Raw genomic sequence first — 55,074 nt, forward strand, 5'->3', positions numbered from 1 at the left:
AACGCCTTGTAGAGGATCGGGAACAGCTTCTCGCCGTCCGCAGCAGCCTCGCCCGAAAGCTTCAGCGCGCTGTTGAGCTTGGCGAGATCGGCAGACGTCACACCAGCCATAGGGTCGATGGCGACGGTGATGATCTTCTCGGGTGTTTTTTCAGCAACCGCCTCGATGTCCATGCCGCCTTCGGTGGAAACCACGAAGGCCACCTGACCGACGGTGCGGTCAACCAGAATGGAGAGATACAGTTCGCGCTCGATGTCGGCGCCGTCTTCGATGTAGAGCCGGTTGACCACCTTGCCTGCGTCGCCGGTCTGCTTGGTGACCAGCGTGTTGCCGAGCATTTCCTTGGCATGTGCCTTGGCCTCGTCAATCGAGAAGGCCAGCCGCACGCCGCCCTTGGCGTCAGGTCCGAGTTCCTTGAACTTGCCCTTGCCGCGTCCGCCCGCATGGATCTGGCTCTTGACCACATAAAGTGGGCCAGGCAGCGATTTCGCAGCAGCTTCCGCCTCGTCAGCGGAAAAGATGGCGACCCCTTCGGCCACCGGCGCGCCAAAACCCTTGAGAAGGGCCTTGGCCTGGTATTCATGGATGTTCATGGGAACTCCTGGATTGAGTAAACAGTCGAGAGCGTCTTGACGTTTCGTTAAGCCTGATAACGCTCTAACCCGATGTTCTTACGCAAGTCTGAACGGAAAGCCGGTTTTCAGCTTTCCGTTCAATATCCGTAGCCGATTACTTCAGGTTCGGAGCAATCGCGATGCAGGCTTCGCAAAGACCGGCGACTGCGCCAACCGAGCTGTCGAATGCCTTCTGCTCGGTCTTGTTCAGTTCGATCTCGATGATGCGCTCGATGCCACCCTCGCCGATGACGCAAGGCACGCCGACATACATGTCTTTGACGCCATACTGGCCCGACAGGTAAGCAGCGCAGGGCAGAACCCGCTTCTTGTCCTTGAGGTAGCTTTCAGCCATCAGGATCGCCGAAGCCGCAGGTGCGTAATAGGCCGAACCGGTCTTGAGCAGCGAAACGATTTCCGCGCCGCCGTCACGGGTGCGCTGAATGATCTCTTCGAGCTTTTCCTTCGAAGTCCAACCCATCTTGATCAGGTCTGGCAGCGGAATGCCGGCAACTGTCGAATAACGCGCCAGCGGCACCATGGTGTCGCCGTGGCCACCCAGCACGAAGGCGGTAACATCTTCGATCGAAACGTTGAATTCTTCAGCCAGGAAATGGCGGAAGCGGCCCGAGTCAAGCACGCCGGCCATGCCGACAACCTTGTTCTTGGGCAGGCCGGAGAACTTCTGCAGCGCCCAGACCATCGCGTCGAGCGGGTTGGTGATGCAGATGACAAATGCGTTCGGAGCATACTTCTTGATGCCCGCGCCAACCTGTTCCATCACCTTGAGGTTGATGCCCAGAAGATCGTCGCGGCTCATGCCCGGCTTGCGGGCGACACCGGCGGTGACGATGCAGACATCTGCACCTTCGATTGCCGAGTAGTCATTGGCGCCGGAGAGGCGGGAGTCAAAACCTTCAGCCGGAGCGGACTGGGAGATGTCGAGCGCCTTGCCCTGAGGCGTGCCTTCGGCAATATCGAACAGGACGACGTCGCCCAGTTCCTTCAAGCCGGCCAGATGGGCGAGCGTGCCGCCGATCATTCCCGAGCCAATCAATGCAATCTTGTTGCGCGCCATATCGAAATTCTCCGCAGGTCGTTGTGGTCTGGAACCTGCCTAACGCCCGGCCCCGATTTCGCCCAATCGCATAGACCGAATGCCCGTTACTGGCAACTCAAACTTTCGATATGAATGTTTTCAATCGTTTAGGTTCTGAAATTCTTACGTAAACGTAAATATTTTCAGCTTTCCTCAGGCATAATCAGCAACTGATTTGCACGACTTGCTTCGAGGTAGGCCTCACTTTGCATTTCATTGAGGCGAGATGCTGTGCGCGCGAACTCGAAACTCTCTGTTCCGGTCTTGCCCAGATAGAGTCCATCCGGCTCTGCAGCCGCCGAGATGAACAACCGGTTCTTGCGGTCATAGAGAGTATCGATCAGGGTGATGAAACGCTTGGCCGCATTGCGTCCGGCCTCACCCAGGACCGGCACCCGGTCAACAAACACCGTATGGTATCGCGTCGATATCGCGGCGTAGTCGGAAGCCCCGAGCGGCTTTTCGCACAGATCCGAAAACGAAAACCGGGCAGCACCTGCGCCGGCTTTCGGCACGGCCACGTCCCGGCCCTGAACCCGGATCGTGGTGGGGGCAACCTGCTTGCCTGCCGTCACCCGCTTCCAGGCCAGATCCGTGGCCTCGTCGCCCTCACCGTCAGCCAGCACATGATAGACCGGCATCCGGGTAGTGGTCTCCATGCGGTAGTCGGTGCGTGCATCAAGATTGAGAATGTCTACATTTTCCTTGAGCAACCCGATGAACGGCAGGAACAGATCCCGGTTCAGACCGTCCTTGTAAAGCTGGTCAGGCTCGACATTGGAAGTCGCCACCAGAACGCAGCCGCGCTTGAACAATTGCTCGAACAGCCGTGAGAGCAGCATGGCGTCGGTTATGTCCGTGACCGAAAACTCGTCAAAGCACAGCACCCAGGCCTCTTCGAACAACTCGTCCGCCACCGGCGGCACAGGATCGCTCTCCTTGGTCTCGCCGTTCTTGAGCCTCTGGCGGTGGGCATGGATGCGGGAATGGGCATCAGCCATGAAATCGAGAAAATGCGCCCGCCGCTTGCGCTTGGCCGGCACCAGCTCGAAGAACATGTCCATCAGCATGGTCTTGCCGCGCCCGACCGAGCCATGAACATAAAGCCCACGCGGCGGCGCCTTAGATGTCTGCTTGCGGCCGAACATCCAGCCCAGCGCGCTCGACTTGTTGGCGAGCCGCCGGTTGGTCACGGCCTCGAGCAAGGTGTCGAGCCGGTCTGCAATCTCGACCTGCGCCGGATCAATGGAAAATTCGCCGCTGGCCACACGGTCTGCATAGGCGGCCGCAACGGTGTCGTGTCTCTTCCAGCTCATCAGGCAGGGCCTATCGCTTCGCGCTGCGCCGTGAATTTAGCGGGAAAGGGAAATTGGCTGGCCGGTCGAGGTCGATCCGTCATAGCGTTCGTTGGCGGATTGATAGAGCCGCGCGATCTGGTTTCCGCTGGAATCAGCAAGAATGACCTGCTTGCCCTGCACATCCCATGCCGCGATTGCCGCCGCGTTGCCGACACATCCGCGCGAGGCAGCCCGGTATCCGCCGGTCCACTTGGTCAGCGACAGGAAGACATCACAGGTTGTTCCACCGCTTCCGGCCGACCAGCGCCCGATCAGGGCCTCGCGTGTCAGCTCCGGTGCATTTGCTGCGGCCACCTGCGGTGCCATTGTCTGGTCCGGAGCGGTCGGTGCTGTCGGAAACTCGCCCGGCTGCGGCATCATCGGAGGCGCAAGCTGCCCCGACTCAACGCCACCCACCGGAGCCGGCATCAACGGAGCCGGCTGCTGCTGGGTGTTCATGCCACCGAAGGATGTCCGCTGGCATCCGCCAAGGACTGCGGCGACCGCAACTGCGACCAGCAAGGTGTGCATCTTCATAGATAAGCTCCGGTTACGCGAAGCATGTGCTTCGCTGTTCGTCCCACTAAACCGCATAAAATGACCATAGCATGGAAATTGCAAGGCAAACTGGCCACAGGATCATATTAGCAGGACGCTAATCCAATATTATTGACGCCAGTACACGAGTCTTGGCCGCCTTGTCACCCCCGGATTTGCGCTCCAGGAACCCAGACATAGCCTTCCGGATCCACAATGAAGCACTCCCGGAGTCCGTGCGGCTTGTCCACACTGCCCGCCAGCACATGATCTCCACGGGCCACAGCCCTGGCTTCGGTCTTGTCCGGATCAAGACCATAGACGCGGATCTCGACACCCGCACCACGGGTCTCAGAGCCAGCAACGATTCCGGAAAGCGGATGGTTTGCATAGCTTTGATCAGCATGAAGCATGAACACCGATCCGCACAATTCGATTGCCGCGAAATCCTTGTCGCTGTGCAGGATCATCGCGCCAAGGCAGTCCCGGCAGAACAGGATCTCGGCTTCCAGGTCCCTGACCAGCAGGTTGACCCCCACGCCTCTCGGCAGGCTGCGTCCGAAATCGGGCGCGGTCATCCAGGGTTCGTTGCCGCGCTCCAAAACCATGTCTCTCTCCCCTTCCGGCCCTCGTTTGCGCACCTTGCCGGACATGGGGAGACTGGCCAATCCGTCATGGCGATGTCAATGGCTCTCATACGCCAACGGAATCACCAGGCGGGCATGCTCATTTGACCACGCCAAAGTCTGCCTCGTCGCCCCAAAGCGATTTGATTTCCTGGTCGCGACCGCAGGCACGTCGGTAGTAATTGTAGCGCACCGGGCTCTTGTTGTAGAAATCCTGGTGGTAATCCTCCGCAGGCCAGAATTTGGCCGGAGCTTCGATTTCCGTAACAACTGTCTTGCCAAGCACCTTCTCGGCGTCTGCCTTGGCAGCCTCTGCAAGCGCCGCCTGCTCGTCATTAAGCGTGTAGACGGCCGTCGTGTAGCTGTGGCCACGGTCGCAGAACTGGCCGCCATCATCTGTAGGATTGACGGTGCGGAAGAAGGTTTTCAGCAGCTCCGCATAGCTCACCACCGCAGGATCATACTTGATCTCGACCGCTTCCCGGTCGCCATTGGCAACATGAGACTTGTAGGTCGGGTTGTCAGCCTTGCCGCCAATATAGCCCGAGATGGTCTCGGTCACGCCTTTTACATGATCGAAATCGGATTCCACGCACCAGAAGCAGCCGCCGGCGAAAATCGCGACGCCGGTTTCCTCAGCCCGCACAGGTGCGGCGGTCAGGGCGACAGTAAACAGGGCAGATGAGAGCAGCAGTCTGAGCATGAAGGCCTCCTATTGTTGCAATGAACCTAGTTCAGCCCGCCGCCAATACAACTCACGCTTCCGCACAAAGCCGTGAGACCGGCGCGGTGGCCTCAGGCCATTCTTAGCCGTGTGTCGGCCAGGCCCGGTGCTCATCATCAATCACAAACACATGCCGATGCCGCGCGCCCGGTGCCGGATGATCGCGCAAATGCGGATGATCTGGCGGCAGGTCCCGATGCTCATGCTCGAGCACCAGACCATCACCCGAAGGCCAGACCATGATTGCGAGAACAATACCTCCACCGGCGATGACACCCAGGATCGCCATCGCCTCTCCCATGCCAAGAACGCTGCCGGCAAAGCCCGCCACCGGATAGGTCACCAGCCAGCACACATGCGACAGAGTGAACTGTGCGGCAAACAGGGCAGGCCGATCCTCCGCGTGGGAGGATTTGCGCAACAACCGCCCCGATGGCGTCAGGATCGCCGCGTAGAGCAGGCCGCTGAGGCCCCATGCGAGCAGAAACACAATCCACGGCGGCAGGCCATAGACCAGCAGGTAGACTGACTGCAACAGGGTCAGCCCAGCCAGCGACACACCGGCGCTGACCATCACCTTGCGATCAGAAATCCGGTCGAGAAGCCGGGGCAACATCAAGGCCGACAGCATGGACCCGCAGCCGAACGCTGCCAGCGCAAGGGCCACGCCCGTATCATCACCGAGATAGCCGGAGCGGACAATCACCACCGTATTGACCAGCACGAAGGCCCCGGCAGCAGCGGCGGTGAGATTGAGCGCCAGCAGCCCTCTCAGCATTGGCGTTGCAGTATATATTATTATGCCGTTCGTCAGCCGATCCAGAAATGGCCGCTGCGGGGATTTCGCAAGGGTCGCGGGAATCGTCGCCATCAACACAAGAGCCGCAGACCCTGCAAACCCGAGCACTGTGCCAGCAAACAGCCAGTGATAGCTGATGAAGGCGAGCAGAAGACCGGCCAACGCCGGGCTCAGCAGGTTTTCCAGATCATAGGCCAACCGCGACAGCGACAAGGCCCGGGTATAATCGCGATCATCCGGCAGAATGTTGGGGATGGTCGCCTGGAAGGCAGGCGTGAAGGTGGCTGACGCCGCTTGCAGCACGAAGATCAGCAAATAGATCTGCCAGACCGCATCGATGAATGGCAGCATCAGCGCAATCAGCGCCCGGACGATATCGGCACCGATCAGCACCCGTTTTCGGGGCCACCGCTGAGACACCGCGCTGGCAATCGGAGCCAGCCCGAGATAGGCAACCATCTTGATAGCAAACACGGTCCCGAGCACCGCCCCGGCCCGATCGCCCGCCAGATCATAGGCAAGCAGGCCAAGCCCGACCGTCAGCAGCCCGGTGCCGGTCAGCGCAATCACTTGAGCGGCAAACAGACGCGCATAGGCGGGATTCTTGAGGATCTCGATCATGGGTCCAGACTAGCAAACTCACGATCGACAAGCATTCCAATCAGAGGCACAGGCTGGATTTGCTTTCCGGCCGTTACCCACTTACTTTGCCTTGACCCTACCGGTGTCGATCAACTGCTGGAACATCTCGACCGCAGCAACGCTGACCGGGTGATATTCGAGGCCGAGTTCCCGCCTGGATTTCGAATTGTCCGCCCGCCATGGCAGGCCCATATTATTTGACACGAACTCCCGCGTCAGCTGTTTGGAGATCATGGGCCCAACCAGCCACATCAGCCATTTCGGCAGTTCACGTGTCGGAAACGGCCATGTGTCGCCGAAATGATTGCGCAACATATTGCCAAGCTGAAGGAACGACGCGGTTTCACCCGAGGCGATGTGCCGACCTTCCGCAGCTGGCACGAAGCCCGCGCGCATATGCGCTTCTGCGACATCGCGCACATCGACCATGCCGAATTCCAGCGGCGGCGCGCCGATTTTCAGCGTGCCGTCACCAAATTGCTTGATCAGATTGTGCGATTCCGATGTCGATTTACCCGACAACGTCGGTCCAATGACCAGCGAAGGATTGACCGTGACCAGCTTCCAGCGATCCTGCGCCCTGGCGATCTCCCAGGCTGTCTTTTCAGCCTCGACCTTTGAAAAGGAATAGGGCGAATTGGTCAGCGACGATGTCGTGTTCCAGTTCTCCTCGCTCAGCACACCACCCGACACCTTGGCCAGATCCTTTGTGTCACCATAGATCGCCGCAACGGAACTCGTCACCACCACACGTGTGACGCTCGGTGTACGATTGGCGGTTTCCAGCACATTGCGGGTGCCTTTGACCGCCGGATCAACCAGATCGCGCTGCGGATCGCTGAACTTGCTGGTAAAGGGCGACGCTGTGTGAAACACCACCGCGCACTCCGCCATCGCATCAGCATAGCTGCCGTCATCAAGCAGATCAGCCGCAAACAGCTTGAGATCACCTGGCAGCTTGTCAGCCAGCGCAGTGAGATGCGCGGTCTTCGCCTGGTTGGATGGATCACGCACGGCGCCATGCACCGTGAATCCTTCTTCCAGAAGCCGTTTGACCAGCCAGCCTGCCACAAAGCCGGTGGCGCCGGTGACAAGGACGGGGCGATCTGTCTGATAGATTGGTTCGGGCATGAGCATCCTTCGGTCAGGGTTCTGCGCATTCGGGCGGCACCCGAGGGCGACGGTTATTCGTTTGCATCTGTGGTGGCAGGGCCGGTGAAACAACCCCGGCTTCAAATCTGCGTAAGACGGCGGGCCACGCCGCGACCTGCGGCTTGCTGCTTTGCGGCTTGCGCGCATTGACTTAACGCACCGATGCAATAACGGGTTCCGTTAACGGGTGTAGGAGATCGCCGCATCCCGGTTGAATTGACCAAGGCTTGAGACTGAATGACCGCCACGCACATTGACAATGACAGCCTCTTGGCCGGTATCAGGCGGGAATGGCCTGCAATGCTGCATCTGGCAGTACCGATCATTGTCGGCCTGTCCGCGGCCACGCTGATCGAGGTTGTCGACACAATCATGATCGCGCCGCTGGGCACCGAACCACTCGCCGCCGCCGGTCTGACAGCAAACACGCTGGTTCTGATGTTTTCAGGGCTTTACGGCCTGATTTCTATCATCTCCGTGCTGATCGCCCATGCCCGTGGCGCCGATGATGCGCGGGCCATGTCGTCCACGGTGAAAAACGGGCTCGGGCTGGCATTGATCTCCGGTGCCGTGGCCGCAACTTTGATGATTGCCGGTTTTCCGCTGCTCAGGATTGCCGGCCAGCCCGAGCCGGTGCTGTCATTGCTGCTGCCCTACTGGAGCTGCATGGCGCTGATGCTGATACCGTTTTCAGGTCTCACACTGTTCAAGGGACTGTTTGACGCAATCGACCGGCCCTGGCTCGGCGTCGCCTATGCGATGTCGGCAGTCGCCATCAACATTCCACTCAACTGGCTGATGATTCACGGCGCCTTTGGCTGGCCCGGTCTCGGCCTGCTCGGCGCAGGCATTGCCAGCCTCACGTCGCAAAGCCTGGCGCTGACTGCAGCCTTTGTGCATTGGCGCATGGCCGAACAGATGGCCACATTCCGGCTGCCCAGCCGCCTGTCATTCAGCGAAATGCGGCTGCAGTTCAGCCAGGGATGGCCGATCGCCATGACCTATATCGGCGAAGGCGGGGCCTACACTCTGGCAGGCCTGATGATCGGCTGGTTCGGCGCCGCAGCGCTCGCAGCCAACCAGGTGGTGGGCTCGATCAGCGCCGTGATCTACATGGCGCCGCTCGGCATGGCCGCCGCCGTCGGTATCCGCATCAGCGAGGCTCGTGGCGGCCTCGAATTTGCGCGACTCCGCGCCATCGGCTTCAGCGCCATTCTCACCGTCATTGCGTGGATGGCAATCATCACGGTGCTGCTGGTGGTTTTCGGCAGGGCCATCGCCGCGAGCCTGTCAAACGACCCCGAAGTCGTCACCCTCGCTGCGGCGATGTTCCTGACGATGGCCTTCATGCAGATCGTCGACGGCGTTCAAGCCTCATGCTACGGCGCGCTGCGCGGCATGGTCGACACCCGCGTGCCGACGCTGATTTCGATATTCGCCTTCTGGGGCGTGGCGCTTCCCGGCTCATATCTGTTCGGCTTCACACTCGGCTTTGGCCCACCCGGAATCTGGATCGGCTTCGGCCTGGGGTTGCTGATTGCAGCCAGCGCCCTGGTCTGGCGTTTTGTGCGATTGACCGCGCCTGCCTGATCCTTCCGGCAATGCACCACATTCCGGTGACAGCCTCAGCCACGTCCCAATTCGGCGGCGATCAGATCAAACACCAGCCGCACCCGCCGGCTGGTGTGGACCTCCCGGTGCGCCACCAGCCAGACCGGGATCACAATAGGATCAAGATCCGGCAGCACCTGAACCACGCCCGGCTCCACATCGCCGATATCAGCTGCCATGATGCCGATCCCGAGCCCGGACCTGACGTGGCTCCACTGCACCAGATGGCTCCCAGAAACCACCGGGAAGTTTCGCTGGGTCAGTGTCAGTCCGAAGCGGGTCATGGCTGCAATGAACTCGCCCGAGCGGTTGAAGCCGATGAAATCCGCCTCGTTAAAGCCTTCCGGCGTCGAGGGGTTGCCAATGCTCTCGAGATAGCCAGGCGTCGCATAGATGCGGCCATGAATGTCACGGATCTTGCGGGCCACCAGATTGGGTTGCGTTGGTCGGTAATTGCGAATGGCAATATCGGCCTCGCGCCGTCTGAGATCACTTTCGGAATTGGTGGCGACAATCTCGATATCGATCCCGGGCGCGGCTTGCCTGAGCCTGGCAACGATGGCGGGGAGCCGGTAGGCCGAATCAACCTCGCTGGCGCTGATCGATACCGTGCCCTCGATGGCCTGCGCCTTGCCCGAGGCGCTGAGCGACATCCGCGCCGCCGCCTCGCCCATGGCCCGCACGTGATCCATCAGCTCAAGTCCACTCGGCGTCAGCGTCAGCCCGCGCCCGACCCGCTCGAACAAGGCCACGCCGAGCTCCTGTTCAAGTGCCGAAACCTGACGGCCCAGCGTTGGCTGCGCCATGCCGAGCGCCCGGGCCGCCGCTGACAACGAGCCCTCCTCAGCGGTGACCAGAAAGGCCCGCGCCCGATTCCAGTCGAAATTGACAGATCTCCAATCCATGCAAAAATGCATATCATATGGCTGCTTCTGGTCAATTTATTCTGCACCATCGCATGGATATAGAAGGGGCATGAAATGGAGACGTCAATCATGAAAGCCATCGCCTATACCAATTACGGGCCGCCGGAGGTCCTCAAGCCCATCGAGCTCGCCAAACCTGTTCCCAAACCCGACGAGGTTCTGGTGCGCATCCACGCCACCAGCGTCACCGCCGGCGACTATCGCGCCCGCAGCCTCGACATGCCGCCGGGCTTCGGACTGGTCGGGCGGCTGGTGTTCGGCCTTTGCCACCCGCGCCGCCAGCTACTCGGAACCGAATTCGCTGGCGTGATCGAGGCTGTCGGCGAACAGGTCACCCGCTTCAAGACCGGCGACCGGATCATTGCCTATCCCGGCGCACGCTTTGGTGGTTACGCGGAATATGCCGTCATTCACCAAGACGCGGCAATCGTGCCGGCACCGGACAATCTTGCCCTCGATGAAGCCGTCGCGCTATCCTTTGGCGGGTCAACGGCACTCCACTTCCTGCGAAACATGGCAAACATCAAACCCGGTGACGCCGTGCTGATCATCGGCGCCGCTGGCGGGGTCGGCAACGCAGCCGTGCAGCTGGCAAAACACTTCGGGGCTCATGTCACAGGAGTGGCCTCCACCGAAAAGCTCGACATGGTCCGCTCGCTCGGCGCCGATGCGGTGCTTGATTACAGCCACGAAGATGCAGCCAGTGCGACAGACGCCTATGACATCATTCTCGACACCAGCGGCACCGCGACCTACGCGAAATATGGCGCGGCACTCAAGCCCGGCGGCCGGCTGCTGCTGGTCTCGGCCAATCTGTGGCAGTTGCTCGGCACACTGTTTGCCCGCAAGACCGGCAGCCGCGAGGCAATGGGCGGCTATGCGCCGGAACGCGCCGAAGACCTTCGGCTTTTGGCGGACCTTGCCAGCGACGGACGGTTCAAGCCCTATATCGACCGCCAGTTTCCGCTGAACCAGGCAGCAGATGCGCACGCCTGGTTCAAAAACCCGGCAAGGAAAGGCAACGTCGTCATAGTCACGGATGCTGCATGACGATTCGGGGCCAGCCGTCAGTTCGACAGCGTTGAAATTCATCGTGAGACTGCATAGACACGATGGGAAGGACGGGCGCTCGGCATGCGTCCGCAAAGCTGGCGGCCAGGCCAGGGAAAGACAGATCTCGCATGACACTGCCCAACGATCTCAAGCCCTCCACCATCGCGGCCCAGGCCGGCGGCGTCATTGACATGCCATCAGGCGGCGTCACTCCGCCGATCCAGCCTTCGACCACCTTCGTGCGCGACGAGAATTATGCGCTGGTCAATCCGGACAACATCTACTCGCGGGACAATTCCGACATTGTCCGCATCGCGGAGAATGTGCTGGCGCGGCTCGAAGGTGCCGAGGAAGCGCTGCTGTTCCCCTCCGGCATGGCGGCAATCGCGGCACTGTTCCGCACCCTGCCGAACGGTGCCACCATCGTCGTGCAGTCCGGCATCTACTGGGGCACGACCAAGTGGCTCAGGGATTTCTCCGCCCGCCGCCAGATCACACTTCATGAAGTCGATGCCTCTGACGCAACCGCGCTCGAAGCTGCCTGCAGTGCCCATACCCCAGGTATGGTATTCATCGAAACACCCTCGAACCCCTGGCTGAAGACCGTCGACATCGCCCATGCAGCCAAATGCGCGCATCAGGCAGGCGGATTGCTGGCAGTTGATTCCACGGCCGCAACACCGGTGCTGCAGCGTCCGCTGCAGCACGGTGCCGACATCGTCATGCATTCGGCCACCAAGGGCATCAACGGCCATTCCGATGTGCTGGCCGGCGTGCTTGCCACCTCCGCACCAGCCGCAAAAATCTGGACCGACATCAAGGCCGACCGCCACGACGCCGGCGCCGTGCTCGGACCATTCGAGGCCTGGCTGCTCTTGCGCGGCATGCGGACATTGCCACTTCGGGTCGCACAAATGTCCCGCTCGACGCAAAAGATCGCTACATGGCTTAAAGCGCATCCAAAGGTCGCAGACGTCTATTATCCAGGCCTTGAAAGCCATCCCGGCCACGACATCGCTTCGGCGCAGATGTCAGGCGGTTTCGGTTGCCTGATGTCATTCCTGGTCGAGGGTGGTGCTGCCGAAGCACTCGCCGTGGTCGGCAAGCTCCAGCTGTTTCACCGCGCAACGTCGCTCGGCGGCGTCGAAAGCCTGGTTGAACACCGCCACACCATCGAACCGCACACCGGCATCCCGCCAAGCCTGATCCGTGTCTCCGTCGGCATCGAGGATGCGGCTGACCTGATTGCGGACCTGACGCAAGCGCTAGGATGAGCACCTTTCAGATCGATAGCCGGCAAACAAAAAGGCCACCCGCTTGGGTGGCCTTTTCAATTTCAGTCATTTGAATGACGAACAGCTCGGTCCTAAACCCGGCGCTCGACCATCATCTTCTTGATTTCGGCAATCGCCTTGGCAGGGTTCAAGCCCTTGGGGCAGGTCTGCGCGCAGTTCATGATCGTGTGGCAGCGGTAGAGCCGGAACGGATCCTCGAGATCATCGAGCCGCTCGCCGGTGGCTTCGTCGCGTGAATCGATCAGCCAGCGATAGGCCTGCAGCAGCACGGCGGGGCCGAGATAACGGTCGCCGTTCCACCAGTAGCTCGGGCACGAGGTCGAGCAGCAGGCGCACAGGATGCACTCGTAGAGGCCATCGAGCTTGGCCCGATCCTCGTGGCTCTGCTTCCACTCCTTCGCCGGCGTCGGCGACACGGTTTTCAGCCATGGCTCGATCGAGCGGTGCTGGGCATAGAAATTGGTCAGGTCCGGCACCAGGTCCTTGACCACCGGCAGATGCGGCAGCGGATAGACCTTCACCGCACCGTCGATCTCATCGAGACCCTTGGTGCAGGCGAGCGTGTTGGTGCCGTCGATGTTCATTGCGCAGGAACCGCAGATGCCCTCGCGGCACGAGCGGCGCAGGGTCAGTGTCGCGTCGATCTTGCTCTTGATCCACAACAGGCCATCAAGAACCATCGGTCCGCAATCATCGGTGTCGATGTGGAACGTGTCGATGCGCGGGTTTTCACCATCATCGGGCGACCAGCGATAGATCTTGAATTCGCGCGTGTTCTTGGCACCTTCCGGCTTCGGCCAGGTCTTGCCGGGCTTCGGCTGCGAATTCTTCGGGAGTGTGAGTTCAACCATTGTCTCTGTTCCCTCTTAATACACGCGGGCCTTGGGCGCGATCTTGGCGAGATCGATGCCCTCGGCAATCAGCTCGGTGTGAACAGGGCGGTAATCGAGCTTGACCTTGCCCTTCTCGTCCACCCAGGCCAGCGTATGCTTGCGCCAGTTCTCGTCGTCGCGGCCGCCAAATGGGCCATCGACATAGTCTTCGCGCGCGTGGCTGCCGCGGCTTTCCTTGCGGGCTTCGGCGCCGTAGACGGTCGTGATGGCGTTGGCCATCAGATTGTCGAGTTCCAGCGTTTCCATCAGGTCCGAGTTCCAGATCAGCGAGCGGTCGGTGACCTTCACATCAGGCAGCTCGGCCCAGATCGCGCTCATCCGCTTGCAACCGGATTCGAGCGATTCCTGGGTGCGGAACACGGCAGCGTCTTCCTGCATGGTGCGCTGCATCTTCTCGCGCAGCACAGCCGTCGGCTGCGAGCCGTTGGCATGACGGATGCCGTCGAAGCGGGTCATGATCTTCTCGAAGGAGGTCTCGTTGACCTGCGGGATCGCCGATGCGCGGTCGATCACTTCGCCGGCGCGGATCGCGGCCGCACGGCCGAACACCACAAGGTCGATCAGCGAGTTTGAACCCAGACGATTGGCGCCATGCACCGAAGCACAGCCGGCTTCGCCGACAGCCATCAGGCCCGGTGTCACCTTGTCCGGAGACTCTGTCGTCGGGTTCAACACTTCGCCCCAGTAGTTGGTCGGAATGCCACCCATGTTGTAGTGCACCGTCGGCAGAACCGGGATCGGCTCGCGGGTCACGTCGACACCGGCGAAGATCTTGGCGCTTTCCGAGATGCCCGGAAGCCGCTCGTGCAGCACCGCCGGATCAAGGTGATCGAGGTGCAGGAAGATGTGGTCCTTGGCCTTGCCAACGCCACGGCCTTCGCGGATTTCCATGGTCATGCAACGCGAGACAACGTCACGCGACGCCAGATCCTTGGCAGACGGCGCATAGCGCTCCATGAAGCGCTCGCCTTCGGAGTTGACCAGGTAGCCGCCTTCGCCGCGCGCACCCTCGGTGATCAGGCAGCCTGCGCCGTAGATCCCGGTCGGGTGAAACTGCACGAACTCCATGTCCTGGAGCGGCAGACCGGCGCGGGCAATCATGCCGCCGCCATCGCCGGTGCAGGTATGCGCCGATGTGGCCGAGAAATAGGCGCGGCCATAACCGCCGGTCGCCAGCACCACCATCTTCGCCGAGAAGCGGTGAATGGTGCCGTCATCAAGGTTCCAGGCAACAACGCCGGTGCAACGGCCATCGTCTTCCATCAGCAGATCAAGCGCGAAATACTCGATGAAGAACTCGGCATTGTGCTTGAGCGACTGGCCATAAAGCGTGTGTAGGATGGCGTGGCCGGTCCGGTCGGCAGCAGCACAGGTGCGCTGCACGGGAGGGCCTTCACCGTAATTCTGCATGTGACCGCCAAACGGCCGCTGGTAGATGCGGCCATCTTCGGTGCGCGAGAACGGCACGCCGTAATGCTCAAGCTCATAGACCGCCTTGGGCGCTTCCATGGTCAGGTACTGCATGGCATCGACATCGCCGAGCCAGTCCGAACCCTTGACGGTGTCATACATGTGCCACTGCCAACTGTCTGGCGTCATGTTGGTTAGCGAGGCTGCGATGCCGCCCTGTGCGGCCACCGTGTGCGACCGGGTCGGAAACACCTTGGAGATGCAGGCGGTGCGGAAGCCTTGTTCGGCCATGCCCAGAGTGGCGCGCAGTCCGGCGCCGCCGGCGCCCACAACAACCACGTCATAGGCGTGATCGACAATCGAATATTCACGTCCGCCAATATTGACGCTCGACGTCATGACCATGATCTGTCAGCCTCCAAAGCCGAGTTTGAGAACCGCAAACAGCGACACGGCGCCGATCACGATGCAGAAGAATGTGTTGAGGATCAGAAGGCTCACCTTCATGCCCTCGGCATGGATATAGTCCTCGATGATCACTTGCATACCGAGCTTCATGTGAATAATGCCCGAAATCAGCACCAGCCCCATCAGCACCGCCACCAGCGGATTGGACATTGCTCCGGCAACAACCGCATAGGGCTCGCCATTATTGGCGATGATGAAGACAATGAAGAACAGGAGCAGCGGCACGTTGGCGACGGCCGTCAGCCGCTGGCGCCAGAAATGGTCGGTGCCTTCCTTGGCCGAGCCGAGCCCGCGAACCTTAGAGAGAGGCGTACGCATCTTGTTGGTATCCATAACTCTCTCCTAGAACCGGACTGCATAACCAACGATCCAGATCAGGATCGTCAGGATGATCGAGCCGGCGAGTGTCGCCCAGGCCATTTTCGTCGATGTCTGCGGATCAAAGCCGCGACCGGTGTCCCAGACGAAATGCCGAAGCCCGCCAAGCAGGTGATGCATCAGCGCCCATGTGTAGCCGAACAGCACGAGGCGTCCGAGGAACGAGCCGAAGATGCCGTTGACCCAGTCGAAATAAGCCTCGCCCGAAGCGGCGGCCACCAGCCACCAGGCGACCAGCAGCGTGCCGGCATATAGCGCCATGCCGGTGAACCGGTGCATGATCGACATCACCATGGTCGGAATTTGTTTGTAGATGCTCAGGTGCGGCGACAACGGCCGGTTCTGCGTCACATTGGTCATAGGGACCTTGTCCTTTGTTCCCTCAAGGAGAGCCGCCCGCGAATCCGCGAAGTGATCCGTGGCGGCTGTGCAGGGGTTTTAGTGCGTTATGTGCACCGCGTCAAAGCCCGGATTGCCGCCGACGGCGCCGCTTTCGTAGAAAGCTGAGCCAGCTTTTGCCCTCAATAGCGCTTCAAACGATTCAAAATGCTTAACAACGCAGGAATGCGCGACATCAAGCCGCTCTTTCACGTCACTCCGATGATTTTGCATCGCAAAAACAATCAGCGCGAATGGTCGAATCGCAGTTCCCAGCTGGAAAAATCCGCCTTGGTGGCAAGTTTTTCATAGAGCTTGCGACCTTCTTCCGGCTGTCGCGGCGCGTTGAGGATGATTCGCGACCAGCCATGGGCGTCGCTTTCCTCACTCAGCATGTCGATCATCGCCTGGGCGATGCCCATCTTGCGATGCAGATGGCTGACATAAAGATGATCAACCTGACCCAGCCGCATTCCGCTCACCGGATCGGGCAGATCATAGAAGACGACGAACCCGACCATCTCCCCATCAAGACGGGCGCCAAAAACCTGGGCGGTCCGGTCCTGCAGCAGGGTTTCGGCGTAGTAGTCATCCGGCCGGCGCGGCGCGCCACGCTTGAGTGATTGCACATAGGCAGCCAGCAGCGGCGAAAGATGATGCGCGTCGTTCAGGCGCAAAAGCGAAATGTCGATGTTCTTGGGCGTGTCCATGGCGGCATGTTTGGTTGAAAGCCGCGTCACGGTCAAGCCTGCCGAAAGTCGCACCGCGCCAGCGCTGGCTGGAGCCGTGACCGGTGGCAGCATCTTAACGTTAACCGGCGATTGCCCGCGCCTCGGCGTGACTCCCGATCGGGCCTCATGCACAATGCGGTCAAGATTGTCTGCGACAGTCAGCACGGTCTGGCGCGGCAGTATGAACCATGGGTCCGGAAGACCGCGCTTCAGGGACGATCCCGACGCCCGGACATCCCTGCGACCCCGCAAGCCTGCGAACCTGCAAGAAGGAAACGGCAATGACCCTCAATCTCTTTTCGCGCACCAGTGCCCGCAGATCTGCCCAGGCAGCTCTCGCCCTGCTGATCGGATTAGGGATGGGCGCCACCGCGATGGCAAACGAGCCCAGCCCCCCGTCGGCGAAGTCGAAATTGCTGCGCGACAAGGACAACGTCACCGTCATCATCATCGACAAGAACGACAATAAGCGGTCGACCTCGCGGATCGGCGCACCGAGCCGCTCGAATTCGTCCTCGGTGAGTGCGCCTTCGAGCCGGATCAAACGCAACGACGACGACGTGACAATCCGCTTCGAGAGCAACGGCACCTCGGGCTCGGTCAGCCGATCAGGCCCGAAAGTCATCATCGTTGACAAGAACAGCAACGCCTGCGGCGGCGGCGGCGTCTGCGTGATCCGGCCGTAAGCGCTCGATAATACCGCCAGCACTGATCTGATACAAAACGCCCGCCAAAGCGGGCGTTTTGTCTCCCGGGGAACGCACCGTTTGGCCGTATAATTCCGGTTTTTCGCAAGTTCTGCACCAAAACGGCACAACGTCAGGCTTTGCCGGGGATTTCAGGCACCATCATGTAACCATGCGCGCGAAATGCTCGTGACCTTCGGCTGAGATAGGCGGACACTGTATTCCTAGTCGAAGGAGGAAGTATCATGCGTTCAACAGCTTGGAACAATCCGATTACCATCGATGACCCGGAAACGGGGCTTCATCGCACCGTGAAAACCGCGCGACAGGCTCAAAAAGTTCTGCACCGGAACTGGCCGGATACCCACGGCAGCCGTTACCGCGATGCCGATAAGGCCTGCGAAGAAGTCGTCCACGGCGAAGCAGCCCCCCGCAAAGCCCGCCACGCCTTCATCGCCGCAGCCATCGAAGCCCATCTGCACCTGAGCTGACACCAGCCCCAATGGTGCACCGGGGTCAGCCACCAAAACGAACGAACCCGCCGGGCGACCGGCGGGCTCTTGTGTTTTAGTCATTCAGGCAGTGAGGAACGATCAGTTCCACTCGCGGATATCGACGAAATGCCCGGCCACTGCCGCAGCTGCCGCCATCGCCGGCGAAACAAGGTGCGTGCGGCCCTTGAAGCCCTGGCGGCCTTCGAAGTTGCGGTTCGATGTAGAGGCGCAGCGTTCGCCCGGCTTCAGCCGGTCGTCGTTCATCGCCAGACACATCGAGCAGCCCGGCTCGCGCCAGTCAAAACCGGCTGCCTTGAAGATCACGTCGAGACCTTCGGCTTCGGCCTGTTCCTTGACCAGCCCCGAACCCGGAACGATCATCGCGTCGACATTCGGGCTGACGGTCTTGCCTTCGACCACTGCGGCAGCAGCGCGCAGGTCCTCGATGCGGCCATTGGTGCACGAGCCGATGAAGACCCGGTCAATGGCAATGTCGGTGATCTTGGTGCCGGGCTTGAGACCCATGTAATCGAGCGCCCGCCATTTTGAGGTCCGCTTGGCCTCGTCCTTGATGTCGTCGGGATTGGGCACAACGCCGGTGACCGCAATCACGTCCTCCGGCGAGGAGCCCCAGGAAACGATCGGCGGCAGCGCAGCTGCATCGAGACGGACGATCTTGTCGTAATGGGCGCCCTCGTCGGACGGCAGCGACTTCCAGTAGGCGACAGCCATGTCCCAAGCCTTGCCCTTGGGCGCGCGGGGCCGGTCCTTGAAGTACTCGTAGGTCTTCTCGTCCGGCGCGATCAGGCCTGCACGGGCGCCGGCTTCGATGGTCATGTTGCAGACCGTCATGCGGCCTTCCATCGACAACGCACGGATAGCTTCGCCGGCGAACTCGATGACGTGGCCGGTGCCGCCGGCAGTGCCGATTTCGCCGATGATGGCGAGGATGATGTCCTTGGCGGTGACGCCCTCGGGCAGCACGCCATTGACCTCGACCAGCATGTTCTTGGCCTTGCGCTGGATCAGCGTCTGGGTCGCGAGCACATGCTCGACTTCCGATGTGCCGATGCCGTGCGCCAGTGCGCCGAACGCGCCGTGGGTCGAAGTGTGGCTGTCGCCGCAGACGATCGTGGTGCCGGGAAGCGTGAAGCCCTGCTCCGGGCCGACGATGTGGACGATGCCCTGACGCTTGTCATTCTCGTTGAGATACTCGACGCCGAATTCAGCAGAGTTTGTGGCCAGCGCTTCGACCTGGATACGGCTTTCCTCGTTCTTGATGCCCTGCGCCCGGTCCGGCGAGGTCGGCACGTTGTGATCGACAACAGCCAGCGTCTTTTCCGGTGCGCGAACCTTGCGGTGCGCGGTGCGCAGACCTTCGAATGCCTGCGGGCTGGTGACTTCGTGGACGAGGTGGCGGTCTATATAGAGCAGGCAGGTGCCATCGTCCTGCTGATCGACCATGTGGTCGTCCCAGATCTTGTCGTAAAGTGTGCGCGGTGCGGTCATGATGATTGTCCGTAGTGAAGATAGAAGAAAATGGATCAGAAAGCCGTCACAAGGACGGCGGAAGAGGCGAAGGCCTCAGGCGCTCAGGCCGGCGAACGCCCCGGATATGCGCGCGAAAAACCGTGCCGGCAGGCGCTTGTGATCCTGCAGCACAAAGATTTGAGGCGCGAGACATCTGAATTTCGATCCCATGGCCGCGCTCATACCAATTTTTGGCGGCGCGGGCAATGAATTTGGCGATCAGGACAGCGGCTGGTCGCGCTGCAACATTTTTCGGTAATGTGCCGTGCGGCGGTCCTCCGGCAAGGTCGGGTCCATGCCGATGTCCCGCTTGAGCCGGTCATCCAGTTCTTCAGCCGCCACCGATCTGCGGCCACGCATCAGGCTTGCAAGCCATTGGCCTGATTTCTGGCATAGCTTCGCCAGCGCGCTCAGCCGAGGCAATCGGCCGCGCGTGGCGATGATCTTATCGCTCATCGCTCTTTCCTTTTGATATGTCTTGGGGGTAATTTGGCGCTACGAGACTTGTAATTCCAACGGAATTACCGTCTGGGCTCATAAAGAGAACTTATGCATGAAACTATCGAGGAAGTTTCCGCTCAATGCCCTGCGCGTGTTCGAAGCCGTCGCCCGTCACGGCAGTTTCTCTCGTGCTGCGGATGAGCTGGGTATGACCCAGACTGCAGTGAGCTATCAGGTCAAGCTGCTGGAGGATAACCTCAGCGAGCAATTGTTTCTCCGCCAGCCACGCCAGATTGTCAACACCGAGACCGCAGAGCGGATGTTGCCCCATGTCACCAAGGCGTTCGAGCTCCTGAATGAAGCCATGCTTTCGGCCCGCCAGGCCTCCAGCGAAACACTCGAGATCCATTCTTCGCCAACCTTCGCCTCGCATTGGCTGGCGCGCAATCTCGGCAGTTTCCAGCTCGACTACCCGGCAATTGCGGTACGGCTGCTAAGGGCCATCAAGATCACCGATTTCAACCGTAATCCGGCGGATATCTCCATCCGCTGGGGTGTTGGCCCTTGGCCCGATCTTGAATGCCATCTGCTCGGCCGGTTCAGCTTCACGCCGATGCTGAGCCCCGCACTGGCTGACAGTATCGGCAGCCTCCCCAGACCCGAAGACCTGCTGCGGTTGCCGATCATCGGTGCGCAACAATCCTCATGGCTCAACTGGTTTGCCAGCGTCGGCATCACAGAGCCAGATCTCTCATCGCACACGCGGCACAATTACGTCGAACAGGACATGTGCAGCAACGCGGCGCTCGCCGGCCAGGGCGTCGCTATTCTCAATCACATCTATTATGCCGAGGAACTGGCCGCCGGGCGGCTGATTGCCCCGTTCAATCACCATTTCAACGACAAGATCGGCATATGGCTGGTGTATCCGGAAAGTCGCCGCAACACGCCAAAGGTCAAGGCGTTTCGCGAGTGGATCCTGGCTGCGGTTTCAAGCGACATGAAACGAACGGAACCGTCGCCGGATACGTCCGCGTAGTCACAGGCAGGAAGGCCGCTCAGGCCAGCATCTTGAACACATGCGCCGTTACCAGGACGTCCGGCTCATCCAGCGCAAAAGCGCGGAACGGAGGGCTTTGCTCGAGCTGCCGCCAGATACCGCGTTCGCTGAGCTCCGCTATCATCGCAGAGAATCCGCCACTGTGGAAAATTGTATCGCGCACCGTGAAGATCGCGATCCCGCCCGGACGTGTGATCCGGCACAATTCGGTGAGACCGGACGCCGGCGCGTGGCCTTCGGTGAACACGCCGGTGGAAAAGAACGCGGCGAAATGATTGTCGGACCAGGGCAGCACTTCGCCCAGAGTGGCGCGCTTGAGATCATCATAGGCTCCGCGCGAAGCGGCGAGCCGCAACATGTCTTCGGAAAAATCGAGGCCCGCAATTTCGGTGTATCCCAGCGCCTTGAGATAGGGCCCGGACAGGCCCGTGCCGCAGCCGGCATCGAGCAGCGGTCCGGTTTCCGGTTTGACGTGACGCGACACCCAGGCCAGCACCTGAAACGGCAGGCAGTAGCCCGCAGCAAGCGTATCGCGGTCATAGGCGGCGGCCCAGGCAGCGTAGGCCATGCTCAGCTCCTCAGGAGATTTTGCCGCGTAGACCTGTTCGAGTTCTTCATTGCTGCGTTCAGCCATGCTAATTTCCCTATATACACATGCCACTCACCCGAGCCTGACAGCCCGGTAGCGTTCAGCATACACGGATTGGGTCGGGACGTTGAAGCCGTTCAATCCTTGAATTTGCGGATCGGGCGGAACATGGGCACGTCGCTCGTCTCCTCGGTCTTCTCGATGAAGATCAGCGCGCCGGCCCGTCGCATGCGGCCCGAACCGTCAAAGACGAGCGCGAACAGGAGCATGGCGAAGGCGATCAGATTGATCACGGTGCCTATCGGAACCACAAGATCCGGCTTCTCACCATAGGGCGGAAGCCCTGCGACCAGCTCGCCATTCACGATCGACAGCGGGAAATGCAGCCCGTCGCGAAAACTCTGGGCCACCGAGACCGGAACGCCCAAATGCGGGGCGAGCGACAGGATGAGATCCGAACAGATCCAGAGACAGCTGACAATGTAGATCATGCCGATCGGGATGCTGCCATAAAGCCGCGTGCCTGCAATCGAGCCGCCAAATCCCGGCATGTATTCCACCTGGAAACACAGAAGCAGACCGAGCGCCATGAGCGGCAGAAGTTCAAACAGGCTCCAGCGCGGAAAGAACAGGAATGCCGCCGCGAGATCAACGCCCCAGAGATTGCCGAGCATGAACAGCGATGGCAGGTTTGGCAGAAGCAGCGCCAGCGGAAACAGTGCCCAGAACCGCGAGCCAACTGCCAGGCCGCGGCGGTAGAAAGCGACCGTCCCGGCGCAAGCCGCGGCCAGAAGCAGCGACGGCTGCAGCCACAGGCCCATGACTGCCGCCATCGCGCCGCAGGTGCCGCCGCTGATGCAGCCTTGTCCCGCAATCACCGGGACTGCAAACCACAGCGCTTGACCAAAGAGTACGGTGGCCAGAGCCAGCAGACCGGCGAAGACAATGAACCAGCTGGTGAAGCCTCTGGCAGTAAGTTTGGAAAGCACGCATAAATCCCTGGGTTGGCCTTGCTGAAGACGTGCATACGCGACCCTAATATAACCCTAAATTGCTCGGCAAATTTTGCCTATTACCAATATTTTTCAGCGGCTTGGGCGAAATACCACCAAGATATGACGGGTTTTGCAACGAGCGCGGCACCCGCTAGGCACGCCCGCCCGAACGCTCTTCATCGGCGTGCTGGAGGCACTTTTCAAGCCTCAGCCCCGAGCCGAAGGCCGACGGTCAGCAGCAGATCAACGCAGGCCACGATCGAATAAGTCTCTGGATTTCTTATCCGGCGTGCCCCTCGTGAACGAGGGGCCGCGCGACGCCGCAAGGAGATTGGAGCGCATGCCAAGGGCTCCGCGCGGATCAACGCCGGAGTTTGAGGAAACGGTAATCCGGAGGGCCGCACGCGGGCTTTGCCTCTGGTAGATAAGGTATAGGTGGCGCAGCACGCGCGCGGCCCGAGTATCGCCGGATGATGTCCGCATCCGACAGGCAGTGACGGCTTCGCTTGGCCAGCTTGAGGGTCTTGACCCGACGCTGGCATCTCCGGCTTGCGCCGGACCGCCTCCCCGGACGTGGGGTGGCGGCGGAAGCATGTCCACGTGGTTTCCGGCACGCATCTCATCCCCACCGTGGTGATGCAGGCCCGTGATCGTCCAGGTGAAACCACCTGAACGCGGGCATACAGGACGGGGGCAAGATCCGCCACAGGCCCGGTCCGCTGTCTGGCCTCGCCCGCGTGAGCAGGCAGGAAACCCGAAATCGTCCCGGTGGCCGACTGAACCCGGTCATCCGAAAGGATGCGCAAGTCCGCCGACGGAGCCACGCTGGTCTCCACCTCCCCTCGATGCCTGCCGCACGTTACGACAAACCCCGAGAGGCCTTCCTCCCACCTGAACCGAAGCGTTCGCGATCCATCCGGCAGCGGGAGCGCAAGGAGTATGGCATGGGTGTGGAGGGTGTGGAAAAAGCGGGGGGATTTTGGTGGGATGGAGGTGTTTCGCCACAATCATTGCCGCTCTGGAGGCCGTTCCTTGGTACGATATCTCTTCGTCATCCTCGGGCTTGACCCGAGGATCCAGAGCCAAACATGCATGGGCTTTCGGTCTGGTTATGGGTCCTCGGGTCAAGCCCGAGGATGACGACGGAGAGTGTGGTGCCGGACGATGGATAGCGCAAGTATTGACCCGAGGATCCAAAATTGCGCAGATTTCCCGCATGACGGGATATGTTTACATCGTCACCAACCATATGCGCGGGACGCTCTACATCGGCGTAACGTCCGATCTCGAGCGCCGGATTTATGAACATCGGGAGGCGCAGACGCCCGGATTTGCCTCGAAATACGGTTGCCGGCAGCTGGTCTGGTATGAGGAGTACTTCGACATTGCCGACGCCATCCAGCGGGAGAAATCGCTCAAGCGCTGGTACCGTCAGTGGAAGATCGACCTGATCCAAAGCTTCAACCCTGATTGGCGGGATTTGTATTACGAGCTGTGGTGAGGGATCATGAGGGCTTGGCTATGGGTCCTCGGGTCAAGCCCGAGGATGACGACGGTGAGCGTGGTGACAGACAGGCGCAATGAGGTACCGGCAAATCTCCGCCTCAGTCCCGCTTGACGGTCATCAGCACGTCCCAGAGGTCGGCGCCGGCTTCGAGCACGAAGGCGTTGGCCTTGTAGTTGGTTTCGGCTGACATGACGTCGAGCATCTCGGAGGCGAGGTTGATTTCGGCGTCGGTTTCAGTTGCCGAACCAGGGCCGGAATTTGCGATGTTGTTGGCTGCAGTCGTCATGCGGTTCTGCTCGGTACGCATGCCCGACAGTGCGGTGTTCATCATCGAAGAAATCGTCATCCGGATCCTGCCTCGTGCAAATGCGCGTCCATATAGGCGCAGATTGTCGCCGATCCGGATTAGCAGAAGATTAAATCGAGCTTGCGGATTTGAATGATTGGCGGACGGCATCCGCGGTGCTGCGTCAACCGCAGGCGTTCGCTACCCGGTCCTTGACCATCTGCCGGCGCCTCAACGCAAAAAAAGCGCCGGGTGACCGGCGCTTTTTGTCTGATCCCGAAGGATCATCAAATCATGATGGAGCGGCTTATTCGCTCTTTGCTTCTTCAGCAGGTGCTGCGGCTTCAGCGGCGGCTGCTTCATCGGCTGCTGCCTTTGCTGCTGCTGCTTCAGCGGCTTCTGCTGCTGCCTTTTCGGCGGCCAGAGCCTGTGCTGCTGCGACCTTTTCGGCCTCAAGATGTGCCTTCTGCTCGGCCACGGCCTGACGCTCGGCATCGTTGAGCTTGCGAGCGCGGGTGCCGGTATCCTCGACGATACGAGCCGACTTACCGCGACGATCGCGCATGTAGTAAAGCTTGGCGCGACGGACCTTACCGCGGCGGACCACTTCAACGGCTTCTACGATAGGCGAGTACATCGGGAACACGCGTTCCACGCCTTCGCCGTAGGAGATCTTGCGAACGGTGAAGCTTTCGTTCAGGCCGGCGCCGGCGCGGGCGATGCAAACGCCTTCGAAAGCCTGCAGACGGGTCCGCTTGCCTTCCGTCACACGCACCTGGACGCGAAGGGTGTCACCGGCGGAGAATTCAGGAAACTTGCGGACTGCTTCGATCTTGGCGGCCTGTTCGGCCTCCAGCTGGGCAATAATGTTCATGGTCCTAGACCTTTCTTTCTTCTCAAACGGTCAGAGCGCTCGCGGTCGCCGGTTTGGTATGTCCCTTTTGGGATCATCCTCCAGGCTATGCCGGTGAAGGCAGGAGCGTGTTCACCATTCATTGTTTGGCAGGCGCCGCTGTTTGCACGGCTGTCGGACTTTGCCGATCGCGGGCGAGATACACCATCGATACTGTTTTGTCACGCCCCGAGCGGCGATTTTGTTGGCGGCTCTCTGCCCTTGCCCGGGCTGCGACCGGTAACGGGGCTTGATACCATGCAAACCAGGCCACGTTGCAGTGCGGCAGGTCCAACAAACCCTGGCTTGCTCTTGAATGCAGGACCCCGGGGTGGTTTAAGCAGCGTCTGTTCCATTCTGATCCGGCGCGCCATGTCCATTTCCGAAGTCTTGCTGCTTTTCAGTGCCGGTTTTCTGTCAAGCGCGGTCAATGCCATTGCTGGCGGCGGCACATTCCTGACTTTCGGTGCCCTGACGCTGGTCGGCGTGCCGCCGATCATGGCCAACGCCACCTCCTCGGTGACCCAGTTTCCGGGCTACGTCACCTCGGCGCTGGCCTATCGGACCGAAATCCGAGAGGCCGGGCGCGAGGCCTGGGTGCTGGCGGGCCTGTCACTGGCAGGCAGTCTCGTCGGCGCACTGATCCTGGTGTCGATGTCCAACCCCTCGTTCCGCTCGCTGGTGCCGTGGCTGCTGCTGGGTGCCACACTGGTCTTTGCCGCCGGACCCTATCTTCGCCCCAAGACACTGCAGCCCGAACAGCCGATCACCCTGCCGGGCAAGCTGGCCCAGTTTGCAACCGCGATCTATGGCGGCTTCTTCGGCGCCGGCATGGGCATCATGATGCTGGCCGTGCTGGGACTGACCAAGGGCGGCGATTACCACAAGCTCAATGCGCTGAAGAATTTCATCGCCGTGATCATCGCCTTCATCGCGATCGTGGTGTTCTCGAGTGGCGGGGTCGTCGCATGGCTTCCCGCCGTCATCATGATTCCGGGCGGCGCTCTCGGTGGCTACGCCGGGGTCTGGATGGCGCGGCGGGTGCCGCAAGCAGTAATCCGGGCGTTGGTGGTTGGCGTCGGCCTGCTGTTGAGCTGGTATTATTTCACCAGCTGATCCCTGGCCTGCTCTTCCGGCTCAGGCTTCGGGGTCGAGCAGATCCGGACGCCGCTTTCGCGTCAACTCCAGCGACTGCGCCTGTCGCCACTCGTCGATGGCCTTGTGGTTGCCCGAGGTCAGCACGGCCGGAATCTCGCGATCCTCGAACACCTGCGGCCGCGTGTAGTGCGGGTGTTCAAGCATCCCGGTCTCGAAGCTTTCATGGGTGCCGGATGACGCATTGCCCATCACACCGGGCAGCACCCGGATAACCGCATCAAGCAGGATCAAGGCCGCCGGTTCGCCGCCCGAAAGCACGTAATCGCCGATCGAGATTTCCTCCAGCTCACGCGCCTCGATCAACCGCTGGTCAACGCCCTCGAAACGGCCGCAGACGATCACCGCGCCGGGGCCTTCTGCGAGCTCCCGAACCCGTTGTTGCGTCAGCGGGCGCCCGCGCGGACTCATCAGCAATCGTGGACGCGTGTCACCCTCCAGGCTGACCGCATCTATTGCCGCTGCCAGAACATCTGGCTTGAGCACCATACCGGCGCCGCCACCCGCAGGTGTATCGTCAACCGAGCGGTGCTTGTCGGTGGCAAAATCGCGGATATTGACCGGCTCGATCTGCGCATCACCGCGCTCAAGCGCCCGGCCCGCCAGTGACACGCCGAGATGACCAGGAAACATTTCGGGATAAAGCGTCAGCACCGTGGCGCGGAAGCTCATGCCTGAGGGCCCTCGCCCTCATCGCCCTCGTCACCCTCGTTCTCGCCGGTGCTGATCAGACCGGCCGCCAGCGGATCGACCAGGATACGGCCGGCTTCAAGATCGACATTGGGAACGGCAGCCAGCGTGAACGGGATCACCACCGGCTTGGCACCTTCGTCGCGCAGCTCCAGAAGGTCGCCGCCGCCGAAATCGAGCACGCCCGACACAGTTCCCCAGAACCGCCCGTCCGCATCCCAGGCTTCAAGCCCTTCGAGGTCGGCATGGAAATATTCGCCCTCTTCCAGATCCTCGTCGATCAGGCTCGAGCGGTCGATGAACAGGTTGAGACCCTTGAGAGCCTCGGCGGCGTTGCGGTCATTGATGCCGCGAAACCGCACCACGACAACGGTCTTGGCGATGCGGTGATCGAGAACCTCGAGCCGGCGGCCATCCTCGGTGTAGAGCGCGCCGTATTCAGCCAGCGCCATCGGGTCTTCGGTGAACGGCTTGACGCGGACTTCACCACGAAGCCCCTGCGCCGCGCCGACGATGCCGATGAGAATGGGATGTTCAAGCTTGGTCATGGACAACTCCGCAACAGCGCCGCGCATCTGGTCGGATGCGCCAGGATCGCTGTGACCCTCTAAAACGATGCATGTACCTTATCGTTCAAATCGGGCGATTTGAACATGGCATGCTTTGGTGAAGACCAATGCGAAACGGGCGGCATCAAGCCGCCCGCACGATAGCGCAAGACGCCCATCCGCCGGGATGAGCGAAACGCTGTTCAGATTATTCTGCAGCTGCTTCTTCGGCAGGTGCTTCAGCAGGGGCTGCGGCTGCGGCTGCGGCGTCGGCCTTGGCCTGTTCGGCAGCGGCTGCGGCATCCTCTTCCTTCTGCTTCTTCTCGGCGAGGCGTTCCTGCGCCTTCTTGCCGGGCAGGGCCTTGTTCGGGTTTGAGCGGGCTTCGCGGGTCATCATGCCGGCTTCAGCCATGAAACGGGCAACGCGGTCGGTCGGCAGTGCGCCGTGGTCGAGCCAATGCTGGATGCGTTCCTGGTTGAGTTCGACGCGAGCGGCGTCGTCCTTGGCCAGCATCGGGTTCCAGTAACCAAGGCGCTCGAGGAAGCGGCCGTCGCGCGGGCTGCGCACGTCAGCAACAACAACGTGGTAGTAAGGACGCTTCTTGGAGCCACCGCGGGCCAGACGAATTTTCAATCCCATTTTCTTTTCCTTCGTTTTAACAAGTGTGTTGATTGGTTGGTTGAAAGTCTTCGGGCGCCGGTCAGCGCCAGATCAGAGTGGTCATTTCGCGGCCGCCTGCTTGTGATGCTGGATGACTTCGCGAATGACGAATTCGAGAAACTTTTCGGCAAAATCCGGATCGAGATCTGCTGATTTCGCCAGATCGCGCAGGCGAGCAACCTGCTCGGCTTCGCGGTTGGGATCGGACGGCGGCAGATCGGCAGATGCCTTGAGTGCGCCGACGGCCTTGGTCACGCGGAAGCGTTCGGCAAGGATATGGATCAGCGCCGCGTCGAAATTGTCGATCGAACGACGGAATTCCTTCAATTGCGCCATGGCCTCAGTGTTAGTGCTCATGTCCGCCCTCACTTCTTCTTAGGCAGGCCGGGAAGACCAGGCAGCTTCGGTCCGCCCAGACCTGGTAAACCACCTGGCAATCCACCTGGCATAACGCCACCCAGGCCAGGCATGCCACCCTTGCCAAGACCGGCGGCCTCGGCCTGCTTCTGCAGGGCTTCGAGCTGCTTCGGATCCATCTTCGACAGATCCGGCATGCCGCCCATTCCACCCATGCCGCCAGGCAGGCCCATCTTGGAAGCGAGACCGCCCATGGCCGCGCGCATCATGCCGCCGCCCTTGCCCTTGCCGCCCATGGCTTTCATCATGTCGGCCATCTGCCGGTGCATCTTGAGAAGCTTGTTGATGGCCGCCGCATCGGTGCCAGAGCCGGCTGCGATGCGCTTCTTGCGCGAATGCTTGAGCAGATCAGGATTGGCGCGCTCTGCCTTGGTCATCGAGCCGATGATGGCGAGCTGGCGGGCAAACGTCTTGTCGTCCATGCCGGCCGCAGACATCTGGTCCTTCATCTTGCCCATGCCGGGCATCATGCCCATGATGCCACCCATGCCGCCGAGCTTCTGCATCTGGCCAAGCTGATCGGCCAGATCGTTGAGATCGAACTTGCCGGATTTCATCCGGGCAGCCATCACCTGCGCCTTTTCGGCGTCGAAATTCTCTGCCGCCTTCTCGACCAGGCTGACAATGTCGCCCATGCCGAGGATGCGGTCGGCGACACGGCGGGGATGGAATTCCTCGAGCGCGTCCATCTTTTCGCCGGTACCGATCAGCTTGATCGGCTTGCCGGTGACAGCACGCATTGACAGAGCCGCACCTCCGCGGCCGTCGCCGTCCATGCGGGTCAGCACCAGGCCGGAAATGCCCACACGCTCATCGAAATTGCGCGCCAGATTGACGGCGTCCTGACCGGTCAGCGCGTCGGCGACCAGCAGGATTTCATGCGGATTGGCGCGCTTCTTGATCTCGGCCATTTCGGCCATCAGCGGCTCATCGATATGCGTACGGCCGGCGGTGTCGAGAATGACCACGTCATGGCCGCCGAGCTTGGCCGCCTGAACCGCGCGCGCGGCAATATCGGTGGGCGACTGGCCGGCGATGATCGGCAGTGTGGCGACGCCGGTCTGCTCGCCCAATTGCCTGAGCTGCTCCTGCGCCGCCGGGCGGCGGGTATCGAGCGAGGCCATCAAGACCTTCTTGCGGTCGCGCTTTTCCAGCCGCGCGGCAATCTTGGCCGATGTCGTGGTTTTACCCGAACCCTGCAGGCCGACCATCATGATGACGACAGGTGCAGTGGCATTGAGATCGATCGCAACGCCTTCGTCGCCCAGCAGCGCCACCAGCTCGTCATGAACCAGCTTGACCACCATCTGGCCAGGCTTGATCGATTTGACGATCTCGGCGCCAACGGCCTTTTCACGCACCCGGTCGGTGAAACCGCGCACCACTTCCAGCGCCACGTCGGCCTCCAGCAGCGCGCGGCGAACCTCGCGCATGGCTTCCGACACATCCTTCTCCGACAGGGCGCCGCGCCCGGTCAGATTGTTGAGGATGGAGCCAAGCCGGTCCTGGAGAGTGTCAAACATAGGGTCGTCCTGTTTTTGCTGAAGATGTCTCCAGCCCATATGGGGCGGGCATTACCCAAAGCCAAACAACACCCGAGGGCGCATCGCGCTGTCGGGTGGTGACCTCCGGGATCGATTTATACCAATAAGGGTCCCGGTCGGCGGCTCGGAGTCATGCTCGTCGCAGATTTGAGCGGGATAAACAGGAAAAGCGTGGCGGAGTCAAGGTTGGAGGGCGAAAGGCGGGGTTCAGCCTGCGATTTCGCGGCGCGCCAGATCGGCGAGGAACGCTGAGCGGGTGAGGCCGCGTTCGCGAGCCGTCGCATCCACTGCGGCCAGCAACCCGGCATCCATGGTGATATTGGCCTTTGTGGTGCGTCCGGAAAGTCGGATCACCGGCACGGCGAGCAGAAACGCTCCGTCCTTGAGATCACGTGCCACCTCGGCGTCATCGCGAACCGCTTCCAGCGACCGCGCTTCGGGCAGTGGTTCGCCCTCGAGATGCAGGGCCAGCGCCTCGCTGGCACTAGTGAGCAGATCGTCAAGCTCGTCAGCGGCGGAGAAGCAGCCCGGAACATCGGGGAAATGAACCCCGAACGCGCTGTTCCCTTCCTGATGAACGACACCGATATAATGACGCATGAAAACCTCTTCGTCAGTCAAGCCAGCCGGCCTGCTTGTAAATGGCGCGAACAGTGCCGGTCGGCAGATCCTTCTTTGGATGCGGCACCGTCACGGTCTCCCCGTCCTTCCTGAACTTGTGGTGGGAGCCGCTGACCTTGACCAGCTCGAACCCGTCCTTCTCCAGACGCCGGATGATCTGCGGACTGTTCCGCTCCATCAGAGAAACTCCGTTATACGCATATAAATACGCCTGAATGGACGGGAAATCAACGTTGATTCACAGTTGGATCAGCTCTGCCTTGCCAAGAAGGCAGCATCTGAAAGGAAAAACTCGAATTTTCGGTGGTCTCTTGTTGAGGTAAATTTGGCGTACACTTGTGACCGCATTTGACCCGATGTAGCGTAATAAGGCGCTACGAACAGACCAATCGAGTTTCGAAAATGGCCGTGTTGCAAACCAGGCATCTAACGCTCAGTCCTTGCAGCCCGACCGATCGGGCTGATTTCATCGCGCTTGAGCGCGATCCGGAGGTCATGCGCTTTCTCAATGGCGGACACGCCATCGACCATGAAGAGAGTGATCCAGACGCGAACTTCCTCATGCCCCGGGGAACCGAGCCGCACGTCTGGACGGCGCGCCGGACCGCAAATAGTGCCTTCGTCGGTTGGTTCTGCTTGTGGCCGGAGAGCCCGGAATCGGCCGAGATCGGCTATCGTCTGCGCCGGATGGACTGGGGTCAGAGGCTGGCGCCGGAAGGCTCTTTGGCTTTGATCAGCTGGGGGTTCGAAAGCGGCGGCTACCAAAGTGTCAAGGCGACCACGATGGCTGCGAACCACGCGTCACGCCGTGTGATGGAGAAGATCGGCATGCATTACAGCCGCACGGTCAATGTCGACTTTCCCAATCCCATTCCGGGTAGCGAACACGGTGAGGTCTGGTACGAGCTCACACGAACGGAATGGGACGCGCTCTTGCCTTCAAGATTGTAGCAGGAAGGTTCTCGAACGCACCGTGACAATCTGCCATCCCAAACAGCTCTACGGGTGGGACGACTTTCAGTACCTTTTTCCATAAGCTTGCACGCATGTGCGGCATTCATCTGGTGTCACTAAGGAAATTGAAGGCAAAGAATGTATCCCACCTACACACGTTCAGAGCGCATTGCTGACGGCAGCATGCATGCCATCGGCGTCACCGGGTCGTTGCTTGGGGCCGTTCTTTTGCTGGTGTGGTCCGCCGAAGTCGCTTCGCCCTGGGAAATTGCGGCAGTGGCGATCTATGCGGTCACGCTGATTGCCACCTTCACGGCCTCGGCGTTTTATCACATGACTCCGTGGGAAAGCATTCGGCCGGTTCTGCGCCGGATCGATCATGCGGCGATCTATCTGAAAATCGCAGGCACCTATACGCCTCTGGTCGTCATGATTGGCGGCGGTCTGGCCTATGTTGTCCTTGGAATTGTCTGGGCCATGGCGATCATCGGCATGACGCTGAAGCTCGTATTCTGGAGCACGCCCGGCCGCTTTGGCCCGCTGCTTTATCTGGTCATGGGCTGGATGAGCATCATCCTGGTGTGGACATCATGGGCAGAACTGCCATTTGCCTATATTCTCGCCGGCGGATTACTCTACACCGTTGGCGTGGTTTTCCATGCGTCCAAGACGATGAAATTCGCAAACGCAATCTGGCATGGATTTGTCATCGCTGCCTCCGCCTGCTTCTTCGCGGCCATCACGTTTTTGGCGACACAACAGGGCTCGCTTTAACAGCTTCGCCAATCCGGATGAGAGTGCGGGATGTGCCGAGATTGAGCCTCCCGCCCCTCTAAAACGGCCAGACCCACGCAATCATCGGCACTGCAACCACGATCACCAGCACTTCCAGTATCAGGCCCATGCGCCAGTAGTCGCCGAAGCGGTAGTTGCCGGGGCCCATGATGATGGTGTTGTTCTTGTGGCCGATGGGGGTGAGGAAGGCGCAGGAGGCGGCTACCGCGACGCCCATCAGGAACGGGTCCGGGCTGGCGCCGATGGAGCCCGCGACGCTGACGGCGATGGGGGCGGCGATCAGGGCGGTCGCGACATTGTTGAGGAAGTCCGACAGTGTCATGGTGATGATCATCAGCACCGCCAGCACGCCCCAGGCGGGCAGGTTGGCGGTCTGGGTGACGATGAGGTTCGCAATCAGCTGGCTGCCGCCGGTCTCCTCCAGCGCGCCTGCGACGGGGATCAGGCAAGCGAGCAGCACGATCACTTTCCACTGGATCAGCGCATAAAAATCGCGTCCGCCGATGATGCCCAAGCCAAGATAGGCCACCACACAGAGCCCGAGCGAGATGGCGAGCGACGCCAGTCCCAGCACGGACAGCAGGACCGCAGCTGCAAAAATGCCGATCGCCATCAGCGCCTTGGTTCGCTGCAGCACTTCAAGCCTGCGGTTTTCGAGCGGCAGCACGCCGAGCCAATTGCTGGCGGCGGCGATGTTCTCGTCAGGTCCGATCAACAGAAGCAGGTCACCGGCCTTGATCGTCAGCCGGCCGACGCGCTCACGGAACCTGGTGCCTTGTCGGGACACGCCGAGCAGGGTAACCCCGTGCCGCTGGATCAACCGCAGGCCAAGCATGGTGCGGCCAACGACAGAGGCATCTTCCGGCACGATGGCCTCGACCAGGCTCAGCGATTTGCCCATCAGGCTGTCATCCTCGTCAACGCCGATGGCGTCGAGTTCACCGGCGCCCATGAAAGCCTCGATCTGCTTCGGGTCGCCTTCAAGAACCAGAAAATCGCCCTCGCGGATTTCGCGGGACTGCGACAGGCCGGGCAGTCGTTTGCCCTGGCGGGCAAGGCCCAGAATGGCGACGTCATTTTCCTCGGCCACCGGATAAAGTTCCGAAACCGCCATGCCGATCGACTTCGAGCCTTCCTTGACCCGGGCTTCAGCGACATAAAGGCCTGCGTCCCCCTCAAGCGATATCGAATCCGGCCGGGCCGGAATCAGCCGCCAGCCAATGAACGAGACATAGGCAATGCCGGCAATGGCGACTGCAACGCCCACGGGGGTGAAATCAAACATCGAGAACGGCTCGCCCAGCACATCCTGCCGGTATTGGGCGATGACGATGTTGGGCGGGGTGCCGATGAGCGTGATCATGCCACCGAGAATGGTGCCGAAGGAAAGCGGCATCAGCGTCAGCGAAACCGCCCGCTTGGCCTTGCGCGCCGCATCCATATCCAGCGACAGCAACAGCGCCAGCGCTGCAACATTGTTGATGATCGCCGACAGCACCGCACCGACGACGGCCATGATGCCGATATGGGTCGACATGGCCCGGTCGGGGTTGGTGACAAATCGGGCGATGAACTCGACGGCACCGGAATTCATCAGCCCGCGTGAGACGATCAGCACGAGCGCGATGATGACGACGGCGGGATGGCCGAAGCCGTGAAACGCCTCGTCGGGCGGGATCAACCCTGCGATCACCGTGACCAGCAACGCCACAAAGGCAACGAGATCATAACGGATACGGCCCCAGACCAGCATTCCGAACAGGGCGATCAGGATACAGAACAGCAGGATCTGGTCGGTCGTCATGAGGGTGTCCTTTAGCAGAATAAGCGATCAACGATCTCGCGCCCTTCGGGGTTGCATGCACCGGCACCACGGTCAACTTTTTCCTGCTGGAAGACTTGCGCCATGACCGAAACCGCCGAAGCGGCTTCGGTGGTTCTGCGCTCTTACCGGGCGAGATAGGCGTTGGTATACCAGCCCGAGACATCCGGCATTTCTTTGAGCGCATCGCCATTGGCATCCCGCAGCATGCCCGCTTTGAAAAGGAAACCGGTGATCCCGTCGATCAGGCCGGAATCGATCAGGCCGACCGGCTCGTTTGCATCGCGGAGGTATCCGCCATCAACCAGCGCCTTCATCGAGGCATGGACCAGCTCGGGGTTGGACAGCATGCCGCCGGTTTCGGCAATCAGGATGTCCGCTGCGGCGTCCGGGTTGTCGGCAGCAAAGGCATAGCCGCGCTGGGCAGCCTTGACGAAGGCGCCGGCGGTCTCCGCGTTGGCGGCAAGCCAGGTGGCGTTGCCGCCCAAAAATGTGGTGTGCTGGTCCGGCACGCCATAATCGGCATAGGAAAAGGCGCGTTGAGGCCGGCCGAGCAGTTCCGAATTAACGCCTTCCCAGGTGCTGACCTCGAGCGTGAAATCGACCGAACCGTTGGCCAAGGCCTCATAGGCCGAGGTGCCGAGCGTCACCGTGTCGAATGTGCCCTTGCCGCCATCAAACCGGATGATCGAGCCGATCAGCGCGTTTTCCCATGCGCTGCCGAAACCGGCATAGATCTTCCCGTCGAGATCGGCAGGGCGCTGAATGTCGTCGCGATTTCCGTTGAACACCAGACGCCCGGTTTCGTGCTGAACGACCGCCATCACCGCCCTCATGTCCGCGCCCATCGCGCGCTGGCTGTGGAAGCTGACGGCGCTGAGGATTCCAAACTCAGCCACGCCTGTCGACACGAGCGTGCCTGACGAGGTGTCGGTGTAGGGCAGTATCTCGACCTCTAGCCCGGCCTCCCTGAACCAGCCTTTCGACTGAGCGACGTAAAGCCCGACATGGTTGGTGTTGGGCGTCCAGTCGAGCGCCACGGTGAGTTTCTCGGCGGCGAGCGCGGGCGTAGCCGCGAGAAGCAAAATGGCTGCAAGCACTGTCTTCATGATCAATCTCCGGTTTGGGTGAGAAGCGTGTCGAGAAGGTCTGCCTCGAGACGGATGGCCTCAGGGGGCAAGGTCCGGCCGAGACGCGGACGCGGTCCGGGCACGGTGAATTCTGCGATTATGCGGGCGGGGCGGGGCGAGAAGACATAGATCCGGTCTGACAGCGCCACTGCTTCGCGCACATCATGAGTGACCAGAAGCGTGGTCCAGCGCGATTCTTGCCAGCGGCGCTCAAGCCAGCGCTGCATCTCGGTCCGGGTGAGGGCATCGAGCGCGCCGAAAGGCTCATCAAGCAACTGGATCGGCCGGTCCTGCACGATGGTGCGCATCAGCGCCGCGCGCTGGCGCATGCCGCCGGACAATTGCGCCGGGTAATGATGCTCGAACCCGGCAAGGCCGAAGGTTGCAAACAGCGGCAAGACTTTGGCGCGCGCCTGCGCCCGATCCATACCCTGCACCTCGAGCCCGAGGATGACATTGTCGATGATCCGCCGCCACGGCATCAGCGCATCGCGTTGCGGCATGAAAGCAAAAGCCTGCGAATTGCGCGAAAGCTGGTCGCCATTGATCCGGATCTCGCCGCGATCAGGCTTGAGCGCGCCGGTCAGCAGCCGGAACAGGCTGGATTTGCCCGAGCCGGAGGGCCCAAGGATCGACACGAACTCACCATCCGCGACATGCAGAGAGATATCGTCGAGCACCGCCGTGCCGCCAAGTGTGAGGCCGACATTGCTGATGGTGAGCACGGTCATGGCGAAGTCCCCGCATGGCGCCAACGCAAGACGAACCATTGAAGCAGCGCGGTTGCGCCAAACAGCGCGAGCGTCAGCACTGAACTGATCACCACAGCCGCCAGCATCAGGTCCGGGCGAAAACTGTTCTTGGCATTGAGAATGACGATTCCAAGGCCTGCGCGCGCTCCGACATATTCGGCAAAGATCGCCGCCACCACCGCATAGGTGATCGAGATTCGAAGGCCGGCAAAGAAATAGGGCATGGCCGAGGGAAACCGGGCGCGGCGGAAGATGCTGAGCCGCGAGGCGCCCATGGAGCCAAGCAGCGCCTCGATTTCGGGTTCGGTGGAGTCGTAGCCATCTACCAGCGCCACCAGCATCGGAAAGAATGTGACCAGCGCTACCAGCAGGATCTTTGGCGTCAACCCGAAGCCGAACCAGAGCACCACCAGCGGCGCGATCGCCACCAGAGGCAGGGTCTGGCTAATGACGAAGACCGGAAACAGCGCCCGCCTGAGCCTTGGCATGAAGTCGATCAGCAGCGAGAGAACGAAAGCGACGGTCAGCGAGAAGGCAAAGCCTGTCAGCGTCGCTTGCAGCGTGGGCAGCGTGTTGGCCCACAACAGATCGCGGTTGACCACGATCTGATCTGCCACCCGCGACGGCGCAGGCAGCACCAGCGCAGATATGCCCGAAAGCCGGACATAGATCTCCCATACTGCAAGAGCAGCCGCAACACTGAGGATAGCCGGCAGGCTCTGCAAGAGCCTGACCGCCGGCATGCCGGACGGAGATCGAGCCATGGGATCAGCTGATCGAAGGGCTGTTGGCTGAAACAGTCAGATCAATGGTGACATGGCCTTCGGGCGGCCCGAAGCGACAGAACGCCTCCCGCAGGGTGGCAAACACCGCGCCCGAATCGCCTTTGAGCCGGGTGCAGAAATTCTTGGATCGGTCGAATGTGCCGCTGGTCTTGAGAAAATCGATGCAGCCCATGATCTCGGCCATGTGGTCGCCCGCACCCATCACATAGAGCGAGAACTGCGCCCGGGCCACTTCTCCGGTCTGTGGTGCTTCCGCCAGAGCCGCATGCGCCGCAGTCTGGCGTAAGCTGAGCGGTTCGGACGGATTGGCGAGAGCATTGGTCTGGCAGATCGGATCATCCGGCTCGCCGGGGCATCCGCGCGACAGCGTTGCCCTGAGCACGACATGAGCCCGTGTGCCGGCCGCGGCGACATAGAGATCGCGCAGCGCCGGAAACAGAACTTCAGGGGGCCCGACAATCAGCGTCGAGATGTCATCTGTCTCGATCCTGAGACGATCCCGATAGGGATCGAGCGCCGAGAGTGACGACAGGATGACGTCCACGAACCCGTCGGTCATGGGGTAAAGGGATACTTGCGCGCCTGCGAACATCTTGGTTCCTCCTTGCTACGCTGGCATTATCCAGATCAGCTTCGAGGGTCCGTTGGCATGGCGCCAACATCTCAGCCGCGGCTCTACGCGGCACCCCTGTGGTGAGGCGTATTCAACAGGCTTTGCATGCAAATGCAAGTGTCTTCTTTGCCCTCCGCGTGGTTTTTCAGAGCACTTCGAGGCGCCAAGACCCGAGCCGAGACAATACTGCCTTACAGTCTGCCCCCGGCCCTGCCCCTGGTTACGCGGCGGTCGCCTGCATTGCCGCTCACGGCAGGTTCTTCCCCGGCCAAGCCGCCGAGATGCTCACCCCAGACGATGTCCCTATTGCGCCCGGAAATCTTGGCCCGGTAAAGCGCAACGTCAGCCGCCTTCGTGCACTCCTCAAGCGAAGTTCCTGCCTCAGGCGCGAGGGCAATGCCGGCAGAGAAGGACAAGGCGGCATACTGCATCTCGCCAATCTTGTGGGTGGCCAGTTCGTGCCGCCACATTGTGCATCGTTCGAGCGCCTGATCGCGGGTCGTGGCCGGCAGCACGACGAGGAATTCCTCGCCGCCATAGCGAAACGCCATTTCCGCGCCTTGCAAGCTGTCGCTGAGGATCATTGCGAAAGTCGACAGGACCTTGTCCCCGACATCGTGGCCGTACCGATCGTTGACCTGCTTGAAGTAGTCGAGATCCAGCAGGACAAGCGACACCGGTGTGTCATCGTTCGCGCTCGAAATCACAGGCGGGATAACCGTGCTGGCGTGACGGCGGTTGAACAGGCCGGTTAGGTGATCGCGAAAAGCCTGCTGCTCCAGCTGTTCTTGCAGGCGCATGTTTTCCTCAAGGCGCAGTTTCAGCGCCTCCCCGGCATCCGAGAGGCTTTTCTGCGCTGCTTCACGCGCGGTGACGTTGCGCAACACAAGCATCACGCTGCCTTTCCGGCCCCATTGCTCCAAGGGCTGGACGGACACCTCGAAAGTCTTCTCCATGGTCTCGAAGTGAACCATCGGCTTTGCGGCCTCTGTCTGCGCATCTGTGCCGACAAAACCCATCAGCGGATGGGATGGCGGAAGTATCGTGCCGACGGTATCGGCGCTGAATCCAGTCAGTTTCTCCGCCGCAGGATTGATCTCGAGAACCAGACCGCTCGGTTCAAGCACCACGATCGGGTCCGGCAAAATCGAGACAATCACATCCCGGGCGATGGGTGGTGCGATGAACAGCTTTCCACGCTGTTGCGCAAAAAGCACGGCCAGCACGGTCGCAGCGAAAGCAAACGGAGTCGGATCGTCGTCGAAGAGCCGGAACCCAAACAGGTTGAAAGCCGCGTTGCACGCCCAGGGGGCACATGTTGCCAACAAGAGCGCAATCATTTGACGCCTGTGCAGACGGGCAGCGTACTTCAATTGGGAAATCGACATCAGGCAGGCAAGGAGCATGCTCAGATACATCCCCCCCAAGAGCACATAAAACAGTCGCCCGTGGGAGAAGGTTGGCCGTTGTTCGCTGATAACGCCGGTATATATCCAGTGATGATAGCCATCCGTCAGGGCGGCGAAGCCTGCGAGCCCACTGATCAGGAAAATGACGGTGATCGGCAGCCGTCTTGTGACCTGGCTGAAGCCTGCATGATCTAGAAATCCTGCCGACCAGAATAGCGGTGTGGCAATAACACCAAACCAGGCGAGCCTGCTGAACAGAATCTTGTCCGACAGATCCACACTGTTGAGGCGAAGCACCACCATGGCGATCCACCAGATCGAGGCCACGGCTGCCATTGCGAAGGCGACTCGGCCCGGCGCTGCCGGCGACGTGATGATTCGTCCGACCACGAGAATCGCAAGCATCGCGATCACAAAAAGGATCGGTGTCGAAAAGCTCATCATCAATCCTTCAAACACGATGGCCGAGCGGGCTTGCCACGCGCTGTCATTACACCCCCGATAATTCAGTACCCGTGTTTCCCTAATGAAGTTTTGCCACGCACCACAATAACTTGCCAACGATCGGATTCGGCCCGGCAAGCGGGCGGCAGCGCAACGCGGAGAAACAAATGATGCAGGTTGGCGACAAATCACCCAGTGCGGAGCGCGGCACAGACCTGCCTGTAAATTGGCCAATCCCTTGTCCCGCAACGGTCAAGGCGATGCTTTCAACCAGAAAAAGGATCGCTTGTCCGCAACAATAACCACAGAATGAAGCCAGGTTGCGCCAGTCTTCGGATAGCTGGCCCCGCCCTCCGCAACCATTTTCTCTTGATCCCTCCCGCAACCCCACCATATTTGATGTCATGAAACGTCGCTCCTTTCTCAAATTTTCAGCGCTCGCCGCCTTGTTGGGCCTTGGCGCATCGGGGACCGCCATGGCTGTAGCCAGAAATTCCAACCGATATCACTCGGGTCCGGTCAGCGATCATTTCGACGGGGTGCGGTTTTTCAATCCCGATGGCGCGGATCCAAAGGGTTTCACCGATGTGTTGAGATGGAAGCTGGGTGGCAAGCAGGCAAGCTGGCCAGCGACCGTAAAGAGCCCCTTTGCGCCCAACCGGCCGGAGCCACAGATCGAGGGCGACCGCTTGCGCATCACCATGGTCGGCCACGCCACCATGCTGATCCAGACCGCAGGGCTGAACATCCTGACCGACCCTGTCTGGTCCGAGCGCGCCAGTCCGCTGTCATTTGCCGGGCCGAAGCGGGTTACGGCGCCGGGCATTGCCTTTGAGGACCTGCCGAAGATCGACCTGGTCCTGCTTTCGCACAATCATTACGACCATCTCGATCTCGTCACCATGGCGCGGCTTGAGCAGGCCCATGATCCGCTTGTGATCACGCCGCTCGGCAATGACGCCATCATCAAGGCGCAGGCCCCGATGATGCGGGTGAAGACAGCGGATTGGGGCGAGTCGATCCAGTCCGGCCCCGCGACTATCCATTTCGAGCCCTGTCACCATTGGTCGGCGCGCGGCATGAACGACCGTTCGATGGCGCTTTGGGCAGCTTTCGTGATCGAGACCCCGGGCGGCAAGATCCTGCATATCGGCGACACCGGTTTCGACAAGGGCAGGCCCTACACCAATGCCAAAGAACGACACGGCAAGTTCCGCGCAGCCATCCTGCCCGTCGGCGCCTATGAGCCGCGCTGGTTCATGAAAGACCAGCACCAGGACCCGGACGAGGCGATCGACGGCTTCCTGATGTCAGGTGCCGACTACGCGCTGGGCCATCACTGGGGCACGTTCCAGCTGACCGATGAAGGCCGTGATGCGCCTGCGGACCTGCTTCAGGCCAAGCTGGCCGAGAAAGGCGTCGCCAAGGACCGTTTCCGGCCGCTGCATGTCGGCGAAGCCTGGGATTTGCCACTCACCACCTGACCGGGATAGCCCGCCCCTCCCGCACTGGTAATCGGACAGGTTTTCGGCCATATAGGCCCCGAACAACAACGGGTGCATGCGATGGGATCGACGGTTCCTTTTGCCAAGATGAACGGACTGGGCAACGACATTGTCGTCATCGACATGCGCGGCCGCCGGGACATCGTGACTCCGGAAGCAGCGATCACGCTTGCGGCCGGAAGCCGCACCGGCTTTGACCAGATCATGGCAATCCATGACATCGATCTCGACGGGGTCGATTACCGCATCGATATCCTCAATCGTGACGGCAGCCGCGCCCAGGCCTGCGGCAACGGCACAAGATGCGTGGTGCAGGCGCTGGCCTCGGAAACAGGCCGCAAGAGCTTCACCTTCAAGACGCTGGCCGGGATCCTGACCGCCGAAGAACATGCCGACGGCACGATTTCAGTCGACATGGGCCGGCCGGAATTTGCCTGGGACAAGATCCCGCTCGCCGAGGAGTTTCACGACACCACCCGGATCGAGTTGCAGATTGGTCCGATCGAGGCGCCGGTTCTGCATTCACCCTCGGTGATGTCGATTGGCAATCCGCACGCCATCTTCTGGGTCAAGCAAGACGTGTGGTCCTATGATCTGGAACGCTTCGGCCCGCTGCTCGAAAACCATCCGATTTTCCCCGAACGCGCCAATATCTCGATCGCCCGGGTGATAGATGACAAGACGCTGGACCTGAGAACCTGGGAACGCGGCGTCGGCCTCACCCGCGCCTGCGGATCCGCCGCTTGTGCTGCGGGTGTGTGCGCTGCCCGCACGGCCCGCACCGGGCGCACGGTTACCGTCAATGTGCCTGGCGGGCCGCTGCTGATCGAATGGCGCGCCGATAACCATGTGATCATGACCGGCCCGGCGGAATGGGAATTTTCCGGCCAGGTTGATCCGCTGACAGGAGATTGGCAGGCTGATGAGGTGGTTGCGTGAGCGGCGTTCGCGTACTCACCCTCGGATGCCGGCTCAACACCTATGAATCGGAGACCATGCGCAAGGCGGCCGAAACCGCCGGCCTCAACAACGCCATTCTGGTCAACACCTGCGCGGTGACCGCAGACGCGGTGCGCCAAGCGCGCCAGACCATCCGCCGGGCCCGGCGCGACAACCCGAACGCCCGCATCGTGGTGTCGGGCTGCGCCGCCCAGACCGAGCCCGAGACCTTCGCCGCCATGGACGAGGTCGACGCGGTTATCGGCAATGACGACAAGGCACGTGTCTCTACCTACCAAAAACTTCCCGATTTTGGCGTCTCCGAGACCGAGAAGATACGCGTCAACGACATCATGTCCGTGCGCGAGACCGCACCGCAGATGATCGAGGCCATTGCCGGCCAGGCCCGTGCCTTTGTGCAGGTTCAAAACGGTTGCGACCACCGCTGCACCTTCTGCGTCATTCCCTTTGGCCGCGGCAATTCCCGCTCGGTGCCGATGGGGGCAGTCGTCGAGCAGATCGCGAAGCTGGTCGACAACGGCTACCAGGAAGCGGTGATCACCGGTGTCGATGCCACAAGCTACGGCGCCGACCTGCCCGGCAGCCCGACGCTCGGAACACTGGCTGCCACCATCCTCAGGCAGGTGCCCGACCTCAAAAGGCTGCGGCTCTCCTCGATTGATTCAATCGAAGTTGATGACGCGTTGATGGACCTGATTGCGACTGAGCCGCGGTTCATGCCGCATCTCCACCTGTCGCTGCAGCATGGCGACGACCTGATCCTCAAGCGCATGAAGCGCCGTCATGGCCGCGCTGACGCAATTGAATTCTGCCGCAAGGTGCGCGATCTGCGGCCCGGATTTGCCTTCGGCGCCGACCTGATTGCAGGCTTCCCGACCGAAACTGATGAGATGTTTGCCCGCTCACTCGACATCGTCGAGGAATGCGGCCTAACGTTTCTGCACGTCTTCCCCTACTCGCCCCGCGCTGGCACACCGGCCTCGCGCATGCCGCAGCTTGACCGCAGGTTGATAAAGGAGCGCGCAGCGCGGTTGAGAGATCGTGGCGAACAGGCCTATGATGCCCACCTCTCCGCAATGGCGGCAGCAGGCGAAACCCATTCGGTTCTGGTCGAGTTTTCCGGCACCGCGCGGACAGAAAATTTCACCCCGGTGGTTGCGCCCGACGCGCCACGGGGCCAGATGGCTCTGGTAAGGGTCAATGGTCGTACCGCAGATCACCTGACCGGCGACGTTCTTGCCGCGGCGACGCAACAAATGCAAACGGCAGACTTCGCCGCAGGCTGATATGAAAAAGGCACCGAACCCGCATGGCGTTTAACTTCATCAAAAAGGTTTTCTCCTTCGGGAAAGACAAGGAAGACGCGCCTCAGCCGAAAACGGTAGATCAGACATCGCCTGAACAAGCCGTCGGAGCACCCTTTGCAGCCGATGCCGCAACGTCCGAACAGGCGTTCCCCAGCGACGGCGAAATGCAGTTCACCCCGGAAACGACAGTCAGCGATGAGCTCGCAACGCCGGCTCCACAGGACGAGGAGCATGCCGGCGAGCCGCCGATCCCCACCGGCAAGGCCGATGCCAACGCCTCCGAAACCGCGACGACCGCGCCGGATGAAGTCACCGTCGAGCACCGCAACGACGCCATTGACGAAGGAAAAACGCCGGACGAGCTTACCGCCGACCCGTCAACACAGGTTCTGCCGGAGCCAACCGCGCCAGAATCCGAGACACCCACTGGACAGGACGGTATGTCCCTGCCGCAGGACGACGGAGCGATGCAGTTCACTCCGGAAACGGCAGTCAGCAATATGCCCGCAACGCCGGCTCCTTCGACCGAGGAGCTTTCCGGCGAGCCAGCGATGTCTTCTGAAGCCGAGAGCGCCGAAGCCGCGGAGGAAGAGCAGGTAACGCCAGACGAGCTGACCTCTGATCCGGCAACGCCGCCCGCCCCGGAACAACCCGCCCCCCCTGCGCCCCGAAAAATGGTGGTCCGCGACACGGTGTCCGAGGCGGAACCCATTCAGAATCCGGAGCCCATCGAAGAACAACGCGGCAACTGGTGGCAGCGACTGCGCCAGGGCCTGTCGCGCACGTCAGGTCAGCTGACCGGCCAGATCTCCGGCATTTTCACCAAGCGCAAGCTCGATGAGGAAACGCTCGAAGAGCTCGAAGACATCCTGCTGCAGGCCGATCTCGGCGTCGAGACCGCGCTCAGGATCACCGACGCGCTGTCGGCGACCCGCTACGGCAAGGACATTTCACCCGCTGAAGTGCAGAAGGTGATGGCCGACGAAATCACCAGGGTACTGGGTCCAGTGGCCAAACCACTTGAACTGGATCTAAGCCACAAGCCGCATGTCATTCTTGTGGTCGGCGTCAACGGCACCGGCAAGACCACCACCATCGGCAAGCTCGCAGCCAAGCTGAGCTCCGGTGGGCTGAAGGTGACGCTTGCCGCGGGCGACACGTTCCGCGCAGCCGCCATCGAGCAGCTCAAGATCTGGGGCGATCGCACCGGTTCGAAAGTGGTCTCGACCAAGCTTGGCGCCGATGCCGCGGGTCTTGCCTATGAGGCCTTCGAGACCGCCCGCGCAGACGGCGCAGATGTTCTGATCATCGACACCGCCGGGCGTTTGCAGAACCGCACCGAGCTGATGGACGAGCTCGCCAAGGTGGTTCGCGTCATCGGCAAGCTCGATCCGGATGCTCCGCACACGGTGCTGCAGACACTCGATGCCACCACGGGCCAGAATGCGCTCAACCAGGTCGAGATTTTCCGGAATGTCGCCGGCGTCAACGGCCTGGTGATGACCAAGCTCGACGGCACCGCGCGCGGCGGCATCCTTGTCGCCATCGCCGCCAAACACAAGCTGCCGGTCTATTTCGTCGGCGTCGGCGAGGGTGTAGACGATCTCGAACCCTTTGAAGCGGCAGATTTTGCCGCCGCCATTGCCGGACAGCCGGCCGGAGACCTGAAATGAGCGACAGCAACCGGACCGGCTCCCGGCCGTCTGATCCCCAGAACGGCGATGAAGACATCCAGATCTTTGAACGCGATCCCGGTGACCCGGGGCGCAAGAAGATCAATCCGCTGCTCAAGATGGCTCTCGAGATCGGGCCGCTGATGGTGTTTTTCTTCGCCAATGCGCGCGGCGACTGGATCGCAGAGCGGGTGCCGTTCCTGTCCAATATCGGCGGTCCGATCTTCGTCGGCACCGCCTGCTTCATGATCGCCACAGCCGTGGCGCTGAGTGTCTCGTGGGCGCTGACCCGGACATTGCCGATCATGCCGCTGCTGTCGGGCGCGGTGGTGCTGGTTTTCGGCGCGCTGACGCTGTGGCTGCAGGACGAAACCTTCATCAAGGTCAAGCCGACCATCATCAACACCATGTTTGGCGTGATCCTGCTCGGCGGCATGCTGTTCGGAAAATCATTCCTCGGCTACGTGTTTGATTCTGCCTTCCGCCTCACTGCGGAAGGCTGGCGTATCCTCAACCTTCGCTGGGGCCTGTTCTTCCTCGCGATGGCGGTCGTCAACGAGGTGATCTGGCGCAACTTCTCGACCGATTTCTGGATCGCCTTCAAGGTCTGGGGCAACATGCCCCTATCGATCGTCTTCACCCTGATGCAACTGCCGCTGATGCAACGCCACGCGCTGCCGGAAGAGGATGAGGACGAGGCGAAGGGCTAGCGTCCGGGGCTAAGGCCGAACAGAGCCACGAGAGATCGACATGTCGATCCCTGTTTTGGGGTCGATGTTGTACAGCACTTTGAAATTGCAGAGTTTCCCGTCCCAACACCGGGTAAACCAATCGCTCACACCGACATAGCTTGGTCTTTTCCAGATCAATGAATCGTCGGGTGGTGAAGCAAGAACAGCCGCGAGACGATAGGACACCTGCGCATCGAAGACGCCAAACAGCCCGAGCGCCAGTCTGGCCCGTCCCTGCTCGTAGTCCCACGCTCGTTTCCAGTAGACAGTGCATTGACCATCGGGGTCTTGGTCGGTGGGCATCAGGAAATCGACAAAGGCATGACCGCCATCCCAGTCGCCCTGCTCGCTGCCGGTCTTTGACAAGATGGCCGTCTTTCCTTCGGTCGCACCCCGCGCTGTCCCCCACAAATGGTCTTCACGGGTGAGAATCCGGTAGCCTTCGGGGACAAGCATCTCGGGAAGATCTCGAGTTACAGGTTGATTCAGACAGGCCTGCCGGAAGAGATGAAACACATTCAGGACGCCTCGAAGATCCGACACGTTCTCATAGGGGAATTGAAGGGTTTGCGGCTCGGATTGAGCGGCCTGCCCGGACACCAGGAGTGCTCCCAGCATGAAGCAGGATTGTCGAACTTTCTGGAGGAGCCGCGCGGGCGGGTATGCCAACATCAGAATTTCCAACGACTGTCGTTGCGCCACATCTTCAAAGACATGTCTTTATAGCACAAAAGCGCGTCATCGGCACGGGACATTCTGCCTGGACCCAGCCCGGGTTCCGAGATAGGCGCCTTCGCCTGATTTCAGCTTGCCCTCAGTAGACTGGCAGTTTCGCAAAGCCTTTTCCAAGGATCGGCCCTGTCGGCAGATTGGTCGGAGAGCCGCCCAGAGGTTCGTAGGTAATCTCGTAAAGCTGATCCGCACGAGGCGGCGGCAGGCCGTCGACGGACAGGGTGCGCGACCGCGCGGCGGCCAGAAGACCGAGCGAAACGGGGCTGCCATCCTCTTCAGGCTTGGTCCAGACCTGCATGACCCGATCATCGGGCACGCGCGCGTTTTCCAGAAGCGTGATTAGGGTCTTGTTGTTGTCATTGCCTTCGACCAGCGCAATCGGTTGGCCCTGGCTGTCGAGCAGCACGGCGATGATCGTCGGCTCGGCCACGTTCAGCAAGGACCAGCCCAGGCCGACGGCAAGCAGAAGTGCGGCAGCGAGCCCGCTCAATGCCGTCGCGCGCCATTTACTCACCGCTTTCTGAAGCGGAACTAATTTGATGATGTCAGCCGATTGCGCCGCGCTGGATCCATCGGGTTCTTTTGCGTCGAGAGATGTCTCGACACGCTGCCAGAGGTCATCCGGGAGTGGCATAATGTCAGCGGTGTCATCAAGCGCCGCAAACCGGCTGCGGGCGCGTTCAAGCTGGGCCGCGATATCGGCATCGGCCGCGCACAACGCCTCGATCTCGGCCATCTCGGTCTCGCTGGCCAGGCCCAGCACAACCTCGTCAATACGTTCAGACAGTGAACGGTCGGTCATGACAGGCACTCCCGCAATGTCAGCAACCCGCGCCGCACCCATGCCTTGACCGAGCCGAGCGGCGCGCCCATGCGCCCGGCAATCTCACCGTGGCTGTAGCCCAGGACATAGGACGAGATGATGGCCATGCGTCTGTTCGGCTCCAGGGTCTCAAGACATACGCGCAGATCATTTGTGCGCTCGAGGCGGTTGTAGGCAAGCTCGAGAATGGCATCATCAGACGCCGTTTCCGCTTCCATTGGATCAAGCGCGATTTCGCGATCATTGTGTCTCAACAGCGTCAGGCATCTGTTGCGCAAAATCGTGTAGAGCCAGGATTTTGCCTGACCCTGGCTCTGGTCGAACTGATGAGACTTCCGCCAGACCAGAACAAAGCTTTCCTGCACCGCATCCTCGGCCAGATCCTGCCGCCGCAACATCCGCCGCGCAACGCCGAGCATTCGCCCGCCCTCGGACTCCATGATGCGTTTCAGGGCAGACCGATCCCCTGCAGCGCAGGATTGGATCAGGGCAGAGAGGTCTGTCACGTGTGTGCTCTTTCCCGGTTCGCGGCGATGAGCCGTTTTTCCGGGAGAAGGATTAGAGAGCGCCCCATAGCCTGTCAAACCAGGATCAGACTTTTCACAATGGTGGAAACCGTCCATGACAGACATGCTCAAACTCAAACGAAAACCGCGGAATTGAAAGCCGGTGCGGGAAGCCCCGCACCGGCCAACGTCAGAGACGGATTACATCGCCGTCATGAAGGTGATGTCGCGCACGGTAGCGCCGTCCGTGCCCTTCAGCTCCCAGCTCTTGTCGACTGCGCCGCTTTCAAGCGACACGGTGTAGAGCATGGAACCCGAGACCAGCCATGCGGTGTTGGTGCCCGCGGCATCGGTCGCAATGTCAAAGGCATAGGTAGGGGTGCCGTCGATGCCGAGCTTGCCGACAGCAGCGAGAGTGCCGTCATTGGGCGAAGTCTGCTTGATCAGTGCCACGATGGTGCTGTCGATGTCATACATCGCTGTCGCCTCGGGCTTGCCGTAGGAATTGATATAGGCAGCAGCAACGATAGCCGGGGCTTCGCCCGCGTGCATGTCGGCTGCTTCATAGGCAAGGCTGCCATCCACGGTCACAGCGCCGCTTTCGATGTCGACGCGGTGGTTGGTGGTGCCCGACATGAAGCGCAGCTTGTTGGCCATCGGGTTGAAGTCGACGATGACAGCGCCATCGATGGGCAGCTCCTTGTCCATCTTGGAGATCACGGTTGCAGCGCCGGTTTCGGGATTGATTTCAACGATTTCAAACGTGTCGGTGACGCCAATCAGCTGGCCGGTGGCCGGACGCAGGTCAATGCCAAGCAGCTTGGCAACGCCCTGCACTTCCATCGAAGCACTCACCGTTGCTGTGGCAATGTCGATCTTGTGAATCATGTTGTCGCCCGACAGAGCGATGGCGGTCAGGTTCTGGCTCTGAGCGGGTACAATGGACGTGCCTGCAAGAAGAGCTGTCACGGCGAAAACGGATGTAAGCTTGTTCATGGTCTAAGTCCTCTGGTCTTCCGACTGCAGCCCATCTGCAGCCTGGATACCCCTAAGACTCAGCGACGATGCGGTTTGGATGCAGCGCGTCGAAATTTATTTCAAGATGGCTTTGAAAACAGGGATGTCGCCGGACCTGACAAACCTTATGCCAAGACTAAGCCGGATTGCCGAACGGTCCCGAATACCCCTTCGCCATCACTTCGCGCTCGTGGCTCAGCATCCAGTGCACTGTTGGGAAGGCGATCTCGTCGGTGGGCAGATTGTCCCAGTCGAACAGTTCAACCTCCAGGCTCTCCTCGCCGACACCGAAAAGCGCTGCGCCCGCGCCTGGGTCCATCAGCTCGGCGCGCCAGATCAGTTGAACCTGGCTCAGGTGCGGCACGGAATAGACCGCCAGCATTTCCCCCAGCTTCAGATGGGCCAGTGCCTCTTCGCGCGCCTCGCGCCTTGCGCCATCCTCTGGGGTCTCGTTGAGTTCAAGATAACCCGCCGGAATCGTCCACAAGCCGCGGCGCGGCTCGATAGCGCGCCGGCACAAGAGCACCTTGCCTTCGTGCCGAACCACCGATCCGACCACGATGCGCGGGTTCTGGTAATTGACGAAGCCGCAGGTGCGGCAGACATCGCGTTCATGGGTATCGCCATCGGGAATCAGGCGGTCAAATGTCTTGGGTGTGCTCATGGCCGACAACATAGAGCCGACACGCAGGCACGGCGAGATCTGTCGAGAGCGAAAATGACAAAAACCGCTTAACTGGTCGGCGACATCGCCTTTTCAATCGCCGGAAGCAGCTTGTCACGCAGGCTCTCGACCGTGAAAGGGCCGATCTGCTTGAACAGGATTTCCCCGTCAGGGGCGACCAGATAGGTCTCCGGAATTCCGTAAACGCCCCAGTCGATCGCCGACTTGCCGGCCGGATCAATGCCCACGGCGGCGAAAGGATTGCCCAGCTCGCCCAGAAACCTGAGCGCATTGTCGTTCTTGTCCTTGTAGTTGATGCCGACGAGCTTGATCCGCGGATCGCGCGACAGCTCCAGCAGCACCGGATGCTCCTGTCGGCATGGCACGCACCAGGAAGCCCAGACATTGACCAGCGCCAGCTTGCCCTTGATCTCGGCATCGGTAAGCGCCGGAACGGGTGCTCCGTCAGCCATCAGCCCTTCAAGCGGCTGCAACGACAGCGATGGCGCCTTGGTGCCGATCAGAACCGAGGGGATTTCGCTGGCGTCCTTGCCGGAGCCAAGCTGGTAGAGAAACACGCCCGCCAGCGCGACAAACAACACGAGCGGCAGGAACGCGATCAGCCGCCGTCGACGACCGGAAGCTGCAGCTGCGGCTTCTTCATGGGTGTCTTCGCTCATCAGTTGGACCCGCTGGCAGTGTTCGAACGCCGCCGCACGCCCTGCGCCTCGAGCTCGGCAAGTTCGCGTCGGCGCGCTCGCCCGTCAAGCAGTATGGACACCAGCAACCCGGCAAGCGTGACCGCAGTTGCCGCGTAGGACACAAACACAAAGGCCTCATGGCTCATCATCTTGGTTATGCCCCGCTGCCGATAGATTGCGCGGCCTGACGCCGCATCGTCTGCACACGCCGCCGCAGGATCTCGTTGCGCATCGCCATCAGGTGAAAGGTGAAAAAGATCAGCGTGTAGGCGATGCCCATCACCAACAGCGGATAAAGCAGGGTCGGGTGGATCGTGGGGCCATCAAGCCGCATCACGCTTGCCGGCTGGTGCAGTGTGTTCCACCAATCGACCGAAAACTTGATGATCGGGATATTGATGAAGCCGACCAGCGTCAGCACAGCGGCGGGACGGGCGGCGCGGGCCGGATCATCCATCGCCTTGTGCAGTGCCATCAGCCCGAGATACATTAGGAAAAGCACGAACACCGAGGTCAGCCGCGCATCCCAGACCCACCATGTGCCCCACATCGGCCTGCCCCAGAGCGAGCCTGTCAGCAGGGACAGGAAGGTGAAGGCTGCTCCGATCGGCAGTGCTGTCTTGGCGGCAACGTCGGCGAGCGGATGCCGCCAGACCAGTGTTCCGATCGAGGCAATCGCCATCACCGAATAGCACATCATCGCAAGCCAGGCAGCCGGCACATGGATGAACATGATCCTCACCGTGATACCCTGCTGGTAATCCTCGGGCGCCGCAAACGACATATAAAGCCCGATCAGCAGCGACAACGCCGCAGCCGTTGCCAGATACGGCAAAATCCGCCCGGACAAGGCGAGAAAGCGCGTCGGATTGGCGAGGCTCGTAAACCAGCCTTGGGATACGGTTGTGTCACTCATGGCTTTTTTCTAATCCTTGATGCGTCCGGTTTCAATGCGACAAATCAATCTGCAGCTCCCCTGAGCGCCGCCGAGGCCGCAACCGGGCCAAGAGCTGCGAAAAACAGGGCAATCGCCGACAGCATCATGAACGGCGGCCAGAACGGGTCAGGGTCGGTGACAGCCGCATAGGACGCGCTGACGCCAAAGATAAGAATCGGGATCGCCAGCGGCAGGATCAGGATCGAGACCAGCAGCCCACCGCGCGGCAGCGCCACTGCGATGGCAGCTCCCACCGCGCCGATGAAGGAAATCGCAGGCGTACCAACCAGCAGCGTCAGCATCACGGCGCCTGTGGCGGTCGCGCTCATGTTCATCAACAGGCCCAGAAGCGGGGCCGCCAGCACCAAAGGCAGGCCTGTGGCGAGCCAGTGGGCCAGGCTTTTGACGAACACCGTCAGCACCAGAGTAAACCAGTCCTGCATCACAAGCATGTCAAGCGAGCCATCTTCGCGATCAGCCTGAAACAGCCGGTCGAGACCAAGAAGCGAGGCAAGCAGCGCGCCGATCCAGAGAATTGCGGGCCCGATCCGGGCCAGAAGATTGAGATCCGGGCCAATGCCAAACGGGATCACCGCCACCACCGCCAGAAAGAACAGGACACCGAGCATTGCAGCGCCACCCGAACGGGTGGCAATCGCCAGATCGCGCCTGAGAAGCGCAATCACGTCCACGTCTCCCCAGACGCTGACGCTGCACTGTGAATTCCCGATAGTTCCAGTGTCTTTACATTCTCGAGCCCGAGCGGCTGATGCGTGGCGGCAATGGCCAGGCCGCCGCTGGCGAGATGCTTGCGCACCAGATCGGCAAACATCTGATCGGAACGCCTGTCGAGCGCCGCCGTGGGTTCATCAAGCAACCACAGCGGCCGCTTGCAAACCAGAAGCCGCGCAAGCGCAATTCGCCGCTGCTGACCAGCAGACAGATAACCGAAGGGCAGATGGGCGACACCGGTCAACCCGACCGCTTCGATGGCTTCATCGCTCGACACGCCTTCGCCGTTTTCGCTGCGCTGGAAGCGCTTCCAGAAGTCGAGATTTTCAGACACTTTGAGTTCGCGTTTCATCGCATTGCGGTGGCCAAGATAATGCGCGAATTCAGAAATCGGCAGTGCCGTTCCATCGTCACCGTGAAGCAGAAACTCCCCCGAATCAGCAGCCAGCAATCCGGCCAGAATTCGAAGCAAAGTGGATTTTCCCGAACCATTGGGTCCGGTGATGATCAGCGCTTCGCCCCGGCCAACCGTAAAGCCGATATCCTCAAACAGCACGCTGTCGCCGCGCCGTCCCTTGAGTTTCGTGGCAACTGCCTGCATTGGCCCCCGCATCCCAGGGCGTCAGACGACGCCTGGCGCTCCCGTTCAGTAAAAACTAACCACCCAAAAAAACATCCAATTGGGACATTGGTTGATCTGGCACGTTCTTACGAAATTATCTATAACCCCCGCAACCACGCCAGCGGTCGGCGTGAATTCAATCTAGCGCCGAACATGACGCCCCGGTGTCACGGGCGGACAGCGGAAATGACCGTACCCGCATCCTTGTCCACGCAATCAGCGTGTGAGGTGTTCGCCCTCAAATTCGGCTGAACTCATGAAAGCGGGTTGCCTGTGGCCAAATCACTCGACAGCTTCAATTGCCGTTCTACCCTCAAAGTCGATGACACCGAATATGTCTATTACAGCCTCGTCGAGGCCGAGAAGAATGGCCTGACCGGCATTGCGTCGCTTCCATTCTCGATGAAGGTCCTTCTCGAGAACCTGCTGCGCAATGAAGACGGAGGCACGGTGAAGAAGGATGACATCCTCGCCGTCGTCGCATGGCTGACCGACAAGGGCACCGCCGACGCTGAAATCGCCTATCGCCCGGCACGCGTGCTGATGCAGGATTTCACCGGCGTTCCCGCCGTGGTCGACCTTGCCGCCATGCGCGACGCGATGGTGGCACTCGGCGGCGACCCTCAGAAGATCAACCCGCTGGTGCCGGTCGATCTGGTCATCGACCACTCGGTCATCGTCGACGAATTCGGCACGCCGCAAGCGCTCGCTCACAATGTCGAGCACGAATATGAACGCAATGGCGAACGCTACCGCTTCCTCAAATGGGGCCAGCAGGCGTTCAAGAATTTCCGCGTCGTGCCACCCGGCACCGGCATCTGCCATCAGGTCAATCTCGAATATCTCGGCCAGACTGTCTGGACCAAGGAAGAAGACGGCGAAATCACCGCCTATCCCGACACCTGCGTCGGCACCGACAGCCACACCACCATGATCAACGGTCTGGGCGTGCTGGGCTGGGGCGTTGGCGGCATCGAGGCCGAAGCAGCCATGCTTGGCCAGCCGATCTCCATGCTGCTGCCGGAAGTCATCGGCTTCCGCCTCACCGGCGCACTTAAGGAAGGCGTCACCGCCACCGACCTGGTGCTGACCGTGGTGCAGATGCTGCGCAAGAAGGGCGTTGTCTCGAAATTCGTCGAGTTCTTCGGCCCCGGCCTTGATTCAATGACGCTGGCCGACCGCGCCACCATCGGCAACATGGGCCCTGAATACGGCGCGACCTGCGGCTTCTTCCCGGTTGATGGCGAAACCATCAACTACCTGACCATATCGGGCCGTGAAGAAAAGCGCATCAAGCTGGTTGAAGCCTACTCAAAAGCACAGGGTATGTGGCGTACAACAGGTGCCGCCGATCCGGTGTTCACCGACACGCTGGATCTGGATCTCGGTTCCGTCGTGCCGTCGATGGCCGGCCCGAAGCGTCCGGAAGGTCGCATTCCGCTGGAAGGCATCGCCGCCGGTTTCGCCAAGTCGCTTGCGGACGAGTACAAGAAACCCGATCAGCTCGATAACCGCTACCAGGTCGAGGGCGAGGATTACGATCTGGGCCATGGCGATGTCGCCATCGCCGCGATCACATCCTGCACCAACACTTCCAACCCGAGCGTGCTCATCGGCGCAGGCCTCTTGGCCCGCAACGCCCGCGCCAAGGGCCTGAAGACCAAGCCATGGGTAAAGACCTCGCTGGCACCTGGCAGTCAGGTGGTGGCAGAGTATCTGGCCAAGTCCGGTCTGCAGGACGATCTTGATGCGCTGGGCTTCAATCTTGTCGGCTTCGGCTGCACCACCTGCATCGGCAACTCGGGCCCGCTACCAGCGCCGGTCTCCAAGACCATCAATGACAAGGGTCTGATCGCCGCCGGCGTGCTCTCGGGCAACCGCAACTTCGAAGGCCGCATCTCACCTGACGTGCAGGCCAACTACCTGGCTTCACCGCCACTGGTGGTGGCTTATGCGCTGGCAGGCTCCGTGCAGAAGGATCTGACCACAGAGCCGATCGGCGATGACCAGGATGGTAACCCCGTGTTCCTCAAGGATATCTGGCCCTCCAGCCAGGAAATCCAGGAATTCATCATGAAATACGTCACCCGCGCACTCTACGCGGCCAAATATGCAGACGTGTTCAAGGGTGACGAGAACTGGCAGGCGGTCGAAGTGCCGACAAGCCAGACCTATGCCTGGGACGACAATTCGACCTATGTGCAGAACCCGCCCTATTTTGAGGGCATGGGCAAGACCGGCGCCGGCATCTCCGACATCAAGGGCGCGCGCGTGCTTGGCCTGTTCGGTGACAAGATCACCACCGACCACATCTCTCCGGCAGGTTCCATCAAGGCACAGTCACCAGCAGGCGGCTACCTGATGGATCATGGCGTCGGCGTTGCCGACTTCAACCAGTACGGCACACGCCGCGGCAACCACGAAGTCATGATGCGCGGCACTTTCGCCAACATCCGGCTGCGTAACCACATGCTCGGACCAAACGGACGCGAAGGTGGCTACACCTTCCACTATCCGTCCCGCGAGGAAGTCTCGATCTTCGATGCGGCCATGCAGTACAAGGCAGAAGGCGTCCCGCTGGTCGTCTTCGCTGGTGCCGAATACGGCAATGGCTCGTCGCGTGACTGGGCTGCAAAGGGCACCAATCTGCTTGGTGTCCGCGCCGTCATCG

60 protein-coding genes and 1 riboswitch (2 of these 61 cut by a window edge) are annotated in these 55,074 nt (G+C 60.9%); of the genes, 16 read left to right on the forward strand and 44 right to left on the reverse strand.

Features of this window, described 5'->3' with window-relative positions; genetic code table 11:
* The 8 genes from sucC to WNZ14_RS02900 all read right to left on the reverse strand — a co-directional run.
* On the reverse strand, positions 1–593 hold the beginning of the coding sequence (gene sucC / locus WNZ14_RS02865; RefSeq protein ID WP_342867093.1) for an ADP-forming succinate--CoA ligase subunit beta. It extends 604 nt beyond the left edge of the window; 593 of the gene's 1,197 nt are visible here — the first part of the coding sequence; the start codon lies at positions 591–593; its stop codon lies off the left edge, out of view.
* Between the two features lie 136 nt (positions 594–729).
* On the reverse strand, positions 730–1,692 hold the full coding sequence (gene mdh / locus WNZ14_RS02870; RefSeq protein WP_342867094.1) for a malate dehydrogenase: 963 nt from the start codon (positions 1,690–1,692) through the stop codon (positions 730–732).
* 164 nt (positions 1,693–1,856) lie between these two features.
* Positions 1,857–3,029, reverse strand: a complete 1,173-nt coding sequence (zapE, locus tag WNZ14_RS02875; RefSeq protein ID WP_342867095.1) for a cell division protein ZapE — start codon at positions 3,027–3,029, stop codon at positions 1,857–1,859.
* Between the two features lie 36 nt (positions 3,030–3,065).
* The gene (locus tag WNZ14_RS02880; protein WP_342867096.1) at positions 3,066–3,587 is read right to left on the reverse strand and encodes a protease inhibitor Inh/omp19 family protein; all 522 of its coding nucleotides are present in this window, start codon (positions 3,585–3,587) and stop codon (positions 3,066–3,068) included.
* A gap of 164 nt (positions 3,588–3,751) precedes the next feature.
* Positions 3,752–4,195 carry a hypothetical protein gene (locus WNZ14_RS02885; RefSeq protein WP_342867097.1) on the reverse strand — a complete coding sequence of 148 codons (444 nt, stop codon included), beginning with the start codon at positions 4,193–4,195 and terminating at the stop codon, positions 3,752–3,754.
* 118 nt (positions 4,196–4,313) lie between these two features.
* Complete coding sequence (gene msrA / locus WNZ14_RS02890) at positions 4,314–4,916, reverse strand: peptide-methionine (S)-S-oxide reductase MsrA (protein WP_342867098.1); 603 nt, start codon at positions 4,914–4,916, stop codon at positions 4,314–4,316.
* A gap of 103 nt (positions 4,917–5,019) precedes the next feature.
* Entirely contained in the window at positions 5,020–6,357 is a 1,338-nt protein-coding gene (locus WNZ14_RS02895) for an MFS transporter (RefSeq protein WP_342867099.1), read from the reverse strand.
* Between the two features lie 81 nt (positions 6,358–6,438).
* On the reverse strand, positions 6,439–7,509 hold the full coding sequence (locus WNZ14_RS02900) for an NAD-dependent epimerase/dehydratase family protein (RefSeq protein ID WP_342867100.1): 1,071 nt from the start codon (positions 7,507–7,509) through the stop codon (positions 6,439–6,441).
* Between the two features lie 258 nt (positions 7,510–7,767).
* Here WNZ14_RS02900 and WNZ14_RS02905 point away from each other — a divergent pair, with 258 nt between their 5' ends.
* Positions 7,768–9,120, forward strand: coding sequence for an MATE family efflux transporter (locus WNZ14_RS02905; RefSeq protein ID WP_342867101.1), 1,353 nt, complete (start codon positions 7,768–7,770; stop codon positions 9,118–9,120).
* Positions 9,121–9,155: 35 nt separating this feature from the next.
* On the opposite strand, the gene WNZ14_RS02910 is transcribed toward WNZ14_RS02905, so the two are convergent.
* A complete protein-coding gene (locus WNZ14_RS02910; protein ID WP_342867102.1) occupies positions 9,156–10,046 on the reverse strand; it encodes a LysR family transcriptional regulator in 891 nt (296 codons plus the stop codon).
* Between the two features lie 75 nt (positions 10,047–10,121).
* On the opposite strand from WNZ14_RS02910, the gene WNZ14_RS02915 reads away from it, so the two are divergent.
* A complete protein-coding gene (locus tag WNZ14_RS02915) occupies positions 10,122–11,117 on the forward strand; it encodes an NAD(P)-dependent alcohol dehydrogenase (RefSeq protein WP_342867103.1) in 996 nt (331 codons plus the stop codon).
* Between the two features lie 131 nt (positions 11,118–11,248).
* The gene (locus WNZ14_RS02920; protein ID WP_342867104.1) at positions 11,249–12,394 is read left to right on the forward strand and encodes an aminotransferase class I/II-fold pyridoxal phosphate-dependent enzyme; all 1,146 of its coding nucleotides are present in this window, start codon (positions 11,249–11,251) and stop codon (positions 12,392–12,394) included.
* A 92-nt stretch (positions 12,395–12,486) separates the two neighbouring features.
* Here the strand turns inward: WNZ14_RS02920 and WNZ14_RS02925 are convergent, their stop codons facing one another.
* From WNZ14_RS02925 to WNZ14_RS02945, 5 genes are all read right to left on the reverse strand, one after another.
* The gene (locus WNZ14_RS02925; protein WP_342867105.1) at positions 12,487–13,266 is read right to left on the reverse strand and encodes a succinate dehydrogenase iron-sulfur subunit; all 780 of its coding nucleotides are present in this window, start codon (positions 13,264–13,266) and stop codon (positions 12,487–12,489) included.
* A 15-nt stretch (positions 13,267–13,281) separates the two neighbouring features.
* The gene (sdhA, locus tag WNZ14_RS02930; RefSeq protein ID WP_342868491.1) at positions 13,282–15,117 is read right to left on the reverse strand and encodes a succinate dehydrogenase flavoprotein subunit; all 1,836 of its coding nucleotides are present in this window, start codon (positions 15,115–15,117) and stop codon (positions 13,282–13,284) included.
* 12 nt (positions 15,118–15,129) lie between these two features.
* On the reverse strand, positions 15,130–15,519 hold the full coding sequence (sdhD, locus tag WNZ14_RS02935; RefSeq protein ID WP_342867106.1) for a succinate dehydrogenase, hydrophobic membrane anchor protein: 390 nt from the start codon (positions 15,517–15,519) through the stop codon (positions 15,130–15,132).
* A 9-nt stretch (positions 15,520–15,528) separates the two neighbouring features.
* Entirely contained in the window at positions 15,529–15,924 is a 396-nt protein-coding gene (gene sdhC / locus WNZ14_RS02940; protein WP_342867107.1) for a succinate dehydrogenase, cytochrome b556 subunit, read from the reverse strand.
* A gap of 263 nt (positions 15,925–16,187) precedes the next feature.
* The gene (locus WNZ14_RS02945) at positions 16,188–16,652 is read right to left on the reverse strand and encodes a GNAT family N-acetyltransferase (RefSeq protein WP_342868492.1); all 465 of its coding nucleotides are present in this window, start codon (positions 16,650–16,652) and stop codon (positions 16,188–16,190) included.
* A gap of 302 nt (positions 16,653–16,954) precedes the next feature.
* Between WNZ14_RS02945 and WNZ14_RS02950 the strand changes: the two genes are divergently transcribed.
* Entirely contained in the window at positions 16,955–17,359 is a 405-nt protein-coding gene (locus WNZ14_RS02950) for a hypothetical protein (RefSeq protein ID WP_342867108.1), read from the forward strand.
* A 245-nt stretch (positions 17,360–17,604) separates the two neighbouring features.
* Positions 17,605–17,850 carry a DUF982 domain-containing protein gene (locus WNZ14_RS02955; RefSeq protein ID WP_342867109.1) on the forward strand — a complete coding sequence of 82 codons (246 nt, stop codon included), beginning with the start codon at positions 17,605–17,607 and terminating at the stop codon, positions 17,848–17,850.
* 102 nt (positions 17,851–17,952) lie between these two features.
* On the opposite strand, the gene leuC is transcribed toward WNZ14_RS02955, so the two are convergent.
* Together leuC and WNZ14_RS02965 are read right to left on the reverse strand one after the other, a co-directional pair.
* Positions 17,953–19,362 (reverse strand): 3-isopropylmalate dehydratase large subunit, encoded by a 1,410-nt coding sequence (gene leuC / locus WNZ14_RS02960; protein ID WP_342867110.1) that lies wholly within the window; start codon positions 19,360–19,362, stop codon positions 17,953–17,955.
* Positions 19,363–19,602: 240 nt separating this feature from the next.
* Entirely contained in the window at positions 19,603–19,839 is a 237-nt protein-coding gene (locus tag WNZ14_RS02965) for a hypothetical protein (RefSeq protein ID WP_342867111.1), read from the reverse strand.
* Positions 19,840–19,936: 97 nt separating this feature from the next.
* Between WNZ14_RS02965 and WNZ14_RS02970 the strand changes: the two genes are divergently transcribed.
* Positions 19,937–20,863: a LysR substrate-binding domain-containing protein gene (locus tag WNZ14_RS02970; RefSeq protein WP_342867112.1), complete on the forward strand. Its 927-nt coding sequence runs from the start codon at positions 19,937–19,939 to the stop codon at positions 20,861–20,863.
* Positions 20,864–20,882: 19 nt separating this feature from the next.
* On the opposite strand, the gene WNZ14_RS02975 is transcribed toward WNZ14_RS02970, so the two are convergent.
* Together WNZ14_RS02975 and WNZ14_RS02980 are read right to left on the reverse strand one after the other, a co-directional pair.
* Positions 20,883–21,518: a class I SAM-dependent methyltransferase gene (locus WNZ14_RS02975; RefSeq protein WP_342867113.1), complete on the reverse strand. Its 636-nt coding sequence runs from the start codon at positions 21,516–21,518 to the stop codon at positions 20,883–20,885.
* A 92-nt stretch (positions 21,519–21,610) separates the two neighbouring features.
* Positions 21,611–22,462, reverse strand: coding sequence for a hypothetical protein (locus tag WNZ14_RS02980; protein WP_342867114.1), 852 nt, complete (start codon positions 22,460–22,462; stop codon positions 21,611–21,613).
* Positions 22,463–23,684: 1,222 nt separating this feature from the next.
* Between WNZ14_RS02980 and WNZ14_RS02985 the strand changes: the two genes are divergently transcribed.
* Entirely contained in the window at positions 23,685–23,969 is a 285-nt protein-coding gene (locus WNZ14_RS02985) for a GIY-YIG nuclease family protein (RefSeq protein ID WP_342867115.1), read from the forward strand.
* Between the two features lie 103 nt (positions 23,970–24,072).
* Here WNZ14_RS02985 and WNZ14_RS02990 read toward each other — a convergent pair whose 3' ends face one another.
* Together WNZ14_RS02990 and rplS are read right to left on the reverse strand one after the other, a co-directional pair.
* Complete coding sequence (locus WNZ14_RS02990; RefSeq protein WP_342867116.1) at positions 24,073–24,321, reverse strand: flagellar basal body protein; 249 nt, start codon at positions 24,319–24,321, stop codon at positions 24,073–24,075.
* Between the two features lie 247 nt (positions 24,322–24,568).
* On the reverse strand, positions 24,569–25,135 hold the full coding sequence (gene rplS / locus WNZ14_RS02995; RefSeq protein ID WP_342867117.1) for a 50S ribosomal protein L19: 567 nt from the start codon (positions 25,133–25,135) through the stop codon (positions 24,569–24,571).
* Positions 25,136–25,525: 390 nt separating this feature from the next.
* On the opposite strand from rplS, the gene WNZ14_RS03000 reads away from it, so the two are divergent.
* Positions 25,526–26,269 (forward strand): sulfite exporter TauE/SafE family protein, encoded by a 744-nt coding sequence (locus WNZ14_RS03000; protein ID WP_342867118.1) that lies wholly within the window; start codon positions 25,526–25,528, stop codon positions 26,267–26,269.
* 21 nt (positions 26,270–26,290) lie between these two features.
* Here WNZ14_RS03000 and trmD read toward each other — a convergent pair whose 3' ends face one another.
* The 7 genes from trmD to WNZ14_RS03035 all read right to left on the reverse strand — a co-directional run bounded on the left by trmD (position 26,291) and on the right by WNZ14_RS03035 (position 30,967).
* Positions 26,291–26,980, reverse strand: coding sequence for a tRNA (guanosine(37)-N1)-methyltransferase TrmD (trmD, locus tag WNZ14_RS03005; protein WP_342867119.1), 690 nt, complete (start codon positions 26,978–26,980; stop codon positions 26,291–26,293).
* Entirely contained in the window at positions 26,977–27,546 is a 570-nt protein-coding gene (gene rimM, locus WNZ14_RS03010; RefSeq protein ID WP_342867120.1) for a ribosome maturation factor RimM, read from the reverse strand. Before rimM ends, trmD begins: the two co-directional genes overlap by 4 nt.
* Positions 27,547–27,754: 208 nt before the next feature.
* Positions 27,755–28,186, reverse strand: coding sequence for a 30S ribosomal protein S16 (gene rpsP / locus WNZ14_RS03015; RefSeq protein ID WP_342867121.1), 432 nt, complete (start codon positions 28,184–28,186; stop codon positions 27,755–27,757).
* A gap of 81 nt (positions 28,187–28,267) precedes the next feature.
* Positions 28,268–28,564 carry a chorismate mutase gene (locus tag WNZ14_RS03020; protein ID WP_342867122.1) on the reverse strand — a complete coding sequence of 99 codons (297 nt, stop codon included), beginning with the start codon at positions 28,562–28,564 and terminating at the stop codon, positions 28,268–28,270.
* Positions 28,565–28,572: 8 nt separating this feature from the next.
* Complete coding sequence (gene ffh / locus WNZ14_RS03025) at positions 28,573–30,147, reverse strand: signal recognition particle protein (RefSeq protein WP_342867123.1); 1,575 nt, start codon at positions 30,145–30,147, stop codon at positions 28,573–28,575.
* A 228-nt stretch (positions 30,148–30,375) separates the two neighbouring features.
* Positions 30,376–30,768, reverse strand: coding sequence for a type II toxin-antitoxin system HicB family antitoxin (locus WNZ14_RS03030; protein WP_342867124.1), 393 nt, complete (start codon positions 30,766–30,768; stop codon positions 30,376–30,378).
* 13 nt (positions 30,769–30,781) lie between these two features.
* On the reverse strand, positions 30,782–30,967 hold the full coding sequence (locus WNZ14_RS03035) for a type II toxin-antitoxin system HicA family toxin (protein WP_342867125.1): 186 nt from the start codon (positions 30,965–30,967) through the stop codon (positions 30,782–30,784).
* Positions 30,968–31,191: 224 nt separating this feature from the next.
* Here WNZ14_RS03035 and WNZ14_RS03040 point away from each other — a divergent pair, with 224 nt between their 5' ends.
* Together WNZ14_RS03040 and WNZ14_RS03045 are read left to right on the forward strand one after the other, a co-directional pair.
* Positions 31,192–31,740 (forward strand): GNAT family N-acetyltransferase, encoded by a 549-nt coding sequence (locus WNZ14_RS03040; RefSeq protein WP_342867126.1) that lies wholly within the window; start codon positions 31,192–31,194, stop codon positions 31,738–31,740.
* Positions 31,741–31,881: 141 nt separating this feature from the next.
* Positions 31,882–32,517 (forward strand): hemolysin III family protein, encoded by a 636-nt coding sequence (locus WNZ14_RS03045; protein WP_342867127.1) that lies wholly within the window; start codon positions 31,882–31,884, stop codon positions 32,515–32,517.
* A gap of 58 nt (positions 32,518–32,575) precedes the next feature.
* Here WNZ14_RS03045 and WNZ14_RS03050 read toward each other — a convergent pair whose 3' ends face one another.
* From WNZ14_RS03050 to WNZ14_RS03080, 7 genes are all read right to left on the reverse strand, one after another.
* The gene (locus tag WNZ14_RS03050; protein ID WP_342867128.1) at positions 32,576–34,342 is read right to left on the reverse strand and encodes an SLC13 family permease; all 1,767 of its coding nucleotides are present in this window, start codon (positions 34,340–34,342) and stop codon (positions 32,576–32,578) included.
* A 143-nt stretch (positions 34,343–34,485) separates the two neighbouring features.
* Positions 34,486–35,469, reverse strand: a complete 984-nt coding sequence (locus WNZ14_RS03055; protein WP_342867129.1) for an ABC transporter substrate-binding protein — start codon at positions 35,467–35,469, stop codon at positions 34,486–34,488.
* A gap of 2 nt (positions 35,470–35,471) precedes the next feature.
* Positions 35,472–36,221, reverse strand: a complete 750-nt coding sequence (locus WNZ14_RS03060; RefSeq protein ID WP_342867130.1) for an ABC transporter ATP-binding protein — start codon at positions 36,219–36,221, stop codon at positions 35,472–35,474.
* Complete coding sequence (locus WNZ14_RS03065) at positions 36,218–37,006, reverse strand: ABC transporter permease (protein WP_342867131.1); 789 nt, start codon at positions 37,004–37,006, stop codon at positions 36,218–36,220. The genes WNZ14_RS03060 and WNZ14_RS03065 overlap by 4 nt, the downstream gene beginning before the upstream one ends.
* Before the next feature lie 4 nt (positions 37,007–37,010).
* A complete protein-coding gene (locus WNZ14_RS03070) occupies positions 37,011–37,619 on the reverse strand; it encodes a YkoF family thiamine/hydroxymethylpyrimidine-binding protein (protein WP_342867132.1) in 609 nt (202 codons plus the stop codon).
* A riboswitch (TPP riboswitch) is annotated at positions 37,614–37,727 on the reverse strand. It overlaps the preceding gene by 6 nt.
* A gap of 104 nt (positions 37,728–37,831) precedes the next feature.
* A complete protein-coding gene (locus WNZ14_RS03075) occupies positions 37,832–39,490 on the reverse strand; it encodes a diguanylate cyclase (RefSeq protein ID WP_342867133.1) in 1,659 nt (552 codons plus the stop codon).
* Between the two features lie 82 nt (positions 39,491–39,572).
* Entirely contained in the window at positions 39,573–39,899 is a 327-nt protein-coding gene (locus WNZ14_RS03080; protein WP_342867134.1) for a hypothetical protein, read from the reverse strand.
* Here WNZ14_RS03080 and WNZ14_RS03085 point away from each other — a divergent pair.
* From WNZ14_RS03085 to WNZ14_RS03105, 5 genes are all read left to right on the forward strand, one after another.
* The gene (locus WNZ14_RS03085; protein WP_342867135.1) at positions 39,898–40,977 is read left to right on the forward strand and encodes an MBL fold metallo-hydrolase; all 1,080 of its coding nucleotides are present in this window, start codon (positions 39,898–39,900) and stop codon (positions 40,975–40,977) included. The two genes, WNZ14_RS03080 and WNZ14_RS03085, sit on opposite strands and share 2 nt — an antisense overlap.
* Before the next feature lie 81 nt (positions 40,978–41,058).
* Positions 41,059–41,937 (forward strand): diaminopimelate epimerase, encoded by an 879-nt coding sequence (gene dapF / locus WNZ14_RS03090; RefSeq protein ID WP_342867136.1) that lies wholly within the window; start codon positions 41,059–41,061, stop codon positions 41,935–41,937.
* Positions 41,934–43,244, forward strand: coding sequence for a tRNA (N(6)-L-threonylcarbamoyladenosine(37)-C(2))-methylthiotransferase MtaB (gene mtaB, locus WNZ14_RS03095; RefSeq protein ID WP_342867137.1), 1,311 nt, complete (start codon positions 41,934–41,936; stop codon positions 43,242–43,244). Before dapF ends, mtaB begins: the two co-directional genes overlap by 4 nt.
* Positions 43,245–43,267: 23 nt before the next feature.
* Positions 43,268–44,938 carry a signal recognition particle-docking protein FtsY gene (gene ftsY, locus WNZ14_RS03100; RefSeq protein WP_342867138.1) on the forward strand — a complete coding sequence of 557 codons (1,671 nt, stop codon included), beginning with the start codon at positions 43,268–43,270 and terminating at the stop codon, positions 44,936–44,938.
* A complete protein-coding gene (locus tag WNZ14_RS03105) occupies positions 44,935–45,648 on the forward strand; it encodes a septation protein A (RefSeq protein ID WP_342867139.1) in 714 nt (237 codons plus the stop codon). Before ftsY ends, WNZ14_RS03105 begins: the two co-directional genes overlap by 4 nt.
* 9 nt (positions 45,649–45,657) lie before the next feature.
* Here WNZ14_RS03105 and WNZ14_RS03110 read toward each other — a convergent pair whose 3' ends face one another.
* The 10 genes from WNZ14_RS03110 to ccmA all read right to left on the reverse strand — a co-directional run bounded on the left by WNZ14_RS03110 (position 45,658) and on the right by ccmA (position 52,382).
* Positions 45,658–46,341 carry a hypothetical protein gene (locus WNZ14_RS03110; protein WP_342867140.1) on the reverse strand — a complete coding sequence of 228 codons (684 nt, stop codon included), beginning with the start codon at positions 46,339–46,341 and terminating at the stop codon, positions 45,658–45,660.
* A gap of 142 nt (positions 46,342–46,483) precedes the next feature.
* Positions 46,484–47,203 (reverse strand): anti-sigma factor, encoded by a 720-nt coding sequence (locus tag WNZ14_RS03115; RefSeq protein ID WP_342867141.1) that lies wholly within the window; start codon positions 47,201–47,203, stop codon positions 46,484–46,486.
* Positions 47,200–47,730 (reverse strand): sigma-70 family RNA polymerase sigma factor, encoded by a 531-nt coding sequence (locus WNZ14_RS03120; protein WP_342867142.1) that lies wholly within the window; start codon positions 47,728–47,730, stop codon positions 47,200–47,202. Before WNZ14_RS03120 ends, WNZ14_RS03115 begins: the two co-directional genes overlap by 4 nt.
* 201 nt (positions 47,731–47,931) lie before the next feature.
* Positions 47,932–48,726, reverse strand: coding sequence for a DUF4394 domain-containing protein (locus WNZ14_RS03125; RefSeq protein WP_342867143.1), 795 nt, complete (start codon positions 48,724–48,726; stop codon positions 47,932–47,934).
* 157 nt (positions 48,727–48,883) lie between these two features.
* Positions 48,884–49,411, reverse strand: coding sequence for an NUDIX hydrolase (locus WNZ14_RS03130; RefSeq protein ID WP_342867144.1), 528 nt, complete (start codon positions 49,409–49,411; stop codon positions 48,884–48,886).
* 68 nt (positions 49,412–49,479) lie between these two features.
* The gene (locus WNZ14_RS03135) at positions 49,480–50,091 is read right to left on the reverse strand and encodes a DsbE family thiol:disulfide interchange protein (protein ID WP_342867145.1); all 612 of its coding nucleotides are present in this window, start codon (positions 50,089–50,091) and stop codon (positions 49,480–49,482) included.
* Entirely contained in the window at positions 50,091–50,261 is a 171-nt protein-coding gene (gene ccmD / locus WNZ14_RS03140; RefSeq protein ID WP_342867146.1) for a heme exporter protein CcmD, read from the reverse strand. Before ccmD ends, WNZ14_RS03135 begins: the two co-directional genes overlap by 1 nt.
* 5 nt (positions 50,262–50,266) lie before the next feature.
* Positions 50,267–51,028: a heme ABC transporter permease gene (locus WNZ14_RS03145; protein ID WP_342867147.1), complete on the reverse strand. Its 762-nt coding sequence runs from the start codon at positions 51,026–51,028 to the stop codon at positions 50,267–50,269.
* 44 nt (positions 51,029–51,072) lie between these two features.
* Positions 51,073–51,735 (reverse strand): heme exporter protein CcmB, encoded by a 663-nt coding sequence (gene ccmB, locus WNZ14_RS03150; protein ID WP_342867148.1) that lies wholly within the window; start codon positions 51,733–51,735, stop codon positions 51,073–51,075.
* Positions 51,732–52,382 carry a heme ABC exporter ATP-binding protein CcmA gene (ccmA, locus tag WNZ14_RS03155; protein ID WP_342867149.1) on the reverse strand — a complete coding sequence of 217 codons (651 nt, stop codon included), beginning with the start codon at positions 52,380–52,382 and terminating at the stop codon, positions 51,732–51,734. Before ccmA ends, ccmB begins: the two co-directional genes overlap by 4 nt.
* 294 nt (positions 52,383–52,676) lie before the next feature.
* Here ccmA and acnA point away from each other — a divergent pair, with 294 nt between their 5' ends.
* Positions 52,677–55,074, forward strand: the 5' portion of a protein-coding gene (acnA, locus tag WNZ14_RS03160; protein ID WP_342867150.1) for an aconitate hydratase AcnA. Its footprint extends 293 nt past the window's final position; 2,398 of the gene's 2,691 nt are visible here — the first part of the coding sequence; the start codon lies at positions 52,677–52,679; its stop codon lies off the right edge, out of view.

It is taken from the genome of Hoeflea sp. AS60 (genome assembly GCF_038900115.1).
Classification (GTDB): domain Bacteria; phylum Pseudomonadota; class Alphaproteobacteria; order Rhizobiales; family Rhizobiaceae; genus Hoeflea.

Bases quoted from the DNA above. Each gene is read 5' to 3' on its own strand.
- mdh (WP_342867094.1), bottom strand. From the start codon at position 1,692: ATGGCGCGCAACAAGATTGCATTGATTGGCTCGGGAATGATCGGCGGC.
- zapE (WP_342867095.1), bottom strand. From the start codon at position 3,029: ATGAGCTGGAAGAGACACGACACCGTTGCGGCCGCCTATGCAGACCGT.
- WNZ14_RS02880 (WP_342867096.1), bottom strand. From the start codon at position 3,587: ATGAAGATGCACACCTTGCTGGTCGCAGTTGCGGTCGCCGCAGTCCTT.
- WNZ14_RS02885 (WP_342867097.1), bottom strand. From the start codon at position 4,195: ATGGTTTTGGAGCGCGGCAACGAACCCTGGATGACCGCGCCCGATTTC.
- msrA (WP_342867098.1), bottom strand. From the start codon at position 4,916: ATGCTCAGACTGCTGCTCTCATCTGCCCTGTTTACTGTCGCCCTGACC.
- WNZ14_RS02895 (WP_342867099.1), bottom strand. From the start codon at position 6,357: ATGATCGAGATCCTCAAGAATCCCGCCTATGCGCGTCTGTTTGCCGCT.
- WNZ14_RS02900 (WP_342867100.1), bottom strand. From the start codon at position 7,509: ATGCCCGAACCAATCTATCAGACAGATCGCCCCGTCCTTGTCACCGGC.
- WNZ14_RS02905 (WP_342867101.1), top strand. From the start codon at position 7,768: ATGACCGCCACGCACATTGACAATGACAGCCTCTTGGCCGGTATCAGG.
- WNZ14_RS02910 (WP_342867102.1), bottom strand. From the start codon at position 10,046: ATGGATTGGAGATCTGTCAATTTCGACTGGAATCGGGCGCGGGCCTTT.
- WNZ14_RS02915 (WP_342867103.1), top strand. From the start codon at position 10,122: ATGGAGACGTCAATCATGAAAGCCATCGCCTATACCAATTACGGGCCG.
- WNZ14_RS02920 (WP_342867104.1), top strand. From the start codon at position 11,249: ATGACACTGCCCAACGATCTCAAGCCCTCCACCATCGCGGCCCAGGCC.
- WNZ14_RS02925 (WP_342867105.1), bottom strand. From the start codon at position 13,266: ATGGTTGAACTCACACTCCCGAAGAATTCGCAGCCGAAGCCCGGCAAG.
- sdhA (WP_342868491.1), bottom strand. From the start codon at position 15,117: ATGACGTCGAGCGTCAATATTGGCGGACGTGAATATTCGATTGTCGAT.
- sdhD (WP_342867106.1), bottom strand. From the start codon at position 15,519: ATGGATACCAACAAGATGCGTACGCCTCTCTCTAAGGTTCGCGGGCTC.
- sdhC (WP_342867107.1), bottom strand. From the start codon at position 15,924: ATGACCAATGTGACGCAGAACCGGCCGTTGTCGCCGCACCTGAGCATC.
- WNZ14_RS02945 (WP_342868492.1), bottom strand. From the start codon at position 16,652: ATGGACACGCCCAAGAACATCGACATTTCGCTTTTGCGCCTGAACGAC.
- WNZ14_RS02950 (WP_342867108.1), top strand. From the start codon at position 16,955: ATGACCCTCAATCTCTTTTCGCGCACCAGTGCCCGCAGATCTGCCCAG.
- WNZ14_RS02955 (WP_342867109.1), top strand. From the start codon at position 17,605: ATGCGTTCAACAGCTTGGAACAATCCGATTACCATCGATGACCCGGAA.
- leuC (WP_342867110.1), bottom strand. From the start codon at position 19,362: ATGACCGCACCGCGCACACTTTACGACAAGATCTGGGACGACCACATG.
- WNZ14_RS02965 (WP_342867111.1), bottom strand. From the start codon at position 19,839: ATGAGCGATAAGATCATCGCCACGCGCGGCCGATTGCCTCGGCTGAGC.
- WNZ14_RS02970 (WP_342867112.1), top strand. From the start codon at position 19,937: ATGAAACTATCGAGGAAGTTTCCGCTCAATGCCCTGCGCGTGTTCGAA.
- WNZ14_RS02975 (WP_342867113.1), bottom strand. From the start codon at position 21,518: ATGGCTGAACGCAGCAATGAAGAACTCGAACAGGTCTACGCGGCAAAA.
- WNZ14_RS02985 (WP_342867115.1), top strand. From the start codon at position 23,685: ATGACGGGATATGTTTACATCGTCACCAACCATATGCGCGGGACGCTC.
- WNZ14_RS02990 (WP_342867116.1), bottom strand. From the start codon at position 24,321: ATGACGATTTCTTCGATGATGAACACCGCACTGTCGGGCATGCGTACC.
- rplS (WP_342867117.1), bottom strand. From the start codon at position 25,135: ATGAACATTATTGCCCAGCTGGAGGCCGAACAGGCCGCCAAGATCGAA.
- WNZ14_RS03000 (WP_342867118.1), top strand. From the start codon at position 25,526: ATGTCCATTTCCGAAGTCTTGCTGCTTTTCAGTGCCGGTTTTCTGTCA.
- trmD (WP_342867119.1), bottom strand. From the start codon at position 26,980: ATGAGCTTCCGCGCCACGGTGCTGACGCTTTATCCCGAAATGTTTCCT.
- rimM (WP_342867120.1), bottom strand. From the start codon at position 27,546: ATGACCAAGCTTGAACATCCCATTCTCATCGGCATCGTCGGCGCGGCG.
- rpsP (WP_342867121.1), bottom strand. From the start codon at position 28,186: ATGGGATTGAAAATTCGTCTGGCCCGCGGTGGCTCCAAGAAGCGTCCT.
- WNZ14_RS03020 (WP_342867122.1), bottom strand. From the start codon at position 28,564: ATGAGCACTAACACTGAGGCCATGGCGCAATTGAAGGAATTCCGTCGT.
- ffh (WP_342867123.1), bottom strand. From the start codon at position 30,147: ATGTTTGACACTCTCCAGGACCGGCTTGGCTCCATCCTCAACAATCTG.
- WNZ14_RS03030 (WP_342867124.1), bottom strand. From the start codon at position 30,768: ATGCGTCATTATATCGGTGTCGTTCATCAGGAAGGGAACAGCGCGTTC.
- WNZ14_RS03035 (WP_342867125.1), bottom strand. From the start codon at position 30,967: ATGGAGCGGAACAGTCCGCAGATCATCCGGCGTCTGGAGAAGGACGGG.
- WNZ14_RS03040 (WP_342867126.1), top strand. From the start codon at position 31,192: ATGGCCGTGTTGCAAACCAGGCATCTAACGCTCAGTCCTTGCAGCCCG.
- WNZ14_RS03045 (WP_342867127.1), top strand. From the start codon at position 31,882: ATGTATCCCACCTACACACGTTCAGAGCGCATTGCTGACGGCAGCATG.
- WNZ14_RS03050 (WP_342867128.1), bottom strand. From the start codon at position 34,342: ATGACGACCGACCAGATCCTGCTGTTCTGTATCCTGATCGCCCTGTTC.
- WNZ14_RS03055 (WP_342867129.1), bottom strand. From the start codon at position 35,469: ATGAAGACAGTGCTTGCAGCCATTTTGCTTCTCGCGGCTACGCCCGCG.
- WNZ14_RS03060 (WP_342867130.1), bottom strand. From the start codon at position 36,221: ATGACCGTGCTCACCATCAGCAATGTCGGCCTCACACTTGGCGGCACG.
- WNZ14_RS03065 (WP_342867131.1), bottom strand. From the start codon at position 37,006: ATGGCTCGATCTCCGTCCGGCATGCCGGCGGTCAGGCTCTTGCAGAGC.
- WNZ14_RS03070 (WP_342867132.1), bottom strand. From the start codon at position 37,619: ATGTTCGCAGGCGCGCAAGTATCCCTTTACCCCATGACCGACGGGTTC.
- WNZ14_RS03075 (WP_342867133.1), bottom strand. From the start codon at position 39,490: ATGAGCTTTTCGACACCGATCCTTTTTGTGATCGCGATGCTTGCGATT.
- WNZ14_RS03085 (WP_342867135.1), top strand. From the start codon at position 39,898: ATGAAACGTCGCTCCTTTCTCAAATTTTCAGCGCTCGCCGCCTTGTTG.
- WNZ14_RS03080 (WP_342867134.1), bottom strand. From the start codon at position 39,899: ATGACATCAAATATGGTGGGGTTGCGGGAGGGATCAAGAGAAAATGGT.
- dapF (WP_342867136.1), top strand. From the start codon at position 41,059: ATGGGATCGACGGTTCCTTTTGCCAAGATGAACGGACTGGGCAACGAC.
- ftsY (WP_342867138.1), top strand. From the start codon at position 43,268: ATGGCGTTTAACTTCATCAAAAAGGTTTTCTCCTTCGGGAAAGACAAG.
- WNZ14_RS03105 (WP_342867139.1), top strand. From the start codon at position 44,935: ATGAGCGACAGCAACCGGACCGGCTCCCGGCCGTCTGATCCCCAGAAC.
- WNZ14_RS03110 (WP_342867140.1), bottom strand. From the start codon at position 46,341: ATGTTGGCATACCCGCCCGCGCGGCTCCTCCAGAAAGTTCGACAATCC.
- WNZ14_RS03115 (WP_342867141.1), bottom strand. From the start codon at position 47,203: ATGACCGACCGTTCACTGTCTGAACGTATTGACGAGGTTGTGCTGGGC.
- WNZ14_RS03125 (WP_342867143.1), bottom strand. From the start codon at position 48,726: ATGAACAAGCTTACATCCGTTTTCGCCGTGACAGCTCTTCTTGCAGGC.
- WNZ14_RS03130 (WP_342867144.1), bottom strand. From the start codon at position 49,411: ATGAGCACACCCAAGACATTTGACCGCCTGATTCCCGATGGCGATACC.
- WNZ14_RS03135 (WP_342867145.1), bottom strand. From the start codon at position 50,091: ATGAGCGAAGACACCCATGAAGAAGCCGCAGCTGCAGCTTCCGGTCGT.
- ccmD (WP_342867146.1), bottom strand. From the start codon at position 50,261: ATGATGAGCCATGAGGCCTTTGTGTTTGTGTCCTACGCGGCAACTGCG.
- WNZ14_RS03145 (WP_342867147.1), bottom strand. From the start codon at position 51,028: ATGAGTGACACAACCGTATCCCAAGGCTGGTTTACGAGCCTCGCCAAT.
- ccmA (WP_342867149.1), bottom strand. From the start codon at position 52,382: ATGCAGGCAGTTGCCACGAAACTCAAGGGACGGCGCGGCGACAGCGTG.